Below are 51,583 nucleotides of genomic sequence, written 5' to 3' on the forward strand. Positions count from 1 at the left end.
GCCCGCCGATCGGCGGGCCTTGCTGCGGGCGCGGGGCTTACTTCTTGCCGGCGCGCTTGCGCTCGTTCTCGGTGAGGAACTTCTTGCGCAGGCGGATATGGTTGGGGGTGATCTCCACCAGCTCGTCGTCGTCGAGGAACTCGATGGCCTGCTCCAGGGTGAACCTCACCGGCGGGGTCAGCACGATGTTCTCGTCGTTGCCCGAGGCGCGCATGTTGTCGAGCTTCTTGCCCTTGGTGGGGTTGACCACCATGTCGTTGGCACGGTTGTTGATGCCCACCAGCATGCCTTCATAGACCTCGGTGCCGTGGTCGATGATCAGCTTGCCGCGCTCCTGCAGGGCATAGAGGGCATAGGCCAGCGCCTTGCCGGAGACCATGGAGACCAGCACGCCGTTGCGACGCTCGATGGCGGCATCGGGCTTGAGCGGGCCGTAGTGGTCGAAGCGGCTGGTGAGGATGCCGGTGCCGGAAGTGAGGGTCATGAACTGGCCACGGAAGCCGATCAGCCCGCGCGCGGGGATGATGAAGTCCAGGCGCACCCGGCCCTTGCCGTCGGGGTTCATGTTCTTGAGCTCGCCCTTGCGGTAGCCGAGCTCCTCCATGATGGCGCCCTGGTGCTGCTCCTCGCAGTCGATGATGACTTCCTCGTAGGGCTCCTGCTTCTCGCCGTCGATCTCGCGGATGATCACCTCGGGGCGACCCACGGCGAGCTCGAAGCCCTCGCGGCGCATGGTCTCGATCAGCACCGAGAGGTGCAGCTCGCCGCGCCCGGAGACGATGAACTTCTCGGGGCTGTCACCCTGCTCGACGCGCAGCGCCACGTTGTGGATCAGCTCCTGGTCGAGGCGGTCCTTGATGTTGCGGCTGGTGACGAACTTGCCGTCCTTGCCGGCGAAGGGCGAGTCGTTGACCTGGAAGGTCATGGAGACGGTGGGCTCGTCCACGGAGAGCGGCGGCAGCGCCTCGACGGCGGCCGGGTCGCACAGGGTGTCGGAGATCGCTAGGGCGTCGATGCCGGTGATGCAGACGATGTCGCCGGCGGTGGCCTCGTCGGTCTGCACGCGCTCCAGGCCGAGGTGGGTCATCACCTGGCCGACCTTGCCCTTGCGCTCCTTGCCCTCCTTGCTGACCACCACGACCTGCTGGTTGGGCTTCACCGAGCCGCGGGTGATGCGGCCCAGGCCGATGACGCCCACGTAGCTGGAGTAGTCCAGCGCCGAGATCTGCATCTGGAAGGGGCCGTCGACCTCGACCTTGGGCGGCTCGACGATGTCGACGATGGACTGGAACATGGGGGTCATGTCCTCGGCCAGCTCGTCGGGATCGGGGCCGGCGATGCCGTTGAGCGCCGAGCAGTAGATGATCGGGAAGTCGAGCTGCTCGTCGGAGGCGCCGAGGTTATCGAAGAGGTCGAAGATCTGGTCGATGACCCAGTCGGGGCGGGCGCCGGGGCGGTCGATCTTGTTGACCACCACGATCGGCTTGAGGCCCTGGTCGAAGGCCTTCTGGGTGACGAAGCGGGTTTGCGGCATGGGACCGTCGACGGCGTCCACCAGCAGCAGCACCGAGTCGACCATCGACATCACGCGCTCCACCTCGCCGCCGAAGTCGGCGTGTCCGGGGGTGTCGACGATGTTGATGTGGTAGTCCTGGCCATCGGGGGCCTGCCAGCGGATCGCCGTGTTCTTGGCCAGGATGGTGATGCCGCGCTCCTTCTCCTGGTCGTTGGAGTCCATGATGCGCTCCTGCCCCTCGGCCTTGCGGTCCAGGGTGCCGGACTGCTGGAGGAGTTTGTCGACCAGGGTGGTCTTGCCGTGGTCGACGTGAGCGATGATGGCGATGTTGCGAAGATTCTCGATCACGACGGGATCCTGCTGGGAAAAAACGGGGACGCATTATAGGGGGTGAGGCGCGGCCCCTACCAGCGTTGTCTCGTGAACTTTGCGATCCATGCCGCCGTATCACGCCTTTTCAATGGTTTGGGCGGGGACGATGCGGGCGCCGCAGTGGCGCAGGCGGGTCAGCAGGTCGGGCAGGGCGTCGCGGTCGAGGCGCGGGTCGCAGCCACCGATGCGCTCGTACCACGCGCGTTTCACGCAGACGCCGACCTCGCCGTCGATCCGGGGGCGGCCGAGCAGGCGGTCGACCAGCCTCGGGCGGGCGTCGGTCAGGCTCACCGCGTCGAGCTCGCCGGCGGCGACCCGGCGGGCCAGCCGCAGCAGGGCCGGGGCGGCCGTCACGCAGCCGAGCACCGGAAACACCAGCACCTCGCCGGCGGTGCGCGGGATGGCGAGGCTCAGGCGCTCGCCCAGGCAGGCCGGGGAGAGCGGCAGGTGGCGCGCCCGGTAGCGCCGGGCGATGCCTGCGACACGGCGGTCACCGGTGTCATCGAGCACCACCAGTTCCAGCGCCTGGCCGTCGGCAAGCGGCGCCACCACGGCGAGCTCCCGCGGCAGCCGCGGGCCGGCGCGGCGAGCGTCGAGGATCAGGGTGGCGAGGGTAGGGGCCATGCGAGCTCCGAGGCCAGGCGCGGTAGGCTCCGGATGGCGGCCAGGGGGGGCGCAGCCGGCGGGTCTCCATGTAAGAAAGTGTAGCCCCTGGTTAAAGGATGTATCAAAGGCCCTTTTCGCGGCGGCGTGCGATCGATCGCGGTGCATCAGGGTGATTGACTGCACCTTCAGGGTGCAGCGTGGCGGTGCAAGCGCCCTTCCAAGGCGAGTGCGTCATCGGGGTGCAGCGGGCGTTGGTGGTAAAAGCCGCTGATTTTCATATGTTTGCAGGGTCGATGGTGCCGATGGGTGCAGGGTTGGCACGCAGCGTGCATTGTTATGGCCAGCGCTCGGCGAGGCCGGGCGGTCGTGGGCAGCGATCCCACGGCGTGCTACAAAAGATCGCAGAGGTTCCTGCTTCGCGATCGACGCTTCACCAAAACCATCGAGCTCAGCTCAATCTGGAGGACACCATGGCTGCCAAGACGCTCGCCCTGATCGAAGAACACGACGTCAAGTGGGTGGATCTGCGTTTCACCGACACCAAAGGCAAGGAGCAGCACGTCTCCATTCCGGCCCGTGACGTCGATGAGGAGTTCTTCGAGAACGGCCAGATGTTCGACGGTTCTTCCATCTCCGGCTGGAAGGGCATCAACGAGTCCGACATGATCCTGCGCCCCGAGGACGGCACCGGCTTCCTCGACCCCTTCACCGAGGACGCCACCCTGGTGCTGCGCTGCGACATCATCGAGCCGGCCACCATGCAGGGCTACGATCGCGACCCGCGCTCCATCGCCAAGCGTGCCGAGGCCTACCTGCAGTCCACCGGCCTTGGCGACACCGCCTTCTTCGGCCCGGAGCCCGAGTTCTTCATCTTCGACGAGGTGCACTGGAAGGCCGACATCGAAGGCGCCATGTACAAGATCACCTCCGAGGAGGGCGCCTGGGCCACCGACCGCCAGGTCGAGGGGGGCAACCTGGGCCACCGTCCGCGGGTCAAGGGCGGCTACTTCCCGGTGCCGCCGGTGGACAGCTTCCACGACATCCGCGGCGCCATGTGCAACACCCTGGAGGCGATCGGCCAGAGCGTCGAGGTGCACCACCACGAGGTCTCCAACGCCGGCCAGAACGAGATCGGGGTCAAGTTCAACACCCTGGTGAAGAAGGCCGACGAGCTGCAGGAAATGAAGTACGTGGTGCACAACGTGGCCCACGCCTACGGCAAGACCGCGACCTTCATGCCCAAGCCGCTGGTCGGCGACAACGGTTCCGGCATGCACGTCCACCAGTCCTTCTGGAAGGACGGCCAGAACCAGTTCGCCGGTGACGAGTACGCCGGCCTCTCCGAGATGGCGCTGTACTACATCGGTGGCATCGTCAAGCACGCGCGTGCCCTGAACGCCTTCACCAACGCTTCCACCAACTCCTACAAGCGCCTGGTGCCGGGCTTCGAGGCGCCGGTGATGCTGGCCTACAGCGCCCGCAACCGTTCCGCCTCCATCCGCATCCCCTACACCGCCAGCCCCAAGGGCAAGCGCATCGAGTGCCGTTTCCCGGACCCGACCGCCAACCCCTACCTGTGCTTCGCGGCGATGCTGATGGCCGGCATCGACGGCATCAAGAACAAGATCCACCCCGGCGACGCCATGGACAAGAACCTCTATGACCTGCCGCCGGAAGAGGGCAAGAAGGTGCCCACCGTGGCCCACAGCCTCGACCAGGCCCTGGAGGCGCTGGACGCCGACCGCGCCTTCCTGACCGAGGGTGGCGTCTTCACCGACGACATGATCGATGCCTATATCGAGCTCAAGATGGAGGACGTGGAGCGCATCCGCATGACCACCCATCCCATCGAGTTCGACATGTACTACAGCTGCTGATGCCGAGCGCCCCGCGGGGCGTCGGTGCCAGGTGAATCGAAAGGGGTTCCGCTACCGGCGGAACCCCTTTCTTCTCTACACTATCCAAGGCATAGGCCCGACAGGACGACGTCGATCCATTCCGGTGACGAGCCGATACGCAGGGATTCCCCATGAACAAGGCAGTGCTGACGCTGGTGGTGGGCATGGGCGTGAGCCTGGTGGCCCAGGCACAGACCATCTACCGCACCACCGACGCCCAGGGCAACGTGGTGTTCACCGACAACCCGGACCGCGGCGGCGAGCAGGTGGAGCTGGCCCCGGTCACCGTGGTGCCCTCCACCGGCGAGGTGCGCAGCGGCCCGGCCGTTCCTCGCGTCGAGGAGGCCGCGGCAGCCTCGGCCTCCCCGGGTCAGCCGTTCATGCCCTACGACAGCTTCCGCATCGTCTCGCCCACCCACGAGCAGGCCTTCCCGGTGGGGGCGGCCGGCAACATCACCGTGGATCTCGGCATCGAGCCGGGGCTGCGCGAGGACCATCGCGTGCGGCTGCTGGTGGATGGCCAGGTCAGCCAGTCGGCGATGCATACCAGCGCCTTCATGGTGCCCAACATGAACCCCGGCGAGCACGTGCTGCAGGCCGAGTTGCTGGATGCCGGCGGCGAGGTGCGCCATCGCACCGCGCCGGTGACCATCTATGTGCTGCGCGCCAACGTGAACCGCCAGCCGGCGGATTAGCTGCCCCCTCGCGAGCCGCCGCCGCCTCCCCACGACCCGCCCCCGCCCGAGGAGGACGACGAGGTGCTCCCCGAGCGGCGGCTCGAGGCACCCGCCCGACGCCTGCCCGACGATGGGGCGGTGCAACGCCTGGGGCCCGAGCGCCAGGATGAAGCGGCGCCCTGAGGCGCTGCGTCCTCCCGGCCCGCCATGGGCGTGCACGCCACGGTGCACGTCGGTCTGTTTTGCACTAATTTGGTGCGCATGATGCCTCGCCGCCGCCGGCAAACCGCGTTGGCATGGGGCTCGTGGGCCTGGCCCGCTTCTTGCACCATCTGAGCAATCATGGATCCGACATGGCCTCTTCGATGTATCAACGCTTGATGGAACATCTCACCATCGCGGTGCTGCTGCTGGATGGTGAGCTGCGACTGGAGTGGATGAACCCCGCCGCCGAGGCGCTGCTTTCGGTGAGCCTGAGCCGGGTGCAGGGGCTGTCGCTGTGTGCCCTGATGGAGAGCGAGGGCGGTCTCGGCGAGGTGCTGGTCAAGGCCCGGGACGAGTTCCACCCCTTCACCCAGCGCGAGGCGCGCCTGGCCATGCTGGGCGGCGAGCCGCTGACGGTGGACTACACGGTCACGCCGCTCTCCCCCCACGAGTTGCTGCTGGAGGTGGAACCCCGCGACCGCCTGATCCGCATCTCCCGGGAGGAGGCGCTGCTGACCCGCCAGGAGACCGTCAAGGTGCTGACCCGCGGCCTCGCCCATGAGGTCAAGAACCCACTGGGTGGCATCCGTGGCGCGGCCCAGCTGCTGGAGCGCGACCTGGAGAACCCGGCCCACCGCGAGTTCACCCGCATCATCATCGAGGAGGTGGACCGGCTGCGCGACCTGGTGGACTCCATGCTCGGTCCCAACCGGGTGGCGCGCCATGAGCCGGTCAATATCCACAAGGTGCTGGAGCGGGTGCGCAGCCTGCTGCTCGCCGAGCATCCCGCGGTGAGCATCGAGCGCGACTACGACCCCAGCCTGCCGGACCTCGCCGGCGACGAGGCGCAGCTGATCCAGGCGGTGCTCAACGTGGCGCGCAACGCCGTGGAGGCAATGCACGAGGCGGGCACGCCCGCACCGCACCTGGTGCTGCGCACCCGGGCGCGGCGCCAGTTCACCCTGGGCGCTGAACGCCACCGCCTGGTCTGCGAGGTGGGGATCGTCGACAACGGACCGGGGATTCCCGCCTCGCTGCAGGAGACGCTGTTCTATCCCATGGTCTCGGGGCGGGCCGACGGCAGCGGCCTGGGGCTCTCCATCGCCCAGGGCATCCTGCACCAGCACCAGGGCCTGATCGAATGCGATTCCGTGCCGGGCCAGACCGAATTCCGACTGCTGATTCCCCTGGAGATGCGCCATGACTGACGTCGCACGCGTGGCGGTCGTCGACGACGATCGCGCCATTCGCTGGGTGCTGGAGCGCGCCCTCGCCCAGCCCGACCTCGAGGTGGAGTGCATCGAGCGCGCCGATACCGTCCTGCAGCGCCTGCTGGACGAGCCGCCCGACGTGCTGGTCACCGACATCCGCATGCCCGGCATCGATGGCCTGGACCTGATGGCCAAGGTGCGCGAGGCCCATCCTGAGCTGCCGGTGATCGTGATGACCGCCCACTCGGACCTCGACAGCGCCGTGGCCTCCTACCAGGGCGGCGCCTTCGAGTACCTGCCCAAGCCCTTCGACGTCGACGAGGCGCTGGCCCTGGTGCGTCGCGCCGTGGCCCACGCCCGGGAGCGCAAGAAGCCGGTCAGCGTGCCCGAGGGGCTGGACGCCGAGATCATCGGCGAGGCGCCGGCCATGCAGGAGGTGTTCCGCGCCATCGGCCGGCTCTCCCACTCCCACATCACGGTGCTGATCAACGGCGAATCCGGCACCGGCAAGGAGCGGGTGGCCCGCGCCCTGCATCAGCACAGCCCGCGCACCGGCAAGCCGTTCATCGCCCTCAACATGGCGGCGATCCCCAAGGACCTGATCGAGTCGGAGCTGTTCGGTCACGAGAAGGGTGCCTTCACCGGGGCCACCGCCCAGCGCCAGGGGCGCTTCGAGCAGGCCAACGGCGGCACCCTGTTCCTGGACGAGATCGGCGACATGCCGGCGGAGACCCAGACCCGGCTGCTGCGGGTGCTGGCCGACGGCGAGTTCTACCGTGTCGGCGGGCATACGCCGGTGAAGGTGGACGTGCGCATCATCGCCGCCACCCACCAGGACCTAGAGCGCCTGGTGGAGGATGGCCGCTTCCGCGAGGACCTCTTCCACCGTCTCAACGTCATCCGCGTGCACCTGCCCAGGCTCGCCGAGCGGCGCGAGGACATCCCGCGGCTGACCCGCCACTTCCTGGCCGAGGCGGCCAAGGAGCTCGCCACCGATGTCAAGGTGCTCACCCCCGAGGCGGAGCGCCACCTCACCCGGCTGCCCTGGCCCGGCAACGTGCGCCAGCTGGAGAACGCCTGCCGCTGGCTGACGGTGATGGCCTCCGGTCGCGAGATCCTGGTGGAGGACCTGCCGCCGGAGCTGCGCGACGAGGGCGACGAGACGGCCGGTGCCGGCGGCGATTGGCGGGTGGCCTTCCGCGACTGGGCCGACCGCGCCCTGGCCGCCGGCCACACCCACCTGCTGGAGGAGGCCGTTCCCGACTTCGAACGCATCCTGATCGAGACCGCCCTGCGTCACACCGGCGGCCGCAAGGGCGAGGCTGCCGAGCTGCTGGGCTGGGGGCGCAACACCCTCACCCGCAAGCTCAAGGTCCTGTTGCCGGCGCTGGCCGAGGGGGAGGGATAAGGCAGAGGCGTCATGGGACGAAAGGTGCATTGTTGCCGGGCTCGGCGCTGGCGTAGCTTCCATAAGCAACCTTTCATTCAAGTAGGCCGCCCATGTCCTCCTCCGCCGCCCCGCCGAAGCCTATCCACGTCACCGAAGTGGGGCTCCGTGACGGCCTCCAGAACGAGCCGGTGGTATTGACCACCGAGCAGAAGCTCTCACTGGCGCGAGCTCTGGTCGACGCCGGTGTTCGCGAGTTCGAGGTGACCTCCTTCGTCAGCCCCCGGGCGGTGCCGGCTCTGGCCGATGCCGCCGATATGGTGGCTGCCCTCAGGGACACGCCGGGGCTACACCTCTCGGCGCTGGTGCCCAATGTGCGAGGGGCCGAGCGCGCCCTGGAGGCCGGGGTGGATTCGGTGGTGCTGTTCGTCTCGGCATCGGAGCGCCACAACGCCAAGAACGTCAACCGTAGCGTGGCCGAGTCGCTGGAAGGTTTCGCTCAGGTCGCGCGCCTGCTCGAAGGCAGCGGGGTCGCCCTGCGGGGGGCCATCGCCACGGCCTTCGGCTGTCCCTTCGAGGGCAATGTCCCGGTCGCGGCGGTGGACACCATCGCACGGCGGTTCGCCGACCTCGGGGCGACGCACCTGTCGCTTGGGGATACCACCGGCATGGCGACGCCGCCGCTGGTCACCGAGCGCGTGACGCGCCTGCGCGAGGCGGTGCCCGGCCTGCCGCTGACCCTGCACTTCCACAACACCCGCGGTATCGGCCTGGCCAATGTGATGCAGGGGCTGGCGCTGGGCGTGGATCGCTACGAGAGCTCGATCGGCGGACTGGGTGGCTGCCCCTTCGCCCCGGGCGCATCCGGCAACATCGCCAGCGAGGACCTGGCCTACCTGCTGCTCGAGATGGGCCATGACACCGGCCTCGATCTCGAGGGGCTGATCAAGGCCTCGCGCCTGGCCAGCAAGCTGATGGGGCGGCCCCTGCCGGCACAGGTCTCCAAGGCGGGCCCACGTCTGGCGCTGAGCGCCTGTGACAGCGTTCCCACCGCTCAGGGATGACGATGATGACACCCTCCTCACACGCCTCAGGGTCGCTCTCCGGCATTCGCGTCATCGACCTGACGCGGGTGATCTCCGGGCCCTTCTGTACCCAGATCCTCGGTGACCATGGTGCCGACGTGGTCAAGGTCGAGCCGCCGGGGCGGGGCGACGTGGTGCGCAGCCAGGGCAACATGGTCAACGGCGAAAGCTGGTACTTCGCCCAGTTCAACCGCAACAAGCGCTCCCTGACCCTCGACCTGCGCAGCGAGGAGGGCAAGGCGATCCTGCACCGTCTGCTCGAGGGGGCCGACGTGCTGGTGGAGAACTTCCGCCCCGGGGTGCTGGGCAAGATGGGGCTCGATGACGATACCCTGCGCGAGCGCTACCCGCGCCTGGTGGTGGGTCGGATCAACGGTTTCGGCTCCACCGGGCCCTATCGGGATCGCCCCGCCTACGACTTCATCGCCCAGGCCATGAGCGGCTTCATGGGGGTCAACGGCACCGCCGACGGTGAGCCGATGCGGGCAGCTCCCCCGATCAGCGACATGGTGGCCAGCCAGAACCTGGCCTTCGGCATCTGCGCCGCCCTGGTGCGCCGGGCCTCCACCGGCCAGGGCGACATCGTCGAGACGGCCCTGACCAATGGGCTGATCGCCATGATGGGGTATCTGGCGGCGGAGTTCTTCGCCACGGATCGTGTCCCGTCACGCACCGGAAACGATCATCCCATGCTCTACCCCTACGGGCTGTTCAGGGCCAGTGACGGCGAGGTGGCCATCGCCCCGAGCAACGACACCATGGTGCGTCGCTTCCTCGGTGCCCTGGACATGCTGCACCTGCTGGAAGACGAAAGGTTTGCCGACAACCCGAGACGCATGGCCAATCGCGAGGCGCTGAGGAAGATCCTCGACCAGGTGATCCAGACGCGCCGGGTGGAGGAGTGGATCGCGCATCTCAACCAGGCCGGCGTCCCCTGCGGACGGGTGCACGACCTGCGCGAGACCTTCGCCGACCCCCAGGTGCAGGCCCAGGAGATGCGCTTGGAGCTTGCGCAGGCCTCCGGCCGGGTGCCGGTTACCGGCTTCCCGGTCAAGTTGCGCGAGGCGCCGGCGAGCATCTACCACCCGGTGCCGCGCCTCGGCGAGCATACCGACGAGCTGCTGGCCGAGCTCGGCATCGAGGGCCAGGCGTTGGCGTCGCTGCGGGCGGGCAAGGTGATCTGAACTACGCTGTACACGCCGCCATCCCGGCAGGCCGTGCATCCCGGCGAGGGCGTCATGCTCGCCACAACAACAATCAGGAGGAACATGCCAATGCAATCTGTCACCAAGGGAGTCTTCAGCCTTGCCGCCGCGACCCTGATGGGGGCGAGCGTGGCGGTGAGCGCGCCCGCCCAGGCACTGCCGATCAGCGAGTGTATCGCCCCGGCAGACCCGGGCGGCGGCTGGGACTTCACCTGCCGCTCGGTGGGCAAGCTGCTGCTTGAGCTGGACCTGGTGGATGGCCCGGTCCAGGTGACCAATATGCCGGGCGGCGTCGGGGCGGTGGCCTTCGCCAACGTCGCGGGCAACCGCGCCGATGACAGCGACCTGATCGTCGCGACCAGCACCGTGGGCGTGACCCAGATCGCCCAGGGCAAGTATCCCGGTGGGGCCGATACCATGCGCTGGCTGGGCATGCTGGGTACCGACGTGGGCGTGGTCCTGGTGGACGACGAGAGCCGCTTCGAATCCCTGGAGCAGCTGCTGGACACCATGGTCGAGGACCCGGGTGCCCTGGCGGTGGCCGGCTCCAGCGGTGCCGGTGGCTGGGACCATATCCGCGCCCTGATGCTGGCCAAGGCGGCGGGCATGCCCGACGATCAGGTCGGCAGCCTGCGCTGGGTGCAGTTCGACGGCGGCGGCCCCGCCGTGACCCAGATGATGGGCGGTCATGTCGATGTCGTCTCCACCGACCTGGGCGAGATCGCCGGCTTCATCGAGTCGGGAGATGTGCGCGTGCTGGCGGTGCTCTCCGAGGAGCCGCTGCCCGAGCCCTTCGACGCGCTGCCCACCGCGGTGTCCCAGGGCTATGACGTGGCAGGCTACAACTGGCGCGGTTTCTACACCGGTGGCGAGGTCTCCGATGAGGACTATGCCGCCATGGTGGAGGACCTGAAGACCCTCTACGACAGCGATGAGTGGAAGGGCGTGGCCGAGCAGAACGGCCTGGTGCCGCTGTGGCGTGGGGGAGAGGAGTTCAGCGACTTCGTGCGTGACTCCATCGACCAGGTAGAGAGCATCTCCCGCGAGATCGGGGTCATCGAGTGAGCGATCGCGTCGTGCGAACCGGCCGCCCTTCCGGGGCGGTCGGCGACCGGGTGGCAGGCGCCGTGCTGCTGGTGGTGGCTATCGCCGCCTGGTGGCTCTCCCATGACTACACCAGCGGCTTCGGTCAGGCGCTGGGGCCGGGCGTCTTCCCGCGCCTGGTCTGCGTGCCCCTGGCACTGCTCTCCCTCTACCTGATGGTGCGGCCGGGAGTGAACCAGCGCTGGCCCGAGCGAGCCGCCCTGATTCGCCAACTGTTCCTGCTGGCCCTGTTGATGGTCTATGCCGGCCTCGTCGAGCCGCTGGGATTCCTGCCCACGGCCCTGCTTACCGTCACCCTGATGATTCGCCTGTTCGGGGCCCAGTGGCGCCAGGCGCTGCCCTTCGGCCTGCTGCTGACCCTGAGCCTCTATCTTCTCTTCGAATTCGCCCTTGGCATGCCGCTGCCGGACATGCCGGGCCTGGATTGGTAAATCGTCCCATGGAGCTTCTCGCCTATCTCGCCCAGGGCTTCGCCGTGGCGCTCGAGCCCCAGCATCTGTTCCTGGCCCTGGTCGGCTGTGCGCTGGGCACTCTGATCGGGGCGCTGCCTGGACTGGGGCCGGTGAACGGGGTGGCGCTGATGATCCCGCTTACCTTCAACTTCAGCCTCACGGCGACGGCCGCATTGATCCTGCTGGTCAGCATCTACTACGGCTGCATGTACGGGGGGCGGATCAGTTCGATCCTGCTCAACATTCCCGGTGACGAGCCGGCGATGATGACTACCCTGGACGGCTTCCCCATGGCGCAGCAGGGGCGTGGCGGCGAGGCGCTCGGCCTGACCGGTGTCGCCTCCTTCGTCGGCGCACTGGTGGCGACCATCGGCTTGGTCCTCTTCGCGCCGCTGCTGGTGAGTTTCGCCATCCGCTTCGGGCCGGCCGAGTACTTCGCCCTGTTCGTGCTGGCCTTCGCCACCATCGGCGGCGTCACCGGCGGCAACCTGGCCAAGAGCTTCCTGGCGGCCTGCCTGGGGCTGCTGCTGGGCACGGTAGGCATTGACTCGGTCAGCAGCGTCCCGCGCTACACCTTCGGCTGGTATGAGCTCTACGATGGCATCGACTTCATCGTGGCCCTGGTCGGCCTGTTCGCGATCTCCGAGTGCCTGGTGTTCCTGGAGGACTCCCACCAGGGACGCAAGCCCACCATGGAGATGGGCTCGGCGATGCCCGGGATTCGCACCGCCTGGAGCTGTCGTGGCACGATCGGTCGCAGTTCGGCGCTTGGCTTCATCGCCGGGGTGCTGCCCGGGGCCGGGGCGGCGCTGGGCAGCTTCCTCTCCTATACCCTGGAGCGGCGCTGGCTCGGCAAGCGCGGTGACTTCGGTAATGGTGACCCCCGCGGGGTGGCGGCACCGGAGGCGGGTAACAACGCCGCCGCAGGCGGGTCGTTGATCCCGATGCTGTCGCTGGGGATCCCGGGCAGTGGCACCACTGCCATCCTGCTGGCGCTGCTGCTGTCCATGAACATCACCCCGGGGCCGCTGCTGTTCGAGAACCAACCCGAGCTGGTATGGGGGCTGGTGGCGGCGCTGTTCATCGGCAACCTGATGCTGCTGGCGCTGAACATCCCGCTGGTGGGGCTGTTCGCCCGGGTGCTGCGCGCACCGGGCTGGTTCCTGATGCCGATGGTGGTGATGGTCGCCTTCGTGGGGGTCTACTCGTTGAGCAACAGCGCCTTCGACCTCTACATGATGCTGGCCTTCGGCGTGCTCGGCTATGTGCTGCGCAAGCTTGAGATCCCCACGGTGCCGGTGGTGCTGGGACTGCTGCTGGGAGGGCAGATGGAGTACAACCTGCGCCGCGCCATGTCGATCTCGGGTGGCGACTGGAGCATCATCTGGAACAGCGACATCTCGGTGGGTATCTACCTCTTCGCCATCGCACTGCTGCTGGGCGGGCTGCTGTTCCACTGGCTGATGCGGCGCAAGCGGTCATAGCCGCCGTGGGGCTGGGCGCCGGCGCCGGGGGCTGCCAGAATGGACGCCTCAAGGAGAGACGCCCATGACGCAGATGAGCTGGGAGCGGCTGCTGGATCCAAGCCGCCTGCACGACCGGCGCGGCGCGCGCCCCGCCGACGGCCGCGGGGAGATCGGCCGCAGCCCCTTCCACAAGGACCACGACCGCATCGTCTTCGCCGGTTCCTTCCGGCGCCTGGGGCGCAAGACCCAGGTCCACCCGCTGACCGACAACGACCATATCCACACCCGCCTGACCCACTCCCTGGAGGTGGGCTGCGTGGGACGCTCGCTGGGCATGATCGTCGGCGAACGGCTGAGCGGCCGCCTGCCCGGCTGGATCACCCCCGCTGACCTGGGGGTGATCGTCCAGGCCGCCTGCCTGGGCCACGATATCGGTAATCCTCCCTTCGGGCATGCCGGGGAGTACGCCATCCGCGACTGGTTCAAGCGCACCGAGGCCGACGGCAGCGGCCTGCTCGAGGGGCTCTCGCCGCTGGAGCGCGAGGACCTGCTCACCTACGAGGGCAACGCCCAGGGGTTCCGGGTGATCACCCAGATCGAGTACAACCAGTTCCGCGGCGGCATGCGCCTGACCACGGCGACGCTGGGCACCCTGCTCAAGTACCCCTGGACGGTGGAACACGGCGGTGCCATGGGTAAGTTCGGCTGCTACCAGAGCGAGCGCCACCTGCTGGTGGAGGTGGCCGAGCGCCTGGGGCTGCCCGCCGACGGGGAGGGGCGTTGGTGCCGCCACCCCCTGGCCTGGCTGGTGGAGGCCGCCGATGACATCTGCTATGCGCTGCTCGACCTGGAGGATGGCCTGGAGATGGGCATCCTGCGCTTCGACGAGGTCGCCGAGATCCTGATCCAGATCGCCGGCGGCGAGCCCCCCGACTACGCCGCCATGCAGCGCCAGGGGGTCTCCCAGCGGCGGCGCATCGCTGCCCTGCGCGGGGCGGCCATGGAGCGGGCGGTGAACGACGTCGGTGCGGTGTTCGTGCAGCACGAGGCGGAGCTGCTCGCCGGGCGGCTGCGCCAGGACCTGCTCGAGCTCTGTCACCCGGACCTCGACTGGGGGGTGAAGGCGGCCAAGCAGCTGGCCCGGGAGCGGATCTTCCAGAACGAGCGCAAGGCCAAGCTGGAGATCGGCGCCTACACGACCCTGGGCATCCTGCTGGAGGCCTTCATCGGCGCGGCCCATGAGCTGCACCACACCGGGCGCTCCACCTTCAAGCACCAGCGCGTGCTGGCGCTGATCGGCGAGAACACCCCGCGCCCCTCCTGGGGCCTCTACGACAGCTACCGGCGCATGCTGGACTTCATCGGTGGCATGACCGACCACTACGCCGTGGACCTGGCCCAGGAGATGGGCGGGCGCCTGCGCGGCGACTGAGGGGGCTAGGCGCCGGGCGCGCGGCTGGCGCCGATGTGGGCCATCAGGGTGGCGATGACGGCGTCGTGGGCGGCGGCGTCGAATTCGCCGGGGCAGAGCGTGGCGAGGCGGCCGGCCAGGTCGTCGCCGCTGTCCACCAGCAGGTCGTCGGGGCCGTCGTCGGCCTCCACCCGCCAGCCGGGCAGGGTCAGCACGCCCATCACCGGCACCGCGTGACCGGTGCGCTCGGCGAGCCAGTCGGCCATCCAGCGCGCCAGCTCGCGGGTCTTGGCCAGCGGCTTGCGCTCGCTCCAGCCCGGGAAGCGCAGCCGCGCCTTCTCCACCACCAGACGGTCGAGCTCCTCGCCGGAGGGGGCGACGGGGCGGGTGCGGGCGCGGGTCTCCACCACGAAGACCCCGCAGGGGGTCACCACCACGTGGTCGATGCGGGTGCGGCCCGCGGGGATGTCGTGGAAGACATAGAAGGGATGGGCCTCGGGGCGCACCAGGCGCTCGAGCTCCTGGCCCACCGCCAGCTCGCAGGCGAGCCCCAGCTTGAGGCGCCGGATGCGCTGGAAGTCGCGCATCAGCCGGAAGCTGTAGCCCAGCACCAGCAGGGTGCTCAGGGCGCCGTAGAGGGCCCACTCCACCCAGTGCTGTTCATGGGAGACGATCATGCGTCCCATGCCGTAGACCAGCGGCACCAGGGTGACCAGGGGGCCGAGGGCGCCGTTGAGGTAGAGGCCGGCGAAGGCGTCGTCGAGGCGGTCGCGCAGGTGCTGGCCGGGCTCGCGCAGCGGCCGGGCGTCGAAGGGCGAGCGCACCCGGGCGTCATGCAGGTTGCGCAGTGCCACCACGATCACCCCCATGGCGGCGAGGGGAAACAGGAAGATCAGGGGGAGCAGGTATTCCAGCCAGGCCATCGGGATTCCTTGCCCATGCGCAGGGAGCGGCGGAGGTCGACCTATTCTAGACAACCCCACCCCCCGGGGGCCATGCTCTGTTCGGCGCAGGCAGCGAGGCAGCAGGATGACGTCAGCGACGGCAACACCCCTTACCACTCCCGACCCGGCGAGCCTGGAGGCGCTGGTCGCCTTCATCGAGCGTCACCCGCGGCTGGCGGTGCTCAGCGGCGCGGGGATCAGCACCGCCAGCGGCATCCCCGACTACCGGGACGCCGCCGGCGAGTGGAAGCGCTCGCCGCCCATGCAGCACCGCCAGTTCATGGGCAGCCACGCCGCCCGGCAGCGCTACTGGGCGCGCGCCCTGGTGGGCTTCCGCACCCTGGGCGAGGCGCGGCCCAACGCCGCCCACCAGGCCCTGGCGCGGCTCGAGGCGCAGGGCGTGGTAAACGGGGTGATCACCCAGAACGTCGACGGCCTGCACCAGCGCGCCGGCTCGCGGCGGGTGATCGACCTCCACGGTCGCGCCGACCGGGTGCGCTGCATGGGGTGCGGCGCCCGTCGCATGCGTCATGCGCTGCACGCCGAGCTGGAGGCGCTCAACCCGCGCTGGGCGAGGCAGGAGGCGGGGGCGGCCCCGGACGGCGATGCCGACCTGGAGGCGGACTTCTCCGCGTTCCGGGTGCCGGCCTGCACGCGCTGCGGCGATGGCATCTGGAAGCCCGACGTGGTGTTCTTCGGCGACAGCGTGCCGAGCGGGGTGGTGACGCGGGCCTTCGCCCTGCTCGAGGCCAGCGACGCCCTGCTGGTGGTGGGCTCGTCGCTGATGGTCTACTCCGGTTTCCGCTTCGCCCGCGCCGCGGCCCGCGACGGCAAGCCCATCGCCTGCCTCAACCTGGGGCGTACCCGGGCCGACGACCTCTTCGCGCTGAAGGTGGCGGCGCCGCTGGAGGCCTCCCTCGACGCCCTGGCCGAGCGGCTGGCGCCCGGCCTCAGCCGCCGGCCAGCCTGACCGTGTAGCCGCGCGCCTCCAGCTCCGCCTTGAGGGTCTCGCGCTGGTCGCCCTGGATCTCGATCACCCCTTCCTTGACCGCGCCGCCGGTGCCGCAGCGCTTCTTGAGCGCCTTGGCCAGGCGCTTCAGCTCGGCCTCGGGCAGCGGCACGCCGCTGATGGTGGTCACCCCCTTGCCCTTGCGGCCGCTGGTCTCCCGGCGGAGGCGCACGATGCCGTCGAGCTCGGCCAGGCGGGCCTGCTCGGCCTGCTCGGCGCAGCGGCACTCGGCGACGGGCTGGCGACAGTCGGGGCAGGTCTCGCCGTGCTCGGTGGAGTAGACGAGGCCGCGCAGCTGGTCCTGGAGGGATGGCATGGAAGGACTCCCGGAGTGGTGGAGGAACATGGCCGGGATGATAGCGGCTGTGGCCGCCGGCTGCATGATGACGCGACGGGGGCTCGGCAGGAGAGCTCGCCGGGCCCGCTCAGCGGGCGATGGCGCGGGGAGCGAGATCCCGGGCCAGGCGGGCGACCACGGTGGGCAGCTGGAACATGCTGGTGATCATGATCGCGCCTTCCGGGGTCTGCTCGACGTCCGGGTAGCGATTGAGGTGCACCACCGTCATGCCGGCGGCCAGCGCGGCCCGCACGCCCACCACCGAGTCCTCGATGGCCAGGCAGCGCCCCGGCGGGTAGCCCATCTCGTGTGCCGCATGGGCGTAGAGGCAGGGATCAGGCTTCCAGCAGTTGGCGGTGTAGGCGCTGAACAGGTGGTCGCCGAACAGGGGCCCGAGGCCGGTGGCCTCTAGGGAGGTGCGGATCTTGTTCTCGGGCCCGTTGGAAACCACGCCCATGGGGTAGTCGGAGAGCGCCGCCAGTGCCTCGGTGGCCCCCTCGATGGGGATGAGCTCGGTGGCCAGGCGCCGGTTGAGGTTGGCGCGCATGGTGCTCTCCAGCGGCCCTAGGGCCTCGGGGTCGACCCGGCCGTGGCGGCTCTCCAGCTCGGCCACGATGCGTCGGAAGCGGGCCCCGCGAAACTCGCCGATGTAGTCGCTGGCCTGAAAGGGCAGGCCCACGGCGTTGAGCGCGGTGGCCATCTCGTCGGCGAGCAGTGGCTCGCTGTCGACCAGGGTACCGTCGCAGTCGAAGAGCAGGCAGAGGGGGCGTGGCATCACCAGTCCTCGCGGGTGTGGCCAGGGGATATCGGCAGTGTCTCGTTAGTGTAAGCCGAGATGGCGGACTTTGCGAACACTGTTTCTAAAGTCGGGGGCTGCCGGGGCCGCCAACCGCAACGGGCGACCCCCATGGGTCGCCCGTCGATCGTGCGGCGTGCGCCTCAGCGCACCTTGGGGTCGAGCTCGCCGCTGGCGTAGCGCTCGAACATCGCCTCCAGGTTGATCGGCTTGATCTTGGAGGCGTTGCCGGCGGTGCCGAAGGCTTCGTAGCGGGCGATGCACAGCTCGCGCATAGCGGCGACGGTCTCCTTGAGGTACTTGCGCGGGTCGAACTCGCTGGGGTTCTCGGCCAGGAAGCGACGCACCGCACCGGTGGAGGCCAGGCGCAGGTCGGTGTCGATGTTGACCTTGCGCACGCCGTGCTTGATGCCCTCGATGATCTCCTCGACCGGCACGCCATAGGTCTCGGGGATCTCGCCGCCGTGGGCGTTGATCACCTCGAGCCACTCCTGGGGCACCGAGGAGGAGCCGTGCATCACCAGGTGGGTGTCGGGGATGCGGGCGTGGATCTCCTTGATGCGCTGGATGGAGAGGGTGTCGCCGGTGGGCGGCCGGGTGAACTTGTAGGCACCGTGGCTGGTGCCGATGGCGATGGCCAGGGCGTCGACCTGGGTGGCCTTGACGAAGTCGGCCGCCTCCTCGGGATCGGTGAGCAGCTGCTCCATATCGAGCTTGCCCTCGGCGCCGATGCCGTCCTCCTCGCCGGCCATGCCGGTCTCCAGGCTGCCCAGGCAGCCCAGCTCACCCTCCACGGAGACGCCGCAGGCGTGGGCCATCTCCACGGTGCGACGGGTGACGTCGACGTTGTAGTCGTAGCTGGTCGGGGTCTTGCCGTCCTCGCCCAGGGAGCCGTCCATCATCACCGAGGAGAAGCCCAGCTGGATGGAGCGCTGGCACACCGCGGGGCTGGTGCCGTGGTCCTGGTGCATCACCACCGGGATGTGGGGGAACTCCTCCACCGCGGCCAGTATCAGGTGGCGCAGGAAGGGGGCGCCGGCGTACTTGCGGGCGCCAGCGGAGGCCTGGACGATCACCGGGGAGTTGGTGCGGTCGGCGGCTTCCATGATGGCGCGCATCTGTTCGAGGTTGTTGACGTTGAAGGCCGGCACGCCGTAGCCGTGCTCGGCGGCGTGGTCCAGCAACTGGCGCATGCTGATCAGTGCCATGGTGTCACCTGTCTGTCGTGATGGCGGCGGGCCCGTCGGGCGCCGCCGCGTGGCAAAGGGAAGGGGCGTGAAGTGAGGGCAGTCTATCAGCCCCGGGCCGCGGCGGCCTCCAGGGCGGCCACCGCCGGCAGGGTCTTGCCCTCGACGTACTCTAGGAAGGCGCCGCCGCCGGTGGAGATGTAGGAGACCCGCTCGGCGATGGCGTACTTGTCGATGGCGGCCAGGGTGTCGCCGCCGCCGGCGATGGAGAAGGCCGGGCTCTCGGCGATGGCCTTCGCGATCACCTCGGTGCCGCGGCCGAACTGGTCGATCTCGAACACGCCCACCGGGCCGTTCCAGAGGATGGTACCGGCGTCCTTGAGCAGGGCGGCCAGGCGTGCGGCGCTCTCGGGGCCGATGTCGAGGATCATCTCGTCGTCCGCCACCTGGTCCACCGGCTTGACGGTGGCGGTGGCGGACTCGGAGAACTCGGTGGCCACCACCACGTCGGTGGGCAGCGGAATCTCGACCTTCGCCATCAGGGCCTTGGCCTGGTCGATCAGGTCGGCCTCATGCAGCGACTTGCCGACGTTGTGGCCCGCCGCGGCGATGAAGGTGTTGGCGATGCCGCCGCCGACGATCAGCTGGTCGCACTTCTCGGAGAGGGCGTTGAGCACCTCCAGCTTGGTGGAGACCTTGGAGCCACCGACGATGGCCGCCATGGGGCGGGCCGGGGTGGCCAGCGCCTTCTCCAGGGCGTCGAGCTCGGCGGCCAGCAGCGGGCCGGCACAGGCTACGGGGGCGAAGCGCGCCACGCCATGGGTGGAGGCCTGGGCGCGGTGGGCGGTGCCGAAGGCGTCCATCACGAAGATGTCGCACAGGGCGGCATACTGCTGGGCGAGGGTCTCGTCGTCCTTCTTCTCGCCGCTGTTGAAGCGCACGTTCTCCAGCAGCACCACCTCGCCGTCGGCCACCTCGACCTCGTCCTCCAGGTAGGCGCCGACCAGGCGCACCGGGCGGCCCAGCAGCTCGCCCAGGTGGTCGGCCACCGGCGCCAGGGAGAACTCCTCGGCCGGCTTGCCCTCGGTGGGGCGGCCCAGGTGGCTCATCAGCAACACCCGGGCGCCGGCGTCCAGGGCGGCCTGGATGGAGGGCAGGGCGGCGCGCAGGCGGGCGTCGCTGGAGACCTTGCCGTGCTTGACGGGTACGTTGAGGTCCTCGCGGATCAGCACGCGCTTTCCGCTGAGGTCGAGGTCGGTCATCTTGCGCACGTTCATCGGGGGGCGTTCCTCATCTGGAAACCTGGGTCCGTAACTGTTGGGCGAAGGCTCAGGGGGTAGCGGGCGGCAGGGCCGCCAGGCGCCGGGCGACATCGAGCATGCGGTTGGCGAAGCCCCACTCGTTGTCGAACCAGCACAGAAGCTTGAGCAGGCGGCCGCCGGCCACCCGGGTCTGGGTGGCGTCCACGATACCGGAGCGCGGATCGTGGTTGAAGTCGACCGAGGCCATGGGCTCCTCGGTATAGCCGAGCCGCCCGGCCAGGCGCCCGCGGCTGGCCTCGGCGAGCAGGGCGTTGACCTCGGCGGCGCTGGTGTCGCGCCTCACCGTGATGGCCAGGTCCATGGCCGAGACGTTGATGGTGGGCACGCGCACGTGCAGGCACTCGAAGCGCCCGGCCAGGTGCGGCATTAGGCGGTTGATGCCCCGCGCCAGGCCGGTGTCCACCGGCACGATGGAGTGCATGGCGGAGCGGGTCAGGCGCAGGTCGGTCTGGTGGTAGGCGTCGATCACCGGCTGGTCGTTCATCGCCGAGTGGATGGTGGTGGTGACGCCATGCTCGATGCCCAGCGCCTCGTCGAGCACGGTGAGCACCGGCACCAGGCAGTTGGTGGTGCAGGAGGCGGCCGAGACGATGCGCTGGGCGGGGGCCAGCTCGTGGTCGTTGATGCCGGTGACGATGGTGGCGTCGACGTCGTTCTCGGCGGGCTGGGAGAACAGCAGGCGGCCGGCGCCGGCGGCCAGGTGGCGCGCGGCGGTGGCGCGGTCCCGGAAACTGCCGGAACACTCCAGCACCAGGTCGATGCCCAGCTCCGCCCAGGGCAGGCGGTCGGGGTCGGCCTTGGAGAGCACCCGGATCGGTTGGCCGTTGACGACCAGCCGGTCGCCCTCGGCCGTCACCGTGCCGGGAAAGCGTCCATGGGTGGTGTCGTAGCGGGTCAGGTAGGCGATGGTCGCCAGGTCCGAGAGCTCGTTGATCGCCACCACCTCGAGGGGAGGAGTGTCGTGGCCGGCCGCCTGCTGCTCGATGAGCGCGCGCAGCACGCACTGGCCGATGCGGCCGTAGCCGTTGATGGCGATGCGATGGGCCATGGCGGTGAGGGTCTCCCCCTTGGGCTCTCGAGAACCGGCGATTCTAGCGCATTTCAGCCGACGAGTCCCGGCAGGCGCCAGGCCAGCGGAAGCAGCAGGGCAGTCAGGATGCCGGTGAGGCTCATGCCCAGCGAGGCGAAGGCACCGGCGGTGGGACCGATCTCGAAGGCGCGCACCGTGCCCAGGGCGTGACCGTTGATGCCCAGCGCCAGGCCCAGCAGGCGTTCGTCCTGGATGCCGAGCCAGCGGGCCGTGAGGCCCACGGCAGCGATCGCCGCCACCCCGGTGACCAGCAGGCCGCCCATCATCAGCGGCACCGAGCCGCCGAGGCGCTCGGTGATGCCGATGGCGATGGGGGCGGTGACCGACTTGGGGGCCAGCGAGGCGAGGATCTCGGCGGGGGCCCCCATCACCCAGGCGATGCCTACCGCATAGAGGGCGGCCATGGTGGCGGCGATGGGCAGGCAGAGCAGCAGCGGTCGCCACAGGGCGCGGACATGGCCCATCTGCTGGTAGAGCGGCAGGCCCAGCGCCACCGTGGCGGGCCCCAGCAGCAGCATCAGCCAGCCGGCGCCGCGACGGTAGTCGGCGTAGTCGATGGCGAGCAGCGCCAGCACCCCCGCCAGCAGGAGCGCGGCGACCAGGATCGGCGGGCACCAGGCGGGGGCCCGAGCAGCGCGGAACAATCGCTCGCCGGCGAAATAGGCGGCCAGGGTCAGCGCCACGGCGGCCAGCGGGGAGGCCATCAGATGATCGAGCAGCTCAGGCATCGCGCTGGCCCTCGTCGCCCACCAGGCGGCGCAGCAGCCACAGGGTGGTGAAGACGCTGAGCAGGGTGCCCAGCAGCAGGGCGGCGAGGATCGCGGTCAGCTGGCCGGCCAGCTCGTCGAGCATGAAGAAGATCCCCACCACCCCGGGCATGATCAGCAGCGCCAGCACGGCGATCAGCGGTCTAGCCGCGGCGGCGATGTCGTCGAAGCCGCCGCCGTGGAGGACCAGCCAGGCGGTAAGCGCGAGCATGCCGACGACGCCGGCGGAGACGGGCAGGCCGGTGAGGGTGATCAGGACCTCGCCGAGCAGCAGGAAGCCGATCAGCCAGAGGAAACCGCGCAGTGCGGGCATGGGCTCGTCCTTGTGTGAAGAGCGATCGAGATGGGGGCGGAAGGGCGACGCAGGGCCCTTGAAAAGCGTCGAAGCGCTCCTATTGTGCAGATTACCGGGGCGATGTCAGCCGTCGAGGCGCTCCCCCGTCTATCCCGTGAGGTCAATCTGCGTAGGAGGTGTTCGTGATGTTCGGAGATCTCAGGCGTTTCGAGACCGGCCGCCCCCAGGGCCTGGAGTGGTTCCGGCAATGGATGGAGGACATGCTGCCCGAGGCCGGTGCCGCCGATATCCGCTCGGTGCCACGTGGCAGCTTCCCGCTGATCAATGTCGGGCGTACCGACGATGCGGTGCGGGTCTATGTGTTCGCGCCCGGGCTTGATGCCGAGGCGCTCGAGGTGAGCCTTCAGGACAATGTGCTGACCGTGGCCGGGCATCGTGCGGCGCCGGAGGCGGGCGAGGGGCGCACGCACTTTCGCCAGGAGCGTTTCCACGGTGACTTCCGTCGCGCGGTGGCACTACCCCAGGGGCTCGACATCGACCGCGCCGAGGCGCGCTTCCGCGACGGCGTATGCGAGGTCGTGCTGCCCAAGCGCGAGGAGCTCAAGCCGCGGCGTATCGAGGTCAAGGCCGCGTAATCCCGAGTCAACGAGTTCCGCTGAAAAAGGAGGTAATGGTCATGAACGATATCACGCGTCGAGACGCCAGCCTGCCGGAGGCGACCCAGCGCACCCAGCGCGCCGATAGCCTGTTGCCTGCAGTGGATATCTTCGAGGAGGGCAATGCCCTGCATATCCTCGCCGACATGCCGGGCGTGACACGTGAAAGCCTGCGTATAGAGGTCGACAACAATGTGTTGAGCCTGGAAGGGGACGTGGCCATCGACATGCCGGAGGCCCTCACGGCCATCTATGCCGAGGTACGCGCCCAACGCTACGCACGGCGCTTCACGCTGAGCCATGAGATCGATAGCGATGCCATCGAGGCTCGCATCGACAATGGCGTGCTTCACCTGGTCCTGCCCAAGAAAGAGACGCACCGTCGGCGCAGGATCGAGATCCAGGCCGCCTGAGCGGCCAACCAGGCCAGGCGCCTTGGCCTTGCCCAGTCAAGGCGCCACCTTTCGCTGTGCCCCCGATTTTGTGCGCTGGTATCCCCTCCTTTACCCTCTGACCAGAACGCTTACGTCTTCCAGCCGGCCCTTGAAACGAGCCTTCGGCACGGACTTTCTACACGGGCCTTCGACACAGATGGTATCCACGGCTACATCTGAATCCACTAGGATGGAAGGAGCCATGCACTCGACTCGCCGCCAACCAGGTCGACATACGCTGGATTCACCAAGGCCATCCAATATCCAAGGAGAGGAACACCATGACCGATATTGCGAAGCTGTTGGGCGATGATGCCGACGATCTGCTCGGCCATACTTGTCAAGGCGTGCCCCGCGACAGCCTTCACCTGCCGGGACCTGACTTCGTCGATCGCGTCGTATCGGCAAGTGATCGCCCGCCGGCGGTGTTGCGCAACCTGCAGGCGCTCTACAACCATGGGCGTCTCGGTGGTACCGGCTACCTGAGCCTGTTGCCGGTGGATCAAGGCATCGAACACTCCGGTGGCGCCTCGTTCGCTCCCAATCCGCGCTATTTCGATCCGGCCAACATCGTCGAGCTGGCCATCGAGGGCGGCTGTAACGGCGTGGCCTCGACCCTGGGTGTACTCGGCTCGGTGGCGCGCCGCTATGCCCACAGGATCCCGATGATGCTCAAGCTCAACCACAACGAGTCGTTGAGCCACCCGGCGATCTACGATCAGACACTGTTTGCCGAGGTCGAGCAGGCCTTCGACATGGGCTGCGTGGCGGTTGGGGCAACCATCTACTTCGGCTCCCACGAGAGCCGCCGCCAGATCATGGAGATCAGCGCCGCCTTCCAGCGGGCCCATGAGCTGGGCATGGTCACGGTGCTCTGGGCCTACCTGCGCAACCCCGCCTTCAAACAGGAGGGCACCGACTACCATGTGGCCGCCGACCTGACCGGCCAGGCCAATCACTTGGCGGCGACCCTCAAGGCGGATATCGTCAAGCAGAAGCTGCCGGAGACCAACGGCGGCTATCGGGCCGTCGGCTTCGGTCATACCCACGACCGGGTCTACGATACCCTGGCCACGGACCATCCCATCGAGCTGGCCCGCTACCAGGTGGCGAGCTGCTACATGGGCCGGGCCGGGTTGATCAACTCCGGGGGCGGCGCCAAGGGCGCCTCGGACCTGGGCGAGGCGGTGCGCACCGCGGTGATCAACAAGCGGGCCGGTGGCATGGGGCTGATCTCCGGGCGCAAGGCCTTCCAGAAGCCGATGGCCGAGGGCGTCGCCCTGCTCAATGCCATCCAGGACGTCTATCTGGCGAAGGACGTGACCATCGCCTGACCAAAAAGGGCGCGACCGAACGGCCGCGCCCTTTAGCTTGCGTTTCCCGTGAGGCGATCAGGCGTCGAGCAGCTCCCGAGCCTGCTTCACCACGTTCTCCACGGTGAAGCCGAAGTGCTTGAACAGGTCGCCCGCCGGGGCGGATTCGCCGTAGCTCTTCATGCCGATGATGCGCCCGTCGAGGCCGACGAACTTGTGCCAGTAGTCGGCGTGGCTGGCCTCGATGGCGATGCGCTTGGTCACGGCCCTGGGCAGCACGCTCTCGCGGTACTCGGCCTCCTGGCCGTTGAAGCGGTAGGTGGAGGGCATGGAGACCACGCGCACGGCCCGGCCCTGCTGGGTGAGCTCGGCGGCGGCGTCCATGGCCAGGCTGACCTCGGAGCCGGTGGCGATCAGGATCAGCTCGGGGGTGCCCTCGCAGTCCTTGAGCACATAGCCACCGCGCTGGATGTTGGCCAGCTGCTGCTTGGTGCGCGCCTGGTGCGGCAGGCCCTGGCGCGAGAGCACCAGGGCGGTGGGGCCCGACTGGCGCTTCAGCGCCGCGTTCCAGGCCGCGGCGGTCTCGGCGGCATCGCAGGGGCGCCAGATCAGCAGGTTGGGGGTCGAGCGCAGAGTGGTGAGCTGCTCGACCGGCTGGTGGGTGGGGCCGTCCTCGCCCAGGCCGATGGAGTCATGGGTGAAGACGTAGATGGCCTGCTGGCCCATCAGCGCGGCCATGCGCACGGCGTTGCGCATGTACTCCATGAAGATCAGGAAGGTGGCGCCGTAGGGAATGAAGCCGCCATGCAGCGCGATGCCGTTCATGATCGCGCCCATGCCGAACTCGCGTACCCCGTAATGCAGGTAGTTGCCTCCCGGGGTTTCGGGGGTGATCGCCTGGGCGCCGTCCCAGAAGGTCAGGTTGGAGGGCGCCAGGTCGGCGCTGCCGCCGAGCAGCTCGGGCAGCTCCGGCCCCAGGGTGTTGAGGCAGTTCAGCGAGGCCTTGCGCGAGGCGAGGTTCTCGCCATCGTCCTGGGCTTTCTGGAGCATTGCCTCGGTGGGCAGCTCCAGGGGCAGCTTGCCCTGCATGCGACGCTGGAACTCGCGTGCCAGTTCTGGATGGGCCTCGGCGTAGCGCTCGAGGCGGGCCTGCCACTCGTCCTGGCGCGTCTTGCCCGCCTCGGTGGCGTCCCAGCCCTGGTAGATCGCCTCGGGCACGTGGAAGGGGGCGTGGGGCCAGTTGAGCCGCTCGCGGGCGGCGGCGACCTCGTCCTCGCCCAGCGGCGCGCCGTGGCACTCCTCCTTGCCCTGCTTGTTGGGGGCGCCGAAGCCGATCACCGTCTTGCAGATGATCAGGCTGGGCCTGTCGTCCTGGCTGCGCGCGGTCTCGATGGCGGCGCGGATCTCCTCGGGCTTGTGGCCGTCGACGTTGGGCACCACGTGCCAGCCGTAGGCCTCGAAGCGCTTGGCGGTGTCGTCGGTGAACCAGCCCTCGACCTCGCCGTCGATGGAGATGCCGTTGTCGTCATAGAAGGCGATCAGCTTGCCGAGCTTCTGGGTGCCGGCCAGGGAGCAGGCCTCGTGGGAGACCCCCTCCATCAGGCAGCCGTCGCCCAGGAAGCAGTAGGTGTGATGGTCGACGATGGTGTGGCCGGGGCGGTTGAACTGGGCCGCCAGGGTCTTCTCGGCGAGCGCCATGCCCACCGCATTGGCCAGGCCCTGGCCCAGCGGGCCGGTGGTGGTCTCGATGCCCGGGGTATAGCCGAGCTCGGGATGCCCCGGGGTCTTGGAGTGCAGCTGGCGGAAGTTGCGAAGCTGCTCCAGCTCGAGGTCGTAGCCGGTCAGGTGCAGCAGCGAGTAGAGCAGCATGGAGCCGTGGCCGTTGGAGAGCACGAAGCGGTCGCGGTCGGGCCACTTCGGGTCGGCCGGGTTGTGCTTGAGGTAGTCGTTCCACAGCACCTCGGCGATGTCGGCCATGCCCATGGGCGCGCCGGGATGGCCTGACTTGGCCTTCTGGACGGCATCCATGGAGAGGGCGCGAATGGCATTGGCCAGTTCGAAACGGGACGGCATTGAAAGCTCCTCGCCTGCGGCAATATGCGTGCGGCCCTCGCCGAGGGGGTGGCGGGGCGAGCGGTTCGGCTGGATCGGGCGCCGTGCGGGACGGGCGCGGCGCGGTCGAAGTCGGTGGCGTATTGTCGCCGACTTGACGGCGCGCTTCAAATCGTGGATGCCGGGCGCAGGCCCAGCGTGTAGACTCTTGGCCCCAATATGAGGCCCGCCGCGGCCTGTTCTTGTGACTTGTTGTGATATCCGTGCCATCACGGTCGAGGACGCCATGAGCGAATACTCCCTGTTTACCTCCGAATCCGTCTCCGAGGGACACCCGGACAAGATCGCCGACCAGATCTCCGACGCGGTGCTCGACGCCATCATCGCCCGCGACAAGCAGGCACGGGTGGCCTGCGAGACCCTGGTCAAGACCGGCGTGGCGATCGTCGCCGGGGAGATCACCACCTCCGCCTGGGTCGACCTCGAGGCGATCGTGCGCGAGGTGATCACCGGCATCGGCTACACCTCCTCGGATGTCGGCTTCGATGGCCAGACCTGCGGCGTGCTCAACCTGATCGGCAAGCAGAGCGTGGACATCGCCCAGGGTGTGGATCGCACCAAGCCCGAGGACCAGGGCGCCGGCGACCAGGGGCTGATGTTCGGCTACGCCACCAACGAGACCGACAGCTTCATGCCGGCGCCGATCCACTACGCCCACCGCCTGGTGGAGCGCCAGGCGGAGCTGCGCAAGCACGGCCTGCTGCCCTGGCTGCGCCCGGACGCCAAGAGCCAGCTCACCTTCCAGTACGATGCCGAGGGGCGCCCCTGCGCGGTGGATGCCATCGTGCTCTCGACCCAGCACGACCCGGGCATCGACCAGCAGGAGCTGCGCAAGATGGTCAGGCGCGAGATCATCGAGCAGGTGATCCCCGCCGAATGGCTTTCCGCCGAGACCAAGTACCATATCAACCCCACCGGCAAGTTCGTGATCGGCGGGCCGGTGGGCGACTGCGGCCTGACCGGGCGCAAGATCATCGTCGACACCTACGGCGGCATGGCCCGCCACGGCGGCGGCGCCTTCTCCGGCAAGGACCCCTCCAAGGTCGACCGCAGCGCCGCCTACGCCGGGCGCTATGTGGCCAAGAACATCGTCGCCGCTGGCCTCGCCGACAAGTGCGAGATCCAGGTCTCCTACGCCATCGGCGTGGCCGAGCCTACCTCGGTCTCGGTCAACACCTTCGGTACCGGCAGGCTGGACGACGCGCGGATCATCGCGCTGGTGCGCGAGCACTTCGACCTGCGTCCCCACGCCATCACCCGCATGCTCGACCTGCTGCACCCGATGTACCGGTTGACCGCGGCCTACGGCCACTTCGGCCGCGAGCCCTTCGAGACCTCCTACACCTGGACCGACACCCAGGGCCAGGAGCACACCGAGACCTTCACCGCCTTCCCCTGGGAGAAGACCGACCGCGCCCACGCCCTGCGTCAGGCCGCCGGGCTTTAGGACGCGGTGATCCTGTAGGCCAGGGCCTACATGGAATGACGGGCCCCGCCGGCAGCGCCGCGCGGGGCCCGTTGCTATGGTAGGGGACAGGCCCAATCCGCAGGGCACTGCCCATGCCGACTGCTTCCTTCCTGCCCGCGCTCTGGCTCACCCTCTGGCTGCTGGCCCCGGTTACCTGGGCCGCCGACGCCTGTCCTCGAGAGCCCTCGACCGGCGATGTCGCGGCGCTGATGGAACGCCTGGCCGAGTGGGACGACGCCTACTACCGCCGCGGCGAGTCGCCGGTCAGCGACGACGTCTACGACCAGGCTCGTTCACGCCTCGCCACCTGGCGACGCTGCTTTCCCGGGCGGGTGCCCGAGGCGGCGGCTTCGCCCCCTTCCATGGACCATCCGGCCGGCGAGACGCGCCACCCGATCCCCCAGACGGGACTCACCAAGCTACCGGACGCCGAGGCGGTGGCACGCTGGCTCGCACGGCGCCACGACGCCTGGATCCAGCCCAAGGTGGACGGGGTGGCGGTGACCCTGGTCTATCGGCGCGGCGAGCTGGTGGCGGCCATCAGCCGCGGCGACGGCGTGGCTGGTCAGGACTGGACCGCCCGGGTACGCGGGCTGCCGGCGGTGCCCCAGCGCCTGCCCGAGCCCTTGGACGCCGTGCTGCAGGGCGAGCTCTACCGACGCCTCCAGGGCCATGTGCAGGCCGAGGCCGGCGACGCCGGGGCGCGTGCCGAGGTCATCGGCCTGCTCGCCCGGGAGCGCCTGGATGAGGCCGAGGCGGCCCGGGTCGGGCTCTTCGTCTGGGACTGGCCGGATGGCCCGGCGGACATGTCGATACGGCTGCAACGCCTGGCGGCGCTGGGCTTCGCCGACAGCGCCGCCTACACCCACCCGGTGGCCGTGCTCGCCGAGGCGAAGCGTCGCCGCCGGGCGTGGTTCCGCTCCCCGCTGCCCTTCGCCACCGACGGCGTGGTGCTGCGCCAGGCCTCGCGCCCGCCCGGCACGGCCTGGGAGCCAGAGCCGCCGACCTGGGCGGTGGCCTGGAAGCATCCGCCCCGCGAGGCGCTGGCCGAGGTGCGTGCCGTGAGCTTCCCGGTCGGGCGTACCGGGCGCATCACTCCGCTGTTGCACCTGGTGCCGCTGGAGCTGGCCGGGCGCACCCTGCGCCGGGTCTCCGCGGGCTCCCTGGCGAGCTGGCGGGCGCAGGACATCCGTCCCGGCGACCAGGTGATCGTCGCCCTGGCGGGACTGACCATCCCGCGGCTGGAGGGCGTGGCCTGGCACGCCCCCGAGCGCCGGGCGCTGGCGGTGCCGGACGCCGAGGCCTACCACGCCCTGAGCTGCCTGCGCCCGGCACCGGGGTGCGAGGCGCAGTTCCTGGCGCGGCTCGCCTGGCTCTCGGGACCCGCGGCCCTGGATCTCGCCGGCGTCGGCCCGGGCACCTGGGAGGCGCTGGTGGCGGCCGGCCTGGTCACCGGGCTGCTGGAGTGGCTGGCCCTGGACGAAGCGGCGCTGCGCCGCGCCCATGGCATCGGCGAGGTGCGGGCCGAGCGGCTGGTGGCGACCTTCGCGGCGGCCAGGGAGGCGCCCTTTCCCCGCTGGCTGGAGGCGCTGGGGGCGCCGCCCGGGGTGGAGGCCGCCCTGCCGGCCGATTGGCTCACCCTGAAGGAGCACGATGAAGAGGCGTGGGCGGCCCTGCCCGGGGTGGGGCCGGGGCGCGCCGCGGCGCTGGTCGCCTTCTTCGCCCATCCCGAGGTCCGTCGCCTGGCCGAGCGGCTCGGCGATCTGGGGGTGGCCGGGTTCGGGCGTTGATTGTCGCCGCCTCGGCTCCCTGCCTATAGTGAGGGGCATGCCCTTCGCTGCCCCTTCGCCATCCACGAGGTGAGCCCATGAACCAGCCCGCCGTGACCCCGACCACGACCCAGGACTTCAAGGTCGCCGATCTGTCGCTCGCCGACTGGGGACGCCGCGAGATCCGCATCGCCGAGACCGAGATGCCGGCGCTGATGGCGATTCGCGAGCAGTACCGCGATGCCCGTCCGCTGGCCGGGGCGCGGATCGCCGGCTGCATCCACATGACCATCCAGACCGCGGTGCTGATCGAGACCCTGATCGACCTGGGCGCCAGCGTGCGCTGGTCCTCGTGCAACATCTTCTCCACCCAGGACCACGCCGCCGCCGCCATCGCCGCCGCGGGCATCCCGGTGTTCGCCTGGAAGGGCGAGACCGAGGAGGCGTTCTGGTGGTGCATCGAGCAGACGGTGACAGGCCCCGACGGTTGGACCCCCAACCTGGTGCTGGACGACGGCGGCGACTTGACCCTGCTGCTCCACGAGAAGCGCCCGGAGCTGCTCGACGCCATCCACGGCATCTCCGAAGAGACCACCACCGGGGTGCACCGGCTGCAGGAGATGCTGCGCGCCGGCACCCTCAGGGTGCCCGCCATCAACGTCAACGACGCCGTGACCAAGTCGAAGAACGACAACAAGTACGGCTGCCGCCACTCCCTCAACGACGCCATCAAGCGCGCCACCGACCACCTGCTGGCCGGCAAGCAGGCGCTGGTGGTGGGTTACGGTGACGTGGGCAAGGGCTCGGCGGCCTCGCTGCGCCAGGAGGGGATGATCGTCAAGGTCGCCGAGATCGACCCGCTGTGTGCCATGCAGGCGTGCATGGACGGCTTCGAGGTGGTCTCGCCCTATGTCGGCGGTGAGAACCGTGGCCTCGACAGCATCGACCGCGCCCTGCTCGGGCGCCTCGACCTGGTGGTGACCGCCACCGGCAATATCCACGCCTGCGACGCCGCCATGCTCCAGGCGCTCAAGCCCGGCGCGGTGGTGTGCAACATCGGCCACTTCGACAGCGAGATCGACACCGCCTACATGCGTCGCCACTGGCACTGGGAAGAGGTGAAGCCCCAGGTGCACCAGATCTACCGTGACAGCAAGCCGGGGACATTCGACCCCGCCAGCCGCGACTACCTGATCCTGCTCTCCGAGGGGCGCCTGGTGAACCTGGGCAACGCCACCGGCCACCCCTCCCGGGTGATGGACGGCTCCTTCGCCAACCAGGTGCTGGCGCAGATGCACCTCTACCAGGGGCGCTTCGCCGAGCTGCCGGCCGAAGAGAAAACCGCAGCGCTCACGGTGAGCGTGCTGCCGCGCCACCTCGACGAGGAGGTGGCCCGCTACATGGTGGAGGGCTTCGGCGGGGTGATCACCCGCATGACCGAGGCCCAGGTCGACTACACCGGCGTGCCGGCGGACGGCCCCTACAAGCCTGACGACTACCGTTACTGACTTATCCTGGGCCAGTGGATCCACTGGCGAGAAGCGCCGGGGGCAGGCCGAAGAGGAGGTCCTAAGCCAGGGGTGAGGAGCACTGCTCCGAACGGGCTGGCCAAGGATGGCCAGCACCGGGCCTGCAAGCGGAGCGGGACGCGTGAGCGAAGCAGGGCGTCGGTAGCGCCCAGGGATGGGTTCACAGCGCCTCCTCGCAGGCCTGCCGCCGGAATAGCTTCGAGCCAACTGCGCTGCTGGGTGGCGCCTTTTAAAGTGAAGCCAGGCGTATCATCAGCGTCAGGTAGAAGGGGGTCAGCAGCGGGGCGGCCAGGGTGGTGACCAGCACCGCCTGGGCGCCCTTGGCCGGGGCGATGCCCAGTTCCATGGCCACCACCACCACGTTGGCGGCCATGGGCACCACCCCCAGCAGCAGCATCGCCATGGCCAGCTCCCGCGATAGCGGCGCGATGGCCCCCAGCCCCACCACCGCCCCCAGCGCCAGCAGCGGCCACAGCAGGCAGCGCACCGCCACGCAGGCGCCGATGAAGCGGGCATCCACCTCGCGAAGCGAGACCCGCCCCAGGGTCATGCCGATGATCATCATGCCCATCAGGGTGTAGGTCGCCGGGAACACCGCCAGCCCCTCCATGGCCGCCGCCGGCACCTCGAGGCCCAGGCCGCTCACGGCGAGCGCCGCCAGGAAGGCGTAGACCAGCGGCAGGCGCACGATCTTGGCCAGGCTCTCGGCCACCGAGAACTGCCCCCGGGCGCTGAGGTAGAAGCCCACCGTGAACTCGTAGAGGGTGATGCCCAGCACGCAGAACAGGTAGAGGGTGACCCCCTCCGGCGGCAGCAGCACCAGCGCCACCGGCAGGCCGAAGTAGCCGGTGTTGCCGGTACCGGCGGAGAAGGCCAGCAGGGCGCTCTCCTGAGGCGCGAAGCGCCGGCGGGTCAGCCGGTGCACCGTGATGGCCAGCAGGCTGGCGGTGGCGAAGGCGGCCAGGGTCAGCAGCAGGTAGGCCGGGGTGGGGCCGCCCAGCACCAGGCCGCGGAAGAAGGTCAGCGGCGCCACCAGGTAGATCAGCAGAGTGGCCACCGGGCGCGGGTCCACCGCCAGGCGGCGCGCCGCCAGCCAGCCCAGGGCCACATAGGCCAGCAGCGTCCACAGCGGGCCCATCAGGGCCGAGGGGTCGATGGACGGCATGGGCACCTCCCTGTCGTGGCCTGGCATCGAGGCGCCCATGATGCCTGGTGCCGGGGGCGACGCCAACTTGAGCGAAATCGATCCAGGAACGCGAATCTTTCATTGGTGGCCGGCGGAGCGGGGCGTCACAATGGCGCCATCATGCAGACGCTTCATGAGGAGACCCGATGAGCACGCAGCAGCACCCGCTGGGCATCAGCTTCGAATTCTTTCCGCCCAACACCGAGGCCGGCCGCGAGAAGCTGATCGGGGTGCGCGACGCCCTGGCCGAGCGGTCGCCGCGCTTCTTCTCGGTCACCTACGGGGCCGGCGGCTCCACCCAGGACCGTACCCTGGACACCGTGCGCCGGGTGCGCGAGTCCGGCATCACCACCGCGCCGCACCTCTCCTGCATCGGCAGCGAGAAGGGGCAGCTGCGCGAGCTGCTGGCCCGCTACCGCGAGGAGGGCATCGACAGCCTGGTGGCACTGCGCGGCGACCTGCCCTCGGGCATGGGCGGCATCGGCGAGCTGCGTTACGCCAACGAGCTGGTGGAGTTCATCCGCGAGGAGACCGGCGACTACTTCGAGATCGCCGTGGCCGCCTACCCGGAGTCGCATCCCCAGGCACCCAGCTTCGAGCGCGACGTCGAGAACTTCGCGCGCAAGGTGAAGGCCGGGGCCAACCTCGCCATCACCCAGTACTTCTTCAACGCCGACGCCTACTTCCACTTCGTGGAGCGGGCCCGGGCCCTGGGCGTCGAGGTACCCATCGTGCCCGGCATCATGCCCATCACCAACTACGCCAAGCTGGCGCGCTTCTCCGACGCCTGCGGCGCCGAGATCCCGCGCTGGATCCGCAAGCAGCTCGAGGCCTACGGCGACGACAGTGACTCCATCGCCGCCTTCGGCGAGGAGGTCATCTCGCGGCTCTGCCAGCGCCTGCTCGACGGCGGCGCCCCGGGGCTGCACTTCTACACCCTCAACCAGGCCGCCCCCAGCCTCAGGATCGTCGACAACATCGCCGGCTGACGTCGCGCGCGGCGACCCGGCATGACGCAGCGAGCCCCGCCAGATGACGGGGCTCGCTGCGTTGGACTCCCTGTATTGGAGCAGTGCCCCGCCTTGGGCGGGGCCGGGCCCTCAGCTAGAGGCGGAAGCCGGGGAGGGGCCGCCACCGCCGCCGTGCAGCCTGCGCTGCATCAGGAACAGCGCGGCGCCGATGGCCAGTCCCGCAACATCGGTGTAGATGCCGCCGTAGATCATGAACAGCGCCCCCACCAGCATCACCAGCCGCTGCCAGGCCTTCACCGGGCCGAAGAACCAGGCCTGGACCACGGCGGCCAGCAGTACGATGCCCAGGGTCGCGGTGATGCCGACCCGCAGGATCTGCAGCCAGGAGCCCTCCATCAGCATCGCCGGGCTGTAGAAGAACATGAAGGGCACGATGAAGGCGGCCAGGCCGATCTTGAACGAGGCCACCGAAGTACCCATGGCGTTGTCGCCGGAGATGCCCGCCGCCGCGTAGGAGGCCAGCGCCACCGGGGGGGTGATGGCCGAGACCACCGCGAAGTAGAACACGAAGAAGTGTGCCACCAGCGGCTCGATGCCGATGCTGATCAGGCCCGGGGCGACCACCGAGGCGGCCACCGCGTAGGCGGCCGTGGTGGGCATGCCCATGCCCAGCAGGATCGAGATGCACATGGCGAAGAACAGCGCCAGCAGTTGGCTGACCCCGGCCAGGCCCAGCAGCAGCGAGGAGAAGCGTGCGCCGACCCCGGTCAGGGCGATCACGCCGACGATCAGGCCGGCGCAGGCGCACACGGCGATGATCTGGATCGACATGGTGCCGGCCAGCTGCAGCGCCTTGAGGATCGCGCGCACCCCCATCTTGTGGGGCGAGAGCCAGCTCACCACGGCCGCCGAGGCGGTGGCCAGGGTGCCGGCACGGATCACCGAGTAGCCCATGAACAGCGCGACGATCAGGATGATGATCGGCGCGAACAGGTAGACCTGCTTGACCAGGCGGCGGAACTGCGGGATCTCCTCCCTGCGCATGCCGCGCATGCCCTTGCGGGCCGCCTCGAAGTCCACCATGCAGTAGATCGAGAGGAAGTAGAGGATCGCCGGGATCAGCGCCGCCACGGCGATCTCGGTGTAGGGAATGCCGGTGACCTCGGCCATGATGAAGGCGCCGGCGCCCATGATCGGCGGCATGATCTGCCCGCCGGTGGAGGCGGCCGCCTCGATCGCCCCGGCGCTGCGGGCCGGGTAGCCCACCTTCTTCATCAGCGGGATGGTCAGCGAGCCGGTGGAGACCACGTTGCCGGCGCTGGTGCCGTTGATCATGCCCATCAGGCCCGAGGCGAAGATCGACACCTTGGCGGGGCCACCGCGGGCCCGGCCGGCCGCGGCGAAGGCGAAGTTGACGAAGTAGTCACCCACCTTCGAGGCCTGCAGGAAGGCGGCGAAGATGATGAACAGGATGATGTAGGTGGAGGAGACCGCGGTGGTCGGCCCGAGGATGCCGGCGTCGGTGTAGACCTGGCTGAAGAAGCGTCCCACCGACAGCCCCGGGTAGCCCAGGAAGCCCGGCAGGTAGGGGCCGGCGAAGACGTAGGCCAAGAAGATCACCGAGATCACCACCAGGGCCAGGCCGGCGACCCGCCGAGTCAGCTCCAGGATCAGCAGCGAGCCGGCGATGGCCGCGTAGGAGATCCCCATGGGGGCGAAGGGGGTGCCGGTGGAGGCGCGCAGCGGGCTGTTGAACATCACCAGCAGGTAGACGGCCACCGCCAGGGAGCAGACCATCAGCACCAGGTCGGCCGGGGAGAGCGTCTCGCGCACCTGGCGGTAGGCCCAGGAGAGCAGGATGCCGCCGACGGTGGCCAGCAGCAGCGGGTAGCCGAAGTGCCAGGCCTCGATCTCGGGGGCGATGCGCATGGCGCCGTCGCTCATCGCCTGGTGCATCAGCCAGGTGCGCACCAGGGCGTAGCCGGCGGGCACCAGCAGGGCGTAGCTCAGCCAGCCCAGCCAGGCGGCGGAGCGTTCGCGCTCATGCTCGGCGAAGCGGGTGCCGGCGTAGAAGCCGTAGCCCAGTATCAGGGCGCCGGCGATGTGCACGATACGAAACGACCAGGTCTCCAGCGGGTAGACGTTCAGCGAGACCAGGTGGAACAGCGAGTAGGCGATGGCGAGGGCGCCGAACAGCAGCCAGCGCCAGCCGCCGTAGAGGCGCCGGTTGGACTCGACGGCGGCCTCGTCGACGCCCTCGGCGTTGATGGGCTGGATGACGTCGTCGGCGACGGCGTCATCATGGGATTCGGGACGTTGGGTCATGGAGACACCCTTGGGTGTGGGACGGAGCGAGACGCATGCCGCCCCGGAGCGCGTGGCGCCCCGGGGCGGCGTGGGGGAAGAGCCGGCTTACAGCTTCAGATTGTCGGGGATCTCGTAGCCGTTCTCCTCGTACCAGCGCACCGCCCCGGGATGGAAGGGCAGCACGGTGTTGTACTGGATGTTCTCCGGCACGCTGGTGGCCGCGCTGCGGTGGATGTCCATCATCTTGTCGTTGTTCTCCATGCTCAGCTTGGTGATCTCGTAGACGAAGTCCTCGGGCAGATCACAGCCGGCGATGGTGAAGTTCCACATGGAGACGGCGCGGGCATCCTCCTCCAGGGTCTGGTAGGTGCTGGCCGGGATCATGAACGGCGAGACCGGGAAGGCCTCGATCACCTGGGCCTGCTCCTCCTCGGTGAACTCGATGATGTTGATGTCGGTCTGCACCTCGAGCTGGCTGACCGCGGGGATCGGGATGCCGGCGGCGAAGGCGATGACGTCGATCAGGCCGTCCTGCAGCTGGCCGCCCAGGTCGTTCCAGCCGCCGTTGCGGCGCTCGAAGTTGACCCCCAGCTCCTCGAGGATGGCCGGGAAGTAGGTGTCGGAGGTGGAGGCCGCCGGGCCGAAGCCGATGCTGGCGCCGTCCGGGATGTCGGCGATCGACTCGATGCCGCTGTCGGCCAGGGTGGTGATGGAGAACGGGGTCTCGTACATCGGGAACAGCGCGCAGACGTTGTCCATCGGCACGCCGGGGGCCAGCGGGCTCTCGCCGGCCAGGGCCTCGGCGGCGGGGCCCATGGTGGTCAGGCCCAGGGCCAGGTCGCCAGTGTGCACCAGGGCGAGGTTTTGGTTGGGACCGCCGGTGACCTCGCCGCCGCCGGAGAGGCCCAGCTCATCGGCGATCAGGTTGGCCCAGCCGGAGCCGTAGACGAAGTAGGTGCCGCCCTGGCTGGCGGTGCCCACGGTGAAGCTCTCGGGCCAGTCGCTCTTGTCCTGAGCGGAGGCCGAGGCGGCGACCAGCAGGGTGCCGGCGAGCAGCTTGGTGGAAAGAAGACGCATGGCGTGACTCCATTGCATGTTGTCGTTGGTGATGTCCCGGGGTGCGGCATCCGGGGGAGAGTCCCCCACAGTCTGGCAGCTCTCGCCGTTCCTGCTGCCCGCACCGGGACGCGGTTTTCAACGTAGGGCGTTCGCCCCTTCGCAGCGCAAGGGTCGGGCCAATGCGGTGAAACCGATTTGATTTCAGTCAACTGGAAGCGAGTCATGCGACCTTGGTCGAAGGGTCGCGGGCGTGATGATGGCGGGACCCCGCACAACGGGCGTCCGACAGTGGGCGGAAATCCGCACGCCAGGCCTCCACGGCATCACCGGCGGCCGCTAGTCGGTCAGGGCGTTGATCAGGCGGGTGGCCTGGTGCAGGTCGTTCATCAGCGAGGAGGCGAGCCAGGGGTCCAGGCGATGCTCGCGCAGGCGCTCCGCCAGGCGCCGGTGGTGGTGCCGAGGTTGGCGCCGAACAGCAGGGCGATGGCGCCGGGCAGGGCGACCAGCCCGGCACCGACGAAGGACATGGCGAGCAGGGTCACCAACGAGCTGGACTGCACCACGCCCTGGCGAGTCACCTCAGCGGCCATTGGGGTCGAGGATCCTCACCGTCTGGAAGTCGCCACTCTCCTCCTCCTCGCGCGGGCGGTTGACGCGGGTGGCGAGCTCGGGGGCGGCCTGCTCCTCGATGGGCAGCTGCTCGAAGAAGTCACAGCTGACGCACTCGCGGTAGCGGATGCCGTTCTGCTCCCAGCTGCGGATGCGGTCCATCTCGGCGCAGCGCGGGCAGATGGCGCCGGCGATAAAGCGTTTCTGGACGGGCATGCTGGTTTCCTGTCGTTACTGGTACGGAAAGGCGGGGAGCCCAGCGCGGATGCGGTGTCTGATCCTATCCGCGCAGCGCGGGCAGATGGCGCCGGCGATAACGCGTTTCTGGACGGGCATGGGGGCTCCTGTGGGCCCCGGCACTCGGCCGGGGCGAAGGTGGCGCGGTCAGGCGACGCGGATGCCGCTGTGGCGCAGCAGCGGCTCGACGCTGGGCTTGCGGCCGCGGAACGCCTCGAAGAGGTCGGCGGCGTCGCGGGCGCCGCCCTGCTCGAGGATCTCGCTGCGGAAGCGCCGCCCGGTCTCGGGGTCGAAGATACCCGCTTCCTCGAAGGCGCTCCAGGCATCGGCGGAGAGCACCTCGGCCCACTTGTAGCTGTAGTAGCCCGCCGCATAGCCGCCGGCGAAGATGTGCCCGAAGCCGTTCTGGAAGCGGTTGAAGGGGGCCCGCGGCACCACCGAGACGGCGTCGCGCACCGTGTCGAGCAGCGCCTGGATCTCGTCGGCACCGGGGGCGGCCAGCTCGTGGTGCAGGCGCAGGTCGAACAGCGAGAACTCCAGCTGGCGCACCATGCCCATGGCGGACTGGAAGTTGCGCGCCGCCTGCAGCTTCTCCAGCAGCTCGGCGGGCAGCGGGGCGCCGTCGTCGACGTGGCCGGCGATCAGGTCGAGCCCCTCGCGCTCCCAGCAGTAGTTCTCCATGAACTGGCTGGGCAGCTCCACGGCATCCCAGGCCACGCCGTTGATCCCGGAGATGTCGGCGATGGTCTGCCGGGTCAGCATATGGTGCAGGCCGTGGCCGAACTCGTGGAACAGGGTGGTCACCTCGTCATGGGTGAGCAGCGCCGGCCGCTCGCCCACCGGGCGGGTGAAGTTGCAGGTGAGGTAGGCCACCGGCAGCTGCAGGGTCTCGCCCTCGTGGCGACGCACCCGGCACTCGTCCATCCAGGCGCCGCCGCGCTTGCCCTCCCGGGCATACAGGTCGAGGTAGAAGCCGGCGATGGGCTCGCCCTTCTCCAGGATGCGGAAGAAGCGAACGTCGGGGTGGTAGCGTGGCGCGCTCTCGTCCTCGGCGAAGGTGACGCCGAACAGGCGCTCCACCACCCGGAACAGGCCGTCCACCACTCGCGGGGCGGGGAAGTAGGGGCGCAGCTGCTCCTCGTTGATGGCGTGGCGCTCCTCGCGCAGCTTCTCGCTGGCGTAGCCCACGTCCCAGGGGGCCAGCTCGGCCATGCCCAGCCGCTCGCGGGCGAAGGCCTCGAGCTCGGCGAACTCCTCCCGGGCCTGGGGCACGGCGCGACGGGCCAGGTCCTCGAGGAAGGCCTGCACCTCGGCCGGAGACTCGGCCATCTTGGTCGCCAGCGAGTAGTCGGCGTAGGTGGCGAAGCCCAGCAGCTCGGCCAGCTCGCGGCGCAGGGCGAGGATCTCCTCCATCAGCGGGGCGTTGTCGAACTGGCCGGCGTGGGGCCCCTGGTCGGAGGCGCGGGTGACGAAGGCGGTGTAGACCTCGCGGCGCAGCTCGCGGTCGTCGGCGTAGGTGACCACCGGGAAGAAGCTGGGGAAGTCCAGGGTGATGCGGTAGCCCGCCTGGCCCTTGGCCTCGGCGTTGGCGCGCAGGGTGGCCAGGGCGCTCTCAGGCAGGCCGGCCAAGCGGGCCTCGTCGGCGAGGTCCAGGTGCCAGGCCTGGGTGGCGTCGAGCAGCTGGTTGGAGAAGGTGTTGGAGAGCTCGGAGAGGCGTGCCTTGATCTCGCCGTAGCGGCGCTTCTGCTCGGCGGGCAGGTCGACACCGGCGAGGCGGAAGTCGCGCAGGGTGTTCTCCACGGTGCGGCGCTGGGCGTCATCCAGCCCGGCCCAGGCCGGCCCCTCCTTCAGCGCCTGCCAGGCGCGGAACAGTCCCTCGTGCTGGCCGAGCCAGGTGCTGTACTCGGAGAGCTTGGCCAGGCAGGCCTGGTAGGCCTCGCGCAGCTCGGGGGTGTTCATGGTGCCGTTGAGGTGGGAGACCGGCGACCAGGCGCGTGACAGGCGGTCGTTGAGCGACTCCAGCGGTGCGGCGAGGCTCTCCCAGTCCGGCGGCGCCTGTTCGGCGCGTGCGACCAGCGCCTCGACGCCGCGACGGTTGTCGGCGAGGATCTCGTCGATGGCCGGCACCACGTGCGCCGGGCGGATGGCGTCGAAGGGGGGCAGCTCGTGGGGCTCGAGCAGGGGATTGCGGGGCATGCGCACCTCGGGTCAGGGGGGATGGATGCCTTCAAGATGAGGGCGCGCGGGGCGAGTTTCAATCGCCTGCCCCCTCTTCGACCTGTCCCCGACGCCTTTCGCTATCGCGGCATGGCTAACCGCGATAGCCCCGAGGGTTTGCCGGCGGGGGGCGGGCTGCTAGGCTTGCTGGCTTTCATGCGTGCGGGACCCCGCACGCCGCATGGCGGGAGAATCGACGATGAGCGAGACGCTGGAGCGCTGGAGTACGCGGCGCGCCTTCATCCTGGCGGTGACCGGGGCGGCGGTGGGACTGGGCAACATCTGGCGTTTTCCCTACATCACCGGCGAGAACGGCGGGGCGGCCTTCCTGGTGCTCTACGTGGCCTTCGTGCTGCTGCTGGGGCTGCCGGTGATGATGGCCGAGATCATGGTGGGGCGCGCCGGCCGGCGCAGCCCGGTGGGCTCCCTCGGCCACCTGGCCGCGGCGGCCGGCGCCAGCCGCCACTGGCGGCTGCTGGGGCTGTTCGGGGCCTTCACGGTGTTCTGCATCCTCTCCTTCTACTCGGTGGTCTCGGGCTGGTCCATCGAGTTCCTGGTGGCCTCCATCAACGGCGACTTCCGCGGCGCCGCCCCCGCCGAGATCGGCGCCGGCTTCGATGCCTTCCTCGCCGATCCTGCCCGCATGACCTTCAACCACACCCTCTTCCTGGCCATGACCATGCTGGTGGTGGCCGCCGGGGTGGCCAAGGGGTTGGAGCGGCTCAACAACCTGCTGATGCCGCTGCTCTACCTGCTGCTGCTGCTGCTGGCCGGCTACGCCGCCACCACCGATGGCTTCGGCACCGCCCTGGTGTGGCTGTTCCAGCCGGATCTCTCGGCGGTGACCCCGCTGGTGGTGATGCACGCCATGGGCCACGCCTTCTTCACCCTGGCGGTGGGGGCCTGCGCGCTGATGGCCTACGGCGCCTACATGCCGGATCACCAGAGCCTGCCGCGGGCGGTGGGTGCGGTGGCGGTGCTCGACGTCACCGTGGCGCTGCTGGCCGGCATCGCCATCTTCTCGGTGGTCTTCTCCCAGGGCATGGACCCGGGAGAGGGGCCGGGGCTGATGTTCGTCACCCTGCCCATCGCCTTCGCCGAGCTGCCCTGGGGGGCGCTGTGGCTCAGCGTCTTCTTCCTGCTGCTGCTGCTGGCCACCTGGACCTCGTCGATCAACCTGGCCGAGCCGATGGTCGCCACCCTGCAGGGGCTGGGCCTGCCGCGGGGCGCCGCCGCGGCCCTGGTGGGCCTGGCAGTGTGGCTGCTGGGCCTGCTGACGGTGTTCTCCTTCTCGAGCCTGGCGGAGTGGCGGCCGCTGTTCGGCATGAACGGCTTCGAGCTGGTCAGCACCATCCCGCCGGAGGTCTTCCTGCCCCTGGGTGGCCTGCTGATCGCCCTCTTCGCCGCCTGGGTGGTGCCGGAGGCGACCGCTCGCCGGGCGCTGGGTGTGGGTGACGGCGGCTTCGTGGCATGGCGCGCGGTGACCCGCTGGGTCGCCATCCCCCTGACGCTGGTAGTATTGGTGGCCGGCCTGATCTGACTTCCGGCGCACGACCAGGGCGCCGAACGAGAGGAGAGCACGATGAGCGAATCCCGAGCCATCCGGCCCTGGAAGGGCAAGCAGCCGCGCCTGGGCGAGCGGGTCTATATCGATCCGGCGAGCCTGGTGCTGGGCGACGTGGAACTGGGCGACGACAGCTCGGTGTGGCCCATGGCGGTGATCCGCGGCGACATGCACCGCATCCGTATCGGGGCACGCACCAGCGTGCAGGACGGCTGCGTGCTGCACATCACCCATGCCAGCGACTTCAACCCCGGTGGCTTCCCGCTGACCATCGGCGACGACGTCACCATCGGCCACAAGGCGATCCTGCATGGCGCCACCCTGGGCAGCCGCATCCTGGTGGGCATGGGGGCCATCGTCATGGATGGCGCCGTGGTGGAGGACGAGGTGATCATCGCCGCCGGCGCGGTGGTGACACCGGGCAAGCACCTGGAGAGCGGCCACGTCTACGCCGGCAACCCGGCCAAGGCGCTGCGCCCGCTCAAGGAGAAGGAGCGCGCCTTCTTCCCCTACACCGCCGGCAACTATGTCCGCCTCAAGGATGAGTACCTGGCGGCGGCCGCCGAGTGATTTTCTAAGCCATTGTTTCTTCATGGCGGGGCGGGCGATAATCTGGGTATTTATCCAGTCTCGAGGGCCGCCCCGGCATGGCCGACTTCCGCACCCACCTTGGCGTGGCCGCCGCCGGCGGTGCTGTGCTCGCCCACGGCGGCTGGCAGGCGGGGCTGTGGGACGCCTGGCAGGCGCTGCCGATGCTGGCGCTGGTGACCCTGGGCGGCATCCTGCCCGATATCGACGCCGACAGCTCGAAGGCGATCCGCCTGGTGTTCAACCTGCTGGCGATACCGGCGGTGGTGGCGGGTGCGCTGCTGCTGCAGGGGCGGCTCTCCACCGGTGGCCTGCTGCTCGCCTGCGGCGCCCTCTACCTGGCGGTGCGCTACCTCGCCGGGGCGCTGTTCGCGCGCCTCACCGTGCATCGCGGCATCTGGCACTCGCTGCTGGCGGCGGGGCTATGCGGCCTGGCGACCGCGGCGCTCAGCCACCGGCTGCTGGCCCAGCCCGATGCCCTGGCCTGGGGCCATGGCGTGTCGCTGGCGCTGGGCTTCACGCTCCACCTGCTACTCGACGAGCTCTACAGCGTCGACCTCACCGGGGTACGCATCAAGCGCTCCTTCGGCACCGCCCTGAAGCCGCTGGACTGGCGCTCGCCAGGCAACGCCTTGGTGATGCTCGCCGCCGGCGCCAACCTGCTGCCCTGGCTGCCGGCCTGGGCGGCGCTTCACGACCTGCTCGCTCAGGGAGCGTCGCTGTGGCGGTAGTCCTCGGGGCGTAGCCCGTACTTCTTGAGCTTGTCGTAGAGGGTCTTGCGGGGTAGTCCGAGCCGCTCGCACGCCTCCGAGACCCGGCCGCGATGGCGGGTCAGGGCCTGGTCGAGCAGGCTCTTCTCGAACAGCTCCACCTGCTGGGGCAACGCCAGCTCGCCGCTCTCGCTCTCGGCGCCGGCCAGCAGTGCCTCCAGCCGGTAGTCGAAGGCCGCCCCCAGCAGCACGTAGCGCTCGGCGAGGTTGCGCAGCTCGCGCACGTTGCCGGGCCAGTCGTGGGCGAGCAGGGCCGAGGTGCCGGCGGCATCCAGCGGCGGCGCCTCCAGGCCGCTGCGGTTGGCGGCCACCACCGCGAAGTGCTGGAACAGCAGGGGGATGTCCTCGCGCCGCTCGCGCAGCGGCGGGATCGGCAGGGTCACCACGTCGAGGCGGTAGTAGAGGTCCTTGCGGAAGGTGCCGGCCTCGGCGGCGGCCTTGAGGTCCACCTTGGTGGCGGCGATCACCCGGATGTCCAGCGGCACCGGCACGTTGGCGCCCAGGCGCTCGACGCTGCGCTCCTGCAGCACCCGCAGCAGCTTGACCTGCAGCGCGAGCGGCATCGACTCGATCTCGTCGAGAAAGACGGTGCCGCCGTTGGCGTGCTCGAACTTGCCGATGCGCCGCTCCACCGCGCCGGTGAAGGCGCCCTTCTCGTGGCCGAACAGCTCTGACTCGATGGTGCTCTCCGGCACCGCCCCGCAGTTGATGGCGACGAAGGGGTGGCCGCCCCGCGGGCTGCGCTCGTGGATGGCGCGGGCGACCAGGTCCTTGCCGGCGCCGGTCTCGCCGAACAGCAGCACGTCGGCCTCCACCTGGCTGATGCGCTGGACCATGGCGGCGAGGCGCTGGATCGCCGGGGTGCGCCCCACCAGGCGGGGGCCGGGGGCCGCCTGCTGGGCTTCGAGCTCGGCCTTGAGGGCGCGGTTCTCCAGGCTCAGGCGGCGCTTCTCGACGCCGCGGCGCACCACCTCCACCAGCCGCTCGGCGGCGAAGGGCTTCTCCAGGAAGTCCCAGGCGCCCTCGCGCATCGCCTCCACCGCGGTGGAGATGTCGCCATGGCCGGTGATCAGGATCACCGGCAGGTCGGGGTCGCGGCGGCGCACCTCGCGCAGCAGCGCCATGCCGTCCATGCCGGGCATACGGATGTCGCTGACGATGACCCCGGGGAAGTCGCCACCAAGCGCGGCCAGGGCGGCCTCGGCGCCGGGGTAGGGCAGCGGTGCGTAGCCGGCCAGCTCCAGGGTCTGGCCGGCGGTGATGCGCAGGTGGGGCTCGTCGTCGATGATCATCACCGGCGGCTCGGCCGTCTCATGCATGGGGCGCGTTCTCCTGGCGGCGGATAGAGGAGGCCGCGGCGGGGCGGGTCCGCGGCAGGCGAATGACGAAGCGGGCGCCGCCCTCGGCCCGGTTCTCGGCGAACAGGCGGCCGCCGAGGTCGTCGATGATACGCGACGAGATCGACAGGCCCAGTCCCAGGCCGCTGCCCGGCGTCTTGGTGGTGAAGAAGGGTTCGAAGATGCGCGTCAGCTGCTCGGGGGGGATGCCGGGCCCGCTGTCCTCGACGGCCAGCTCGATGGTCTCGTGATCCGCCCGCACGCTGAGCGCCAGGCTCGGCGCAGCGGTGCCGGCCATGGCCTGCAGGGCGTTGCCGATCAGGTTGACCAGCACCTGCTCCAGGCGCACCGGGTCGGCCTCGACCCACGCCGGTGCCGGGGGGAAGTGCCGTTCCACCCGCACGTCAGCCTCCTGGAGGCGTGCCTGGAAGAGGCGCAGGGCGTACTCGAAGCAGTCGGTGACCGACACCGCGCTGCGCCGCTCGCCCCCCTTGCGCGAGAACTGGCGCAGCTGGGCGCTGATCTCGGCCATGCGCCCGGTCAGCTCGACGATCTCGGCCAGGTTGCGGTCGGCGCTCTCCAGGCGCTCGCGCGCCAGGAAGGCGCGGGCGTTCTCGGCGTAGGCGCGGATGGCGGCCAGCGGCTGGTTGAGCTCATGGTTGATGCCGGCGGCCAGCTGGCCGAGCACCGCCAGCTTGGCGGCCTGGATCAGCTCGTCGCGGGTGCGGCGCAGGTCCGCCTCGGCGCGCTTGCGCTCCTCCACCTCGTCGGAGAGGCGGCGATTGGTCTCGACCAGGTCGCGGGTCCGGCTGGCCACGTTGCGCTCCAGCTCGTCCCGGGCCCGGGCCAGGGTGTGGCGCTCGCGCTCGGCGAACAGCTCGCGCTCGCGGCGCAGGCGCAGGCGTTGCCAGCCGATGCCGCCACCCAACAGCACCATCCCGTAGAGCCCGCCGGCGAGCAGCGCCGAGACCCACTGGGCCCGGACCACCGGGTCCAGCGGCTTGAGGATCTGCATCTCCCAGCCAAGCTCCGGCAGCGCCCGGCGCAGGCCGAGGAAGCGTTGCCCCGCCAGGGGGCCGTGGGCGAAACCGACCAGGCGGCTGCGCTCGCCGAGGCGCTCGAGGACCTCGAAGCCGGAGTGGTCGAGGGGCTCGTCGGCGTAGCGCCGGGTGGCCAGCAGCGCGCGCCGCTCGGCCGCCGACAGCGGCGCCAGGGAGGCCATGCGCAGCTCGGGCCGGCTGGCCATGAAGATGATGTCGTCGGCATCGGTGATCAGCAGCTCGGCCTCCTGCTCGGCCCAGCTCGCCTCCACGGCGTCCAGCAGCACCTTGACCACCATCACGCCGTCGGGGGTGGCGTCGGGGGCGGTATCGTCCAGCCACACCGGGGCGGAGAAGTAGTAGCCGCGCTCCAGCGACTGCACGCCGAGGCCGTAGAAGCGTCCCGGGCGTCCGGCGATGGCGTCGGTGTAGTAGCTGCGGAAGGCGTAGTTCTCGCCGATGAAGGTGTTGGGGCGGTGCCAGTTGCTGGCCGCCAGGGTATCGGCGTGGCGGTCGAGCAGGTAGATGTCGGAGACCCCGGTGGTGGCGCGGAAGCGGTCGAGCAGCAGGTTCAGGGGCATGGCATCCTGGCTCTGCGGGGCGGCGAGGAAGCGGCGTACCGCCTCGCGGGAGGCCAGCAGCCGGGGCAGGTAGGCGTGGCGCGAGAGGTAACCGGTCAGCCCCGTGGCGGAGAGGCGCAGCTCGTTCTCGGCATCCTGCTGCAGCGATTGCAGCGCCTGCTGGCGGGCGACGTCGGCGGCCTGCCACATCACCAGCACGAGCCCCAGCGGCGCCAGCCACCACAGCCAGTGGCGCCAGCGTCGCGGCAGCCGGGAGGCCTCGGCCGCCGCCGTCATGTGGCCCCGTCGCGGCGTGCGGGTGGCATCGCCTGGGCGCGGCGCAGGGCACGCTGGGCGCGGGTCTCGGCGCGCTCCAGCTCCAGCAGCCCCTCCTCGACGAACACCAGGTGCTCGTGGGCACGGGCGCGGGCGTCCTCGGCGCGCCCCTCGAGGATGGCGTCGAGCAGGGCGCGGTGCTGCACCATCAGCCGCGGGCGGGCGTCGGGCTTCTCGAACAGGTGGGCCAGGTTGTCGACGATGCTGCGTTCCAGCAGGTGGAAGATGCCGCGGATGGTGTGCAGCAGCAGCACGTTGTGGGCGGCCTCGGCGATGGCCAGGTGGAAGGCGGCGTCGGCCTTGGCCTCCTCGTGGGGGTCGCGCCCCTGGAAGCGCTCCTCCAGCTCCTCGAAGCGCTTGATCAGCAGGGCCCGGTCGGTAGGGGTGGAGCGCAGGGCGGCATAATAGGCGGAGAGGCCCTCCATGGCGTCGCGGAACTCCAGCAGGTCGAGGTGGAACTCGCCGTGGCGCGCCAGCATCTCCAGCAGGGGATCGCTGTAGCCGCTGTTGAGCTCCTCGCTGACGAAGGTGCCGCCCCCCTGGCGGCTGTTGAGCAGGCCGCGGGCGGCGAGCTTCTGGATCGCCTCGCGCAGCGACGGGCGCGAGACGCCGAAGCGCTCGGCCAGCTCGCGCTCCGGCGGGAGGCGCTGCCCGGGCTTGAGGCTGCCCTCGAGGATCATCGCCTCGAGGCGTTCGGTGATCACGTCGGCCAGACGCGGCTGGCGCAGGTGGGAGTAGGCCATGAGGGTTTCCTGGCGAGTGCGTATTGCCGTGATGATACCGTGTCAAATTGGTATGACCATAGCCTCGGGCCAGGAGGGGTCGTTGGAACCTTACGTGATTCTGCGGGGAAAGCATCCGATCCGGGAGGGTTCAACCAAAGTCGATGGGGATCTGTGCGCTGTCGGTTTGACACGGCAGGGGCGGCGCCATATGGTGCGCCAATGCTAGAGTGTCAATTGGTTTTACCAATTCACCGAATGCTCCCGATAGGGGTCGGCGCGGACTCGGTACGACTCCTGCCAAGGCCATATGGAGATGGCTCCTCCACAGCACAGGGCTCGCCATGATCATTTCCTCTCCCACGGATTACCGCCAGGCCGCCCAGCGGCGTATCCCGCCCTTCCTCTTCCATTATGCCGATGGCGGCGCCTACGCCGAGCGCACGCTGAGGCGCAACGTCGACGATCTCGGCAGCATCGCCCTGCGCCAGCGCGTCCTGAAGGACATGTCCACGCTGTCGCTCGAGACCCAGCTGTTCGGCGAGTCGCTGGCCATGCCGGTCGCGCTGGCCCCGGTGGGCCTGACGGGCATGTACGCGCGGCGAGGCGAGGTGCAGGCCGCGCGAGCCGCGGCCAGCAAGGGCATACCCTTCACGCTGTCCACGGTGTCGGTCTGCCCCATCCACGAGGTCGCCTCGGCGGTGGAGCGCCCCATCTGGTTCCAGCTCTATGTGCTGAAGGACAGGGGGTTCATGAAGCACGTCCTGGAGCGTGCCAAGGCCGCCGGCGTCAAGACGCTCGTCTTCACGGTGGACATGCCCGTGCCGGGGGCACGCTACCGCGATGCGCACTCCGGCATGAGCGGCAGGCACGGTGGCATCCGGCGCATGCTTCAGGCCATGACCCGGCCGGGCTGGGCCTGGGACGTGGGCGTCCATGGCCGCCCCCATGACCTGGGCAACGTCTCCGACTACCGTGGCCATCCGACGGAGCTCGAGGATTACATCGCCTGGCTCGGCGACAACTTCGACCCCTCCATCTCCTGGAAGGATCTGGAGTGGATTCGTGAGTTCTGGGATGGCCCGATGATCATCAAGGGCATCCTCGACCCCGAGGACGCCCGTGACGCCGTGCGCTTCGGCGCGGACGGCATCGTCGTCTCAAACCATGGCGGCCGCCAGCTCGATGGGGTGCCCTCTACCGCACGGGCGCTGCCGGCCATCGCCGAGGCGGTGAAGGGGGACCTGGCGATCCTGGCCGACTCCGGCATTCGTAACGGGCTCGATGTCGTGCGTATGGTCGCCATGGGCGCCGATACCGTCCTGCTGGGGCGTGCCTTCATCTATGCGCTGGCCACCGCCGGCGAGGCGGGGGTGGCGCACCTGCTCGAGCTGTTCGAAAAGGAGATGCGTGTCGCGATGACGCTCACCGGGGCGCGCAGCATCGCCGACCTGGGGCCCGAATCGTTGGTGGAAGGCGCGCGCCAGGCGGGTGGCTCACCATGAGCCGGCCAGGCGCCGAGGCCTACCATGAACTCAAGGCCGCCCTGTCCGCCTCGCTGCCTGGCGAACGACTGATCGACGACCCGCTGCGCACCCTGGCCTACGGCACCGATGCCAGCTTCTATCGGTTGGTTCCGCGGCTGGTGGTGCGCCCCGAGAGCGAGGCGGAGCTGCGTCTGACCCTGGCCGAGTGCCGTGCCCGGGGCCTGCCGGTGACCTTCCGCGCCGCCGGCACCTCGCTCTCCGGCCAGGCGGTCACCGACTCGGTGCTGATCCAGCTGGGGCGTGGCTGGCGCGGTCACGAGATCTTCGACGAGGGGCGGGCGATCCGCCTGCAGCCGGGAGTGATCGGTGCCCGGGCCAACCAGCTGCTGGCCCCCTACGGGCGCAAGATCGGCCCCGACCCGGCCTCCATCGCTAGCTGCATGGTCGGCGGCATCGCCGCCAACAACGCCTCCGGCATGTGCTGCGGCACCGCCCAGAACAGCTATCGCACCGTGCGCGACCTGCGCGTGATCCTCGCCGACGGCACCCTGCTGGACACCGCCGACCCCGAGAGCGTGGCGGCCTTCCGCCGCTCCCACACCGAGTTGCTGGCGGGGCTCGAGCGCCTTGCCGCCGAGACCCGCGGCAACGCCGAACTGGCGGAGAGGATCCGCCACAAGTACCGCCTCAAGAACACTACCGGCTACGCCCTCAATAGCCTGGTGGACTTCAGCGACGGCATCGAGATCCTCAAGCACCTGATGATCGGCTCCGAGGGCACCCTGGGCTGCATCGCCGCCATCACCTACGACACCGTGGTCGACGAGCCCCTCAAGGCGGCGGCGCTGGCCTTCTTCCCGGACATGGCCGCCACCTGCCGTGCCACCATCGCCCTGAAGCGTTCGCCGGTCTCGGCGGTGGAGCTGATGGATCGTGCCGCGCTGCGTTCGGTGGAGGATGAGGCCGGCATGCCGGAGGTGCTGCGGACGCTGCCCGAGGGGGCGGCGGCGCTGCTGATCGACGTGCGCGGCAACGACGAGGCGGAGCTGCAGGCACGCCTCGGCGAGGTGCAGGCGACGCTGGAGGGGATCCGCCCCCTGGAGCCGGTCGGCTTCACCCGTGATGCCGACACCTATGCCCTCTACTGGAAGATCCGCAAGGGGCTCTTCCCCGCGGTGGGCGCGGTGCGCGAGACCGGCACTACGGTGATCATCGAGGACGTCGCCTTTCCCATCGAGCGCCTCGACGAGGGGGTGCTGGCACTCACCGACATCTTCCATCGCCACGGCTACGCCGAGGCGATCCTCTTCGGCCACGCCCTGGAGGGTAACCTGCACTTCGTCTTCCCCCAGGGGTTCGAGAGGCCCGGCGAGGTGGAGCGCTACCAGGCGCTGATGGACGAGGTGGCGCAGCTGGTGGGCGTCGAGTACGGCGGCTCGCTCAAGGCCGAGCACGGTACCGGGCGCAACATGGCCCCCTATGTGGAACTGGAGTGGGGCCCCGAGGCCTATGCGCTGATGTGGGAGATCAAGGCGCTCTTCGACCCGGAGAACCTGCTCAACCCCGAGGTGATCCTCAGTCGCAACCCGACCCTGCACCTGGAGAACCTCAAGCCGCTGCCGGCGGCCCACGAGATCGTCGACAAGTGCATCGAATGCGGCTTCTGCGAATCCGTCTGTCCGTCGCGGGACCTGACCCTGACGCCCCGCCAGCGCATCGTGATCACCCGCGAGCTGGCGCGCCTCGAGGCGCAGGGCGCTGCGGCCAGCGATGACGATGTCGCGCGGCTGGCCGCGCTGCGCGCCGACCTGGGCCATGCGGTGGATGCCACCTGTGCCGTGGATGGGCTCTGCGAGACCCGCTGTCCGGTCGGCATCAACACTGGCGACCTGGTGCGCGACATGCGCCGGCGCCGGCTCGGCCACCACGCCGGGCTCGCCCGCCGCCTGGGGGCGCACTTCGACGGCGTCACCCGGGCGGCGCGGGGCACCCTGCGCCTGGCCGGTGCGGCCAACCGCCTGCTCGGCGACGGCGTGATGGGTGCCATCAGCCAGGGGGTGCGGCGCCTGAGCGGCGAGCGCCTGCCCCAGTGGACCCCGGCGCTGCCCCAGGCGGCGCCGGTGAGGGTGCTCAAGCGACACGTCGACGTCGAGGCGTCGCGCCCCCGGGTGGTCTACCTGCCCAGCTGCGCGACCCGCATGTTCGGCGCCGACCGCCGCGACGACGGCGAGTCACGCTCGGTGATGGAGGTCACCCTGGCGCTGCTCGAGCGGGCCGGGTTCGCGGTGGTGATCCCGGCGCGGGTCGACAGTCTCTGCTGCGGCATGGCCTTCCGTTCCAAGGGGCAGTTCGACGAGGCGGACCACAAGGGGCGCGAGCTCAACCGCGAGCTGCTCGCCGCCAGCGAGAACGGCCGCCATCCGATCCTCTGCGATACCAGCCCCTGCACCCTGCAGATGCAGGAGCATCTCGACGACTGCCTGGTGTTGCAGGAGCCCGTCGCCTTCGCCCATGACCACCTGTTGCCACGGCTCGACGTGACGCCGGTGGGCGAGCGGGTCGCCGTGCATGTCACCTGCTCCAGCACCCGCATGGGCCTGGGCGACAAGATGGTGGCCCTGGCCCGTGCCTGCGCGGAAGAGGTGGTGGTGCCGGCGGAGATCACCTGCTGCGGCTTCGCCGGTGACAAGGGGTTCGGCGTGCCGGAACTTAACGCCTCGGCCCTGTCTGGCCTGGCCGAGCAGGTGGCCGGGTGCAGCGCCGGCTATTCCAACTCCCGCACCTGCGAGATCGGCCTGTCCCGGCATGGGGAGATCCCGTATCGTTCGATCCTCTCCCTGCTGGATCGCGCCAGCCAGCCTGGCTGAGCCGCGGGTGACCTATCCACAGGCGCTCCACTGGGCGCGCTGTGGACAGGGTGCGCGGCTGTCGCGGAAGAAGGTGGCGGCGTCACGCCATCTTCACCCTTCGG

43 protein-coding genes are annotated in these 51,583 nt (G+C 69.6%); 23 read left to right on the top strand and 20 right to left on the bottom strand.

Annotated elements, in window-relative coordinates:
• Positions 1-37: 37 nt before the first annotated feature.
• Both typA and Q673_RS21570 read right to left on the bottom strand, forming a co-directional pair.
• A complete protein-coding gene (typA, locus tag Q673_RS21565) occupies positions 38-1,864 on the bottom strand; it encodes a translational GTPase TypA (RefSeq protein ID WP_023004707.1) in 1,827 nt (608 codons plus the stop codon).
• Between the two features lie 99 nt (positions 1,865-1,963).
• Positions 1,964-2,512, bottom strand: a complete 549-nt coding sequence (locus Q673_RS21570) for a hypothetical protein (protein ID WP_023004708.1) — start codon at positions 2,510-2,512, stop codon at positions 1,964-1,966.
• Positions 2,513-2,964: 452 nt separating this feature from the next.
• Here Q673_RS21570 and glnA point away from each other — a divergent pair, with 452 nt between their 5' ends.
• The 10 genes from glnA (at position 2,965) to Q673_RS21620 (ending at position 14,615) form a co-directional block, all read left to right on the top strand.
• Positions 2,965-4,371, top strand: coding sequence for a glutamate--ammonia ligase (glnA, locus tag Q673_RS21575; RefSeq protein ID WP_023004709.1), 1,407 nt, complete (start codon positions 2,965-2,967; stop codon positions 4,369-4,371).
• 152 nt (positions 4,372-4,523) lie between these two features.
• Positions 4,524-5,087, top strand: coding sequence for a DUF4124 domain-containing protein (locus Q673_RS21580; RefSeq protein WP_023004710.1), 564 nt, complete (start codon positions 4,524-4,526; stop codon positions 5,085-5,087).
• A 347-nt stretch (positions 5,088-5,434) separates the two neighbouring features.
• Positions 5,435-6,481: a nitrogen regulation protein NR(II) gene (glnL, locus tag Q673_RS21585; RefSeq protein WP_031217548.1), complete on the top strand. Its 1,047-nt coding sequence runs from the start codon at positions 5,435-5,437 to the stop codon at positions 6,479-6,481.
• Positions 6,474-7,892 carry a nitrogen regulation protein NR(I) gene (gene ntrC / locus Q673_RS21590; protein ID WP_023004713.1) on the top strand — a complete coding sequence of 473 codons (1,419 nt, stop codon included), beginning with the start codon at positions 6,474-6,476 and terminating at the stop codon, positions 7,890-7,892. The genes glnL and ntrC overlap by 8 nt, the downstream gene beginning before the upstream one ends.
• A 92-nt stretch (positions 7,893-7,984) precedes the next feature.
• On the top strand, positions 7,985-8,935 hold the full coding sequence (locus Q673_RS21595) for a hydroxymethylglutaryl-CoA lyase (protein WP_023004714.1): 951 nt from the start codon (positions 7,985-7,987) through the stop codon (positions 8,933-8,935).
• A 5-nt stretch (positions 8,936-8,940) separates the two neighbouring features.
• The gene (locus Q673_RS21600) at positions 8,941-10,140 is read left to right on the top strand and encodes a CaiB/BaiF CoA transferase family protein (RefSeq protein WP_023004715.1); all 1,200 of its coding nucleotides are present in this window, start codon (positions 8,941-8,943) and stop codon (positions 10,138-10,140) included.
• Between the two features lie 84 nt (positions 10,141-10,224).
• A complete protein-coding gene (locus Q673_RS21605; protein WP_052004161.1) occupies positions 10,225-11,226 on the top strand; it encodes a Bug family tripartite tricarboxylate transporter substrate binding protein in 1,002 nt (333 codons plus the stop codon).
• Positions 11,223-11,696, top strand: a complete 474-nt coding sequence (locus tag Q673_RS21610; RefSeq protein WP_023004717.1) for a tripartite tricarboxylate transporter TctB family protein — start codon at positions 11,223-11,225, stop codon at positions 11,694-11,696. Before Q673_RS21605 ends, Q673_RS21610 begins: the two co-directional genes overlap by 4 nt.
• 8 nt (positions 11,697-11,704) lie before the next feature.
• The gene (locus tag Q673_RS21615) at positions 11,705-13,201 is read left to right on the top strand and encodes a tripartite tricarboxylate transporter permease (protein WP_023004718.1); all 1,497 of its coding nucleotides are present in this window, start codon (positions 11,705-11,707) and stop codon (positions 13,199-13,201) included.
• Positions 13,202-13,265: 64 nt separating this feature from the next.
• Positions 13,266-14,615 carry a deoxyguanosinetriphosphate triphosphohydrolase gene (locus tag Q673_RS21620; RefSeq protein ID WP_023004719.1) on the top strand — a complete coding sequence of 450 codons (1,350 nt, stop codon included), beginning with the start codon at positions 13,266-13,268 and terminating at the stop codon, positions 14,613-14,615.
• Between the two features lie 5 nt (positions 14,616-14,620).
• Here Q673_RS21620 and Q673_RS21625 read toward each other — a convergent pair whose 3' ends face one another.
• The gene (locus Q673_RS21625) at positions 14,621-15,517 is read right to left on the bottom strand and encodes a nuclease-related domain-containing protein (RefSeq protein ID WP_023004720.1); all 897 of its coding nucleotides are present in this window, start codon (positions 15,515-15,517) and stop codon (positions 14,621-14,623) included.
• Positions 15,518-15,623: 106 nt separating this feature from the next.
• On the opposite strand from Q673_RS21625, the gene Q673_RS21630 reads away from it, so the two are divergent.
• On the top strand, positions 15,624-16,508 hold the full coding sequence (locus tag Q673_RS21630; RefSeq protein ID WP_023004721.1) for an NAD-dependent protein deacetylase: 885 nt from the start codon (positions 15,624-15,626) through the stop codon (positions 16,506-16,508).
• Here the strand turns inward: Q673_RS21630 and Q673_RS21635 are convergent.
• The 7 genes from Q673_RS21635 to Q673_RS21665 all read right to left on the bottom strand — a co-directional run bounded on the left by Q673_RS21635 (position 16,489) and on the right by Q673_RS21665 (position 22,359).
• Positions 16,489-16,863, bottom strand: coding sequence for a translation initiation factor Sui1 (locus Q673_RS21635; RefSeq protein ID WP_023004722.1), 375 nt, complete (start codon positions 16,861-16,863; stop codon positions 16,489-16,491). The genes Q673_RS21630 and Q673_RS21635 overlap by 20 nt on opposite strands.
• 109 nt (positions 16,864-16,972) lie before the next feature.
• Positions 16,973-17,659 carry an HAD family hydrolase gene (locus tag Q673_RS21640; RefSeq protein ID WP_023004723.1) on the bottom strand — a complete coding sequence of 229 codons (687 nt, stop codon included), beginning with the start codon at positions 17,657-17,659 and terminating at the stop codon, positions 16,973-16,975.
• A gap of 164 nt (positions 17,660-17,823) precedes the next feature.
• A complete protein-coding gene (fba, locus tag Q673_RS21645) occupies positions 17,824-18,888 on the bottom strand; it encodes a class II fructose-bisphosphate aldolase (protein ID WP_023004724.1) in 1,065 nt (354 codons plus the stop codon).
• Between the two features lie 86 nt (positions 18,889-18,974).
• The gene (locus tag Q673_RS21650; protein ID WP_023004725.1) at positions 18,975-20,144 is read right to left on the bottom strand and encodes a phosphoglycerate kinase; all 1,170 of its coding nucleotides are present in this window, start codon (positions 20,142-20,144) and stop codon (positions 18,975-18,977) included.
• Between the two features lie 52 nt (positions 20,145-20,196).
• Positions 20,197-21,237, bottom strand: coding sequence for a type I glyceraldehyde-3-phosphate dehydrogenase (locus tag Q673_RS21655; RefSeq protein ID WP_023004726.1), 1,041 nt, complete (start codon positions 21,235-21,237; stop codon positions 20,197-20,199).
• A 53-nt stretch (positions 21,238-21,290) separates the two neighbouring features.
• Complete coding sequence (locus Q673_RS21660) at positions 21,291-22,007, bottom strand: LrgB family protein (protein ID WP_023004727.1); 717 nt, start codon at positions 22,005-22,007, stop codon at positions 21,291-21,293.
• Positions 22,000-22,359 carry a CidA/LrgA family protein gene (locus Q673_RS21665; protein WP_023004728.1) on the bottom strand — a complete coding sequence of 120 codons (360 nt, stop codon included), beginning with the start codon at positions 22,357-22,359 and terminating at the stop codon, positions 22,000-22,002. The genes Q673_RS21660 and Q673_RS21665 overlap by 8 nt, the downstream gene beginning before the upstream one ends.
• A gap of 167 nt (positions 22,360-22,526) precedes the next feature.
• Here Q673_RS21665 and Q673_RS21670 point away from each other — a divergent pair, with 167 nt between their 5' ends.
• The 3 genes from Q673_RS21670 to Q673_RS21680 all read left to right on the top strand — a co-directional run bounded on the left by Q673_RS21670 (position 22,527) and on the right by Q673_RS21680 (position 24,765).
• A complete protein-coding gene (locus tag Q673_RS21670; RefSeq protein WP_023004729.1) occupies positions 22,527-22,976 on the top strand; it encodes an Hsp20/alpha crystallin family protein in 450 nt (149 codons plus the stop codon).
• Positions 22,977-23,017: 41 nt separating this feature from the next.
• The gene (locus Q673_RS21675; RefSeq protein ID WP_023004730.1) at positions 23,018-23,410 is read left to right on the top strand and encodes an Hsp20/alpha crystallin family protein; all 393 of its coding nucleotides are present in this window, start codon (positions 23,018-23,020) and stop codon (positions 23,408-23,410) included.
• 302 nt (positions 23,411-23,712) lie between these two features.
• Complete coding sequence (locus tag Q673_RS21680) at positions 23,713-24,765, top strand: class I fructose-bisphosphate aldolase (RefSeq protein ID WP_023004731.1); 1,053 nt, start codon at positions 23,713-23,715, stop codon at positions 24,763-24,765.
• A 57-nt stretch (positions 24,766-24,822) separates the two neighbouring features.
• On the opposite strand, the gene tkt is transcribed toward Q673_RS21680, so the two are convergent.
• Positions 24,823-26,817, bottom strand: a complete 1,995-nt coding sequence (tkt, locus tag Q673_RS21685; RefSeq protein ID WP_023004732.1) for a transketolase — start codon at positions 26,815-26,817, stop codon at positions 24,823-24,825.
• A 265-nt stretch (positions 26,818-27,082) separates the two neighbouring features.
• Between tkt and metK the strand changes: the two genes are divergently transcribed.
• The 3 genes from metK (at position 27,083) to ahcY (ending at position 31,601) form a co-directional block, all read left to right on the top strand.
• Positions 27,083-28,303: a methionine adenosyltransferase gene (gene metK / locus Q673_RS21690; protein ID WP_023004733.1), complete on the top strand. Its 1,221-nt coding sequence runs from the start codon at positions 27,083-27,085 to the stop codon at positions 28,301-28,303.
• Between the two features lie 113 nt (positions 28,304-28,416).
• Entirely contained in the window at positions 28,417-30,114 is a 1,698-nt protein-coding gene (gene ligB / locus Q673_RS21695; RefSeq protein ID WP_023004734.1) for an NAD-dependent DNA ligase LigB, read from the top strand.
• A gap of 77 nt (positions 30,115-30,191) precedes the next feature.
• Complete coding sequence (gene ahcY, locus Q673_RS21700; RefSeq protein WP_023004735.1) at positions 30,192-31,601, top strand: adenosylhomocysteinase; 1,410 nt, start codon at positions 30,192-30,194, stop codon at positions 31,599-31,601.
• 250 nt (positions 31,602-31,851) lie between these two features.
• On the opposite strand, the gene Q673_RS21705 is transcribed toward ahcY, so the two are convergent.
• A complete protein-coding gene (locus Q673_RS21705) occupies positions 31,852-32,787 on the bottom strand; it encodes an AEC family transporter (protein ID WP_023004736.1) in 936 nt (311 codons plus the stop codon).
• Between the two features lie 167 nt (positions 32,788-32,954).
• On the opposite strand from Q673_RS21705, the gene metF reads away from it, so the two are divergent.
• A complete protein-coding gene (metF, locus tag Q673_RS21710) occupies positions 32,955-33,797 on the top strand; it encodes a methylenetetrahydrofolate reductase [NAD(P)H] (protein ID WP_023004737.1) in 843 nt (280 codons plus the stop codon).
• Between the two features lie 111 nt (positions 33,798-33,908).
• On the opposite strand, the gene Q673_RS21715 is transcribed toward metF, so the two are convergent.
• The 5 genes from Q673_RS21715 to prlC form a co-directional block, all read right to left on the bottom strand.
• Positions 33,909-36,104, bottom strand: a complete 2,196-nt coding sequence (locus Q673_RS21715) for a TRAP transporter permease (protein WP_023004738.1) — start codon at positions 36,102-36,104, stop codon at positions 33,909-33,911.
• A gap of 87 nt (positions 36,105-36,191) precedes the next feature.
• On the bottom strand, positions 36,192-37,163 hold the full coding sequence (locus tag Q673_RS21720; RefSeq protein ID WP_023004739.1) for a TAXI family TRAP transporter solute-binding subunit: 972 nt from the start codon (positions 37,161-37,163) through the stop codon (positions 36,192-36,194).
• Between the two features lie 368 nt (positions 37,164-37,531).
• Complete coding sequence (locus Q673_RS21725; protein ID WP_023004740.1) at positions 37,532-37,735, bottom strand: hypothetical protein; 204 nt, start codon at positions 37,733-37,735, stop codon at positions 37,532-37,534.
• Positions 37,725-37,970: a YheV family putative zinc ribbon protein gene (locus Q673_RS21730; protein ID WP_023004741.1), complete on the bottom strand. Its 246-nt coding sequence runs from the start codon at positions 37,968-37,970 to the stop codon at positions 37,725-37,727. The genes Q673_RS21725 and Q673_RS21730 overlap by 11 nt, the downstream gene beginning before the upstream one ends.
• Before the next feature lie 168 nt (positions 37,971-38,138).
• Complete coding sequence (gene prlC, locus Q673_RS21735) at positions 38,139-40,187, bottom strand: oligopeptidase A (RefSeq protein WP_023004743.1); 2,049 nt, start codon at positions 40,185-40,187, stop codon at positions 38,139-38,141.
• Between the two features lie 220 nt (positions 40,188-40,407).
• Here prlC and Q673_RS21740 point away from each other — a divergent pair, with 220 nt between their 5' ends.
• The 3 genes from Q673_RS21740 (at position 40,408) to Q673_RS21750 (ending at position 43,091) form a co-directional block, all read left to right on the top strand.
• On the top strand, positions 40,408-41,748 hold the full coding sequence (locus Q673_RS21740; protein WP_023004744.1) for a sodium-dependent transporter: 1,341 nt from the start codon (positions 40,408-40,410) through the stop codon (positions 41,746-41,748).
• A 42-nt stretch (positions 41,749-41,790) separates the two neighbouring features.
• The gene (locus Q673_RS21745) at positions 41,791-42,342 is read left to right on the top strand and encodes a gamma carbonic anhydrase family protein (RefSeq protein ID WP_023004745.1); all 552 of its coding nucleotides are present in this window, start codon (positions 41,791-41,793) and stop codon (positions 42,340-42,342) included.
• A 77-nt stretch (positions 42,343-42,419) separates the two neighbouring features.
• Positions 42,420-43,091, top strand: coding sequence for a metal-dependent hydrolase (locus Q673_RS21750; protein WP_023004746.1), 672 nt, complete (start codon positions 42,420-42,422; stop codon positions 43,089-43,091).
• On the opposite strand, the gene Q673_RS21755 is transcribed toward Q673_RS21750, so the two are convergent.
• The 3 genes from Q673_RS21755 to Q673_RS21765 are packed head-to-tail and all read right to left on the bottom strand — an operon-like array spanning position 43,067 to position 47,146.
• Positions 43,067-44,449, bottom strand: a complete 1,383-nt coding sequence (locus tag Q673_RS21755; protein ID WP_023004747.1) for a sigma-54-dependent transcriptional regulator — start codon at positions 44,447-44,449, stop codon at positions 43,067-43,069. The two genes, Q673_RS21750 and Q673_RS21755, sit on opposite strands and share 25 nt — an antisense overlap.
• Entirely contained in the window at positions 44,442-46,364 is a 1,923-nt protein-coding gene (locus tag Q673_RS21760; protein ID WP_023004748.1) for a sensor histidine kinase, read from the bottom strand. The genes Q673_RS21755 and Q673_RS21760 overlap by 8 nt, the downstream gene beginning before the upstream one ends.
• Positions 46,361-47,146, bottom strand: a complete 786-nt coding sequence (locus Q673_RS21765) for a GntR family transcriptional regulator (protein ID WP_023004749.1) — start codon at positions 47,144-47,146, stop codon at positions 46,361-46,363. The genes Q673_RS21760 and Q673_RS21765 overlap by 4 nt, the downstream gene beginning before the upstream one ends.
• Positions 47,147-47,469: 323 nt before the next feature.
• On the opposite strand from Q673_RS21765, the gene lldD reads away from it, so the two are divergent.
• On the top strand, positions 47,470-48,630 hold the full coding sequence (gene lldD / locus Q673_RS21770; RefSeq protein WP_023004750.1) for an FMN-dependent L-lactate dehydrogenase LldD: 1,161 nt from the start codon (positions 47,470-47,472) through the stop codon (positions 48,628-48,630).
• Entirely contained in the window at positions 48,627-51,479 is a 2,853-nt protein-coding gene (locus tag Q673_RS21775) for an FAD-binding and (Fe-S)-binding domain-containing protein (RefSeq protein ID WP_023004751.1), read from the top strand. The genes lldD and Q673_RS21775 overlap by 4 nt, the downstream gene beginning before the upstream one ends.
• Positions 51,480-51,583 lie beyond the last annotated feature (104 nt).

The sequence above is a fragment of the Halomonas sp. PBN3 genome, assembly GCF_000475415.1.
Taxonomy (GTDB): domain Bacteria; phylum Pseudomonadota; class Gammaproteobacteria; order Pseudomonadales; family Halomonadaceae; genus Halomonas; species Halomonas shengliensis.

Bases quoted from the DNA above. Each gene is read 5' to 3' on its own strand.
- Q673_RS21680 (WP_023004731.1), top strand. From the start codon at position 23,713: ATGACCGATATTGCGAAGCTGTTGGGCGATGATGCCGACGATCTGCTC.
- Q673_RS21740 (WP_023004744.1), top strand. From the start codon at position 40,408: ATGAGCGAGACGCTGGAGCGCTGGAGTACGCGGCGCGCCTTCATCCTG.
- Q673_RS21670 (WP_023004729.1), top strand. From the start codon at position 22,527: ATGTTCGGAGATCTCAGGCGTTTCGAGACCGGCCGCCCCCAGGGCCTG.
- Q673_RS21630 (WP_023004721.1), top strand. From the start codon at position 15,624: ATGACGTCAGCGACGGCAACACCCCTTACCACTCCCGACCCGGCGAGC.
- Q673_RS21715 (WP_023004738.1), bottom strand. From the start codon at position 36,104: ATGACCCAACGTCCCGAATCCCATGATGACGCCGTCGCCGACGACGTC.
- Q673_RS21580 (WP_023004710.1), top strand. From the start codon at position 4,524: ATGAACAAGGCAGTGCTGACGCTGGTGGTGGGCATGGGCGTGAGCCTG.
- Q673_RS21730 (WP_023004741.1), bottom strand. From the start codon at position 37,970: ATGCCCGTCCAGAAACGCTTTATCGCCGGCGCCATCTGCCCGCGCTGC.
- fba (WP_023004724.1), bottom strand. From the start codon at position 18,888: ATGGCACTGATCAGCATGCGCCAGTTGCTGGACCACGCCGCCGAGCAC.
- Q673_RS21625 (WP_023004720.1), bottom strand. From the start codon at position 15,517: ATGGCCTGGCTGGAATACCTGCTCCCCCTGATCTTCCTGTTTCCCCTC.
- glnA (WP_023004709.1), top strand. From the start codon at position 2,965: ATGGCTGCCAAGACGCTCGCCCTGATCGAAGAACACGACGTCAAGTGG.
- Q673_RS21620 (WP_023004719.1), top strand. From the start codon at position 13,266: ATGACGCAGATGAGCTGGGAGCGGCTGCTGGATCCAAGCCGCCTGCAC.
- Q673_RS21725 (WP_023004740.1), bottom strand. From the start codon at position 37,735: ATGGCCGCTGAGGTGACTCGCCAGGGCGTGGTGCAGTCCAGCTCGTTG.
- Q673_RS21665 (WP_023004728.1), bottom strand. From the start codon at position 22,359: ATGCCCGCACTGCGCGGTTTCCTCTGGCTGATCGGCTTCCTGCTGCTC.
- Q673_RS21765 (WP_023004749.1), bottom strand. From the start codon at position 47,146: ATGGCCTACTCCCACCTGCGCCAGCCGCGTCTGGCCGACGTGATCACC.
- metK (WP_023004733.1), top strand. From the start codon at position 27,083: ATGAGCGAATACTCCCTGTTTACCTCCGAATCCGTCTCCGAGGGACAC.
- Q673_RS21750 (WP_023004746.1), top strand. From the start codon at position 42,420: ATGGCCGACTTCCGCACCCACCTTGGCGTGGCCGCCGCCGGCGGTGCT.
- Q673_RS21755 (WP_023004747.1), bottom strand. From the start codon at position 44,449: ATGCATGAGACGGCCGAGCCGCCGGTGATGATCATCGACGACGAGCCC.
- Q673_RS21760 (WP_023004748.1), bottom strand. From the start codon at position 46,364: ATGACGGCGGCGGCCGAGGCCTCCCGGCTGCCGCGACGCTGGCGCCAC.
- Q673_RS21615 (WP_023004718.1), top strand. From the start codon at position 11,705: ATGGAGCTTCTCGCCTATCTCGCCCAGGGCTTCGCCGTGGCGCTCGAG.
- Q673_RS21705 (WP_023004736.1), bottom strand. From the start codon at position 32,787: ATGCCGTCCATCGACCCCTCGGCCCTGATGGGCCCGCTGTGGACGCTG.
- prlC (WP_023004743.1), bottom strand. From the start codon at position 40,187: ATGCCCCGCAATCCCCTGCTCGAGCCCCACGAGCTGCCCCCCTTCGAC.
- Q673_RS21720 (WP_023004739.1), bottom strand. From the start codon at position 37,163: ATGCGTCTTCTTTCCACCAAGCTGCTCGCCGGCACCCTGCTGGTCGCC.
- glnL (WP_031217548.1), top strand. From the start codon at position 5,435: ATGTATCAACGCTTGATGGAACATCTCACCATCGCGGTGCTGCTGCTG.
- Q673_RS21650 (WP_023004725.1), bottom strand. From the start codon at position 20,144: ATGAACGTGCGCAAGATGACCGACCTCGACCTCAGCGGAAAGCGCGTG.
- Q673_RS21595 (WP_023004714.1), top strand. From the start codon at position 7,985: ATGTCCTCCTCCGCCGCCCCGCCGAAGCCTATCCACGTCACCGAAGTG.
- Q673_RS21675 (WP_023004730.1), top strand. From the start codon at position 23,018: ATGAACGATATCACGCGTCGAGACGCCAGCCTGCCGGAGGCGACCCAG.
- Q673_RS21775 (WP_023004751.1), top strand. From the start codon at position 48,627: ATGAGCCGGCCAGGCGCCGAGGCCTACCATGAACTCAAGGCCGCCCTG.
- Q673_RS21600 (WP_023004715.1), top strand. From the start codon at position 8,941: ATGACACCCTCCTCACACGCCTCAGGGTCGCTCTCCGGCATTCGCGTC.
- Q673_RS21570 (WP_023004708.1), bottom strand. From the start codon at position 2,512: ATGGCCCCTACCCTCGCCACCCTGATCCTCGACGCTCGCCGCGCCGGC.
- ahcY (WP_023004735.1), top strand. From the start codon at position 30,192: ATGAACCAGCCCGCCGTGACCCCGACCACGACCCAGGACTTCAAGGTC.
- Q673_RS21655 (WP_023004726.1), bottom strand. From the start codon at position 21,237: ATGGCCCATCGCATCGCCATCAACGGCTACGGCCGCATCGGCCAGTGC.
- Q673_RS21635 (WP_023004722.1), bottom strand. From the start codon at position 16,863: ATGCCATCCCTCCAGGACCAGCTGCGCGGCCTCGTCTACTCCACCGAG.
- ligB (WP_023004734.1), top strand. From the start codon at position 28,417: ATGCCGACTGCTTCCTTCCTGCCCGCGCTCTGGCTCACCCTCTGGCTG.
- metF (WP_023004737.1), top strand. From the start codon at position 32,955: ATGAGCACGCAGCAGCACCCGCTGGGCATCAGCTTCGAATTCTTTCCG.
- Q673_RS21660 (WP_023004727.1), bottom strand. From the start codon at position 22,007: ATGCCTGAGCTGCTCGATCATCTGATGGCCTCCCCGCTGGCCGCCGTG.
- ntrC (WP_023004713.1), top strand. From the start codon at position 6,474: ATGACTGACGTCGCACGCGTGGCGGTCGTCGACGACGATCGCGCCATT.
- Q673_RS21745 (WP_023004745.1), top strand. From the start codon at position 41,791: ATGAGCGAATCCCGAGCCATCCGGCCCTGGAAGGGCAAGCAGCCGCGC.
- Q673_RS21605 (WP_052004161.1), top strand. From the start codon at position 10,225: ATGCCAATGCAATCTGTCACCAAGGGAGTCTTCAGCCTTGCCGCCGCG.
- tkt (WP_023004732.1), bottom strand. From the start codon at position 26,817: ATGCCGTCCCGTTTCGAACTGGCCAATGCCATTCGCGCCCTCTCCATG.
- lldD (WP_023004750.1), top strand. From the start codon at position 47,470: ATGATCATTTCCTCTCCCACGGATTACCGCCAGGCCGCCCAGCGGCGT.
- Q673_RS21640 (WP_023004723.1), bottom strand. From the start codon at position 17,659: ATGCCACGCCCCCTCTGCCTGCTCTTCGACTGCGACGGTACCCTGGTC.